The 55,718-nt window shown below is 74.4% G+C and carries 50 protein-coding genes (1 of these 50 running past the window's edge); 21 read left to right on the top strand and 29 right to left on the bottom strand.

The genetic code is table 11. The features are described from left to right. From ACERUJ_RS07735 to ACERUJ_RS07725, 3 genes are all read right to left on the bottom strand, one after another. Positions 1-950, bottom strand: partial view of an acyltransferase family protein gene (locus ACERUJ_RS07735; RefSeq protein WP_370247921.1) — the 5' portion only. It extends 169 nt beyond the left edge of the window; 950 of the gene's 1,119 nt are visible here — the first part of the coding sequence; the start codon lies at positions 948-950; the stop codon falls past the left edge of the window. 94 nt (positions 951-1,044) lie between these two features. Further along, positions 1,045-2,187 carry an acyltransferase family protein gene (locus ACERUJ_RS07730; RefSeq protein WP_370247920.1) on the bottom strand — a complete coding sequence of 381 codons (1,143 nt, stop codon included), beginning with the start codon at positions 2,185-2,187 and terminating at the stop codon, positions 1,045-1,047. Positions 2,188-2,277: 90 nt separating this feature from the next. Further along, on the bottom strand, positions 2,278-3,888 hold the full coding sequence (locus ACERUJ_RS07725) for an acyl-CoA synthetase (protein WP_370247918.1): 1,611 nt from the start codon (positions 3,886-3,888) through the stop codon (positions 2,278-2,280). Positions 3,889-4,327: 439 nt separating this feature from the next. Here ACERUJ_RS07725 and ACERUJ_RS07720 point away from each other — a divergent pair, with 439 nt between their 5' ends. Next, positions 4,328-7,405: a hypothetical protein gene (locus ACERUJ_RS07720; protein WP_370247917.1), complete on the top strand. Its 3,078-nt coding sequence runs from the start codon at positions 4,328-4,330 to the stop codon at positions 7,403-7,405. 131 nt (positions 7,406-7,536) lie between these two features. Further along, entirely contained in the window at positions 7,537-8,589 is a 1,053-nt protein-coding gene (locus ACERUJ_RS07715; protein WP_370247916.1) for a hypothetical protein, read from the top strand. Between the two features lie 20 nt (positions 8,590-8,609). Here ACERUJ_RS07715 and ACERUJ_RS07710 read toward each other — a convergent pair whose 3' ends face one another. The 5 genes from ACERUJ_RS07710 to ACERUJ_RS07690 all read right to left on the bottom strand — a co-directional run bounded on the left by ACERUJ_RS07710 (position 8,610) and on the right by ACERUJ_RS07690 (position 13,742). Then, the gene (locus tag ACERUJ_RS07710) at positions 8,610-9,608 is read right to left on the bottom strand and encodes a TIGR03617 family F420-dependent LLM class oxidoreductase (protein WP_370247915.1); all 999 of its coding nucleotides are present in this window, start codon (positions 9,606-9,608) and stop codon (positions 8,610-8,612) included. Next, positions 9,605-9,952 (bottom strand): hypothetical protein, encoded by a 348-nt coding sequence (locus ACERUJ_RS07705; protein ID WP_370247914.1) that lies wholly within the window; start codon positions 9,950-9,952, stop codon positions 9,605-9,607. The genes ACERUJ_RS07710 and ACERUJ_RS07705 overlap by 4 nt, the downstream gene beginning before the upstream one ends. Before the next feature lie 159 nt (positions 9,953-10,111). After that, positions 10,112-11,554 carry an MFS transporter gene (locus tag ACERUJ_RS07700; protein ID WP_370247913.1) on the bottom strand — a complete coding sequence of 481 codons (1,443 nt, stop codon included), beginning with the start codon at positions 11,552-11,554 and terminating at the stop codon, positions 10,112-10,114. A gap of 115 nt (positions 11,555-11,669) precedes the next feature. Continuing rightward, on the bottom strand, positions 11,670-13,043 hold the full coding sequence (locus ACERUJ_RS07695; RefSeq protein WP_370247912.1) for a helix-turn-helix domain-containing protein: 1,374 nt from the start codon (positions 13,041-13,043) through the stop codon (positions 11,670-11,672). Between the two features lie 108 nt (positions 13,044-13,151). After that, positions 13,152-13,742, bottom strand: coding sequence for a TetR/AcrR family transcriptional regulator (locus tag ACERUJ_RS07690; protein WP_370247911.1), 591 nt, complete (start codon positions 13,740-13,742; stop codon positions 13,152-13,154). Between the two features lie 92 nt (positions 13,743-13,834). On the opposite strand from ACERUJ_RS07690, the gene ACERUJ_RS07685 reads away from it, so the two are divergent. The 6 genes from ACERUJ_RS07685 (at position 13,835) to ACERUJ_RS07660 (ending at position 20,728) form a co-directional block, all read left to right on the top strand. Then, on the top strand, positions 13,835-14,575 hold the full coding sequence (locus tag ACERUJ_RS07685; protein ID WP_370247910.1) for a type 1 glutamine amidotransferase domain-containing protein: 741 nt from the start codon (positions 13,835-13,837) through the stop codon (positions 14,573-14,575). Then, on the top strand, positions 14,572-15,228 hold the full coding sequence (locus ACERUJ_RS07680; RefSeq protein ID WP_370247909.1) for an NADPH-dependent F420 reductase: 657 nt from the start codon (positions 14,572-14,574) through the stop codon (positions 15,226-15,228). The genes ACERUJ_RS07685 and ACERUJ_RS07680 overlap by 4 nt, the downstream gene beginning before the upstream one ends. Further along, positions 15,225-16,388 (top strand): low temperature requirement protein A, encoded by a 1,164-nt coding sequence (locus tag ACERUJ_RS07675; protein WP_370247908.1) that lies wholly within the window; start codon positions 15,225-15,227, stop codon positions 16,386-16,388. The genes ACERUJ_RS07680 and ACERUJ_RS07675 overlap by 4 nt, the downstream gene beginning before the upstream one ends. 113 nt (positions 16,389-16,501) lie before the next feature. Further along, positions 16,502-17,395, top strand: a complete 894-nt coding sequence (locus ACERUJ_RS07670) for a hypothetical protein (protein WP_370247907.1) — start codon at positions 16,502-16,504, stop codon at positions 17,393-17,395. A 125-nt stretch (positions 17,396-17,520) separates the two neighbouring features. Then, positions 17,521-18,903 (top strand): MFS transporter, encoded by a 1,383-nt coding sequence (locus tag ACERUJ_RS07665; RefSeq protein ID WP_370247906.1) that lies wholly within the window; start codon positions 17,521-17,523, stop codon positions 18,901-18,903. Between the two features lie 370 nt (positions 18,904-19,273). Next, positions 19,274-20,728 carry a hypothetical protein gene (locus tag ACERUJ_RS07660; RefSeq protein WP_370247905.1) on the top strand — a complete coding sequence of 485 codons (1,455 nt, stop codon included), beginning with the start codon at positions 19,274-19,276 and terminating at the stop codon, positions 20,726-20,728. Positions 20,729-20,764: 36 nt separating this feature from the next. On the opposite strand, the gene ACERUJ_RS07655 is transcribed toward ACERUJ_RS07660, so the two are convergent. The 3 genes from ACERUJ_RS07655 to ACERUJ_RS07645 form a co-directional block, all read right to left on the bottom strand. Then, entirely contained in the window at positions 20,765-22,741 is a 1,977-nt protein-coding gene (locus tag ACERUJ_RS07655; protein WP_370247904.1) for a fatty acid desaturase, read from the bottom strand. An 87-nt stretch (positions 22,742-22,828) separates the two neighbouring features. Beyond that, a complete protein-coding gene (locus ACERUJ_RS07650) occupies positions 22,829-23,809 on the bottom strand; it encodes a nucleotidyltransferase family protein (protein ID WP_370247903.1) in 981 nt (326 codons plus the stop codon). 86 nt (positions 23,810-23,895) lie between these two features. Beyond that, positions 23,896-24,372, bottom strand: a complete 477-nt coding sequence (locus ACERUJ_RS07645; RefSeq protein ID WP_370247902.1) for an OsmC family protein — start codon at positions 24,370-24,372, stop codon at positions 23,896-23,898. Between the two features lie 113 nt (positions 24,373-24,485). On the opposite strand from ACERUJ_RS07645, the gene ACERUJ_RS07640 reads away from it, so the two are divergent. After that, complete coding sequence (locus tag ACERUJ_RS07640) at positions 24,486-25,364, top strand: hypothetical protein (protein WP_370247901.1); 879 nt, start codon at positions 24,486-24,488, stop codon at positions 25,362-25,364. 84 nt (positions 25,365-25,448) lie between these two features. Here the strand turns inward: ACERUJ_RS07640 and ACERUJ_RS07635 are convergent, their stop codons facing one another. After that, positions 25,449-26,162 carry a TetR/AcrR family transcriptional regulator C-terminal domain-containing protein gene (locus tag ACERUJ_RS07635; RefSeq protein ID WP_370247900.1) on the bottom strand — a complete coding sequence of 238 codons (714 nt, stop codon included), beginning with the start codon at positions 26,160-26,162 and terminating at the stop codon, positions 25,449-25,451. 196 nt (positions 26,163-26,358) lie between these two features. Here ACERUJ_RS07635 and ACERUJ_RS07630 point away from each other — a divergent pair, with 196 nt between their 5' ends. The 3 genes from ACERUJ_RS07630 to ACERUJ_RS07620 are packed head-to-tail and all read left to right on the top strand — an operon-like array spanning position 26,359 to position 27,898. Beyond that, positions 26,359-26,481: a hypothetical protein gene (locus ACERUJ_RS07630; RefSeq protein ID WP_370247899.1), complete on the top strand. Its 123-nt coding sequence runs from the start codon at positions 26,359-26,361 to the stop codon at positions 26,479-26,481. Positions 26,482-26,507: 26 nt separating this feature from the next. Continuing rightward, positions 26,508-27,248 carry an aquaporin Z gene (gene aqpZ, locus ACERUJ_RS07625; protein ID WP_370247898.1) on the top strand — a complete coding sequence of 247 codons (741 nt, stop codon included), beginning with the start codon at positions 26,508-26,510 and terminating at the stop codon, positions 27,246-27,248. A gap of 47 nt (positions 27,249-27,295) precedes the next feature. Then, complete coding sequence (locus ACERUJ_RS07620; RefSeq protein ID WP_370247897.1) at positions 27,296-27,898, top strand: hypothetical protein; 603 nt, start codon at positions 27,296-27,298, stop codon at positions 27,896-27,898. A 138-nt stretch (positions 27,899-28,036) separates the two neighbouring features. On the opposite strand, the gene ACERUJ_RS07615 is transcribed toward ACERUJ_RS07620, so the two are convergent. Beyond that, positions 28,037-28,528, bottom strand: a complete 492-nt coding sequence (locus ACERUJ_RS07615; RefSeq protein WP_370247896.1) for a hypothetical protein — start codon at positions 28,526-28,528, stop codon at positions 28,037-28,039. Positions 28,529-28,709: 181 nt separating this feature from the next. Between ACERUJ_RS07615 and ACERUJ_RS07610 the strand changes: the two genes are divergently transcribed. Together ACERUJ_RS07610 and ACERUJ_RS07605 are read left to right on the top strand one after the other, a co-directional pair. Continuing rightward, positions 28,710-29,288 carry a hypothetical protein gene (locus ACERUJ_RS07610; RefSeq protein WP_370247895.1) on the top strand — a complete coding sequence of 193 codons (579 nt, stop codon included), beginning with the start codon at positions 28,710-28,712 and terminating at the stop codon, positions 29,286-29,288. Between the two features lie 172 nt (positions 29,289-29,460). Next, positions 29,461-30,252, top strand: coding sequence for a septum formation family protein (locus tag ACERUJ_RS07605; protein WP_370247894.1), 792 nt, complete (start codon positions 29,461-29,463; stop codon positions 30,250-30,252). A gap of 59 nt (positions 30,253-30,311) precedes the next feature. Here the strand turns inward: ACERUJ_RS07605 and ACERUJ_RS07600 are convergent, their stop codons facing one another. The 3 genes from ACERUJ_RS07600 to ACERUJ_RS07590 all read right to left on the bottom strand — a co-directional run bounded on the left by ACERUJ_RS07600 (position 30,312) and on the right by ACERUJ_RS07590 (position 35,288). Next, positions 30,312-31,346, bottom strand: a complete 1,035-nt coding sequence (locus ACERUJ_RS07600) for a hypothetical protein (RefSeq protein ID WP_370247893.1) — start codon at positions 31,344-31,346, stop codon at positions 30,312-30,314. 230 nt (positions 31,347-31,576) lie between these two features. Further along, on the bottom strand, positions 31,577-33,469 hold the full coding sequence (gene typA / locus ACERUJ_RS07595) for a translational GTPase TypA (RefSeq protein ID WP_370247892.1): 1,893 nt from the start codon (positions 33,467-33,469) through the stop codon (positions 31,577-31,579). A 151-nt stretch (positions 33,470-33,620) separates the two neighbouring features. Beyond that, positions 33,621-35,288 (bottom strand): hypothetical protein, encoded by a 1,668-nt coding sequence (locus ACERUJ_RS07590; RefSeq protein WP_370247891.1) that lies wholly within the window; start codon positions 35,286-35,288, stop codon positions 33,621-33,623. Positions 35,289-35,385: 97 nt separating this feature from the next. Between ACERUJ_RS07590 and ACERUJ_RS07585 the strand changes: the two genes are divergently transcribed. Beyond that, positions 35,386-36,024: a hypothetical protein gene (locus tag ACERUJ_RS07585; protein WP_370247890.1), complete on the top strand. Its 639-nt coding sequence runs from the start codon at positions 35,386-35,388 to the stop codon at positions 36,022-36,024. A 21-nt stretch (positions 36,025-36,045) separates the two neighbouring features. On the opposite strand, the gene ACERUJ_RS07580 is transcribed toward ACERUJ_RS07585, so the two are convergent. Beyond that, the gene (locus tag ACERUJ_RS07580) at positions 36,046-36,735 is read right to left on the bottom strand and encodes an aspartate/glutamate racemase family protein (RefSeq protein WP_370247889.1); all 690 of its coding nucleotides are present in this window, start codon (positions 36,733-36,735) and stop codon (positions 36,046-36,048) included. Positions 36,736-36,807: 72 nt separating this feature from the next. After that, positions 36,808-37,587 (bottom strand): SDR family NAD(P)-dependent oxidoreductase, encoded by a 780-nt coding sequence (locus tag ACERUJ_RS07575; RefSeq protein ID WP_370247888.1) that lies wholly within the window; start codon positions 37,585-37,587, stop codon positions 36,808-36,810. Positions 37,588-37,832: 245 nt separating this feature from the next. On the opposite strand from ACERUJ_RS07575, the gene mshA reads away from it, so the two are divergent. Continuing rightward, positions 37,833-39,089, top strand: coding sequence for a D-inositol-3-phosphate glycosyltransferase (mshA, locus tag ACERUJ_RS07570; protein ID WP_370247887.1), 1,257 nt, complete (start codon positions 37,833-37,835; stop codon positions 39,087-39,089). A gap of 92 nt (positions 39,090-39,181) precedes the next feature. Further along, a complete protein-coding gene (locus ACERUJ_RS07565) occupies positions 39,182-39,688 on the top strand; it encodes a YbjN domain-containing protein (protein ID WP_370247925.1) in 507 nt (168 codons plus the stop codon). A gap of 126 nt (positions 39,689-39,814) precedes the next feature. On the opposite strand, the gene ACERUJ_RS07560 is transcribed toward ACERUJ_RS07565, so the two are convergent. From ACERUJ_RS07560 to ACERUJ_RS07545, 4 genes are all read right to left on the bottom strand, one after another. Further along, a complete protein-coding gene (locus ACERUJ_RS07560) occupies positions 39,815-40,177 on the bottom strand; it encodes a DUF1304 domain-containing protein (RefSeq protein ID WP_370247886.1) in 363 nt (120 codons plus the stop codon). A 59-nt stretch (positions 40,178-40,236) separates the two neighbouring features. Continuing rightward, positions 40,237-41,097, bottom strand: a complete 861-nt coding sequence (locus ACERUJ_RS07555; protein ID WP_370247885.1) for a DMT family transporter — start codon at positions 41,095-41,097, stop codon at positions 40,237-40,239. A 133-nt stretch (positions 41,098-41,230) separates the two neighbouring features. Beyond that, positions 41,231-41,908, bottom strand: a complete 678-nt coding sequence (locus ACERUJ_RS07550) for a winged helix-turn-helix domain-containing protein (protein ID WP_370247884.1) — start codon at positions 41,906-41,908, stop codon at positions 41,231-41,233. Then, on the bottom strand, positions 41,905-43,158 hold the full coding sequence (locus ACERUJ_RS07545; protein ID WP_370247883.1) for a sensor histidine kinase: 1,254 nt from the start codon (positions 43,156-43,158) through the stop codon (positions 41,905-41,907). Before ACERUJ_RS07545 ends, ACERUJ_RS07550 begins: the two co-directional genes overlap by 4 nt. A 124-nt stretch (positions 43,159-43,282) precedes the next feature. On the opposite strand from ACERUJ_RS07545, the gene phoU reads away from it, so the two are divergent. Then, positions 43,283-43,939 carry a phosphate signaling complex protein PhoU gene (phoU, locus tag ACERUJ_RS07540; RefSeq protein WP_370247882.1) on the top strand — a complete coding sequence of 219 codons (657 nt, stop codon included), beginning with the start codon at positions 43,283-43,285 and terminating at the stop codon, positions 43,937-43,939. A 183-nt stretch (positions 43,940-44,122) separates the two neighbouring features. Here phoU and ACERUJ_RS07535 read toward each other — a convergent pair whose 3' ends face one another. From ACERUJ_RS07535 to ACERUJ_RS07520, 4 genes are all read right to left on the bottom strand, one after another. Beyond that, entirely contained in the window at positions 44,123-46,246 is a 2,124-nt protein-coding gene (locus ACERUJ_RS07535) for a M14 family zinc carboxypeptidase (RefSeq protein WP_370247881.1), read from the bottom strand. Positions 46,247-46,323: 77 nt separating this feature from the next. Further along, positions 46,324-47,040 carry a hypothetical protein gene (locus tag ACERUJ_RS07530; RefSeq protein WP_370247880.1) on the bottom strand — a complete coding sequence of 239 codons (717 nt, stop codon included), beginning with the start codon at positions 47,038-47,040 and terminating at the stop codon, positions 46,324-46,326. Then, positions 47,037-48,143 carry a GSCFA domain-containing protein gene (locus tag ACERUJ_RS07525; protein WP_370247879.1) on the bottom strand — a complete coding sequence of 369 codons (1,107 nt, stop codon included), beginning with the start codon at positions 48,141-48,143 and terminating at the stop codon, positions 47,037-47,039. Before ACERUJ_RS07525 ends, ACERUJ_RS07530 begins: the two co-directional genes overlap by 4 nt. 95 nt (positions 48,144-48,238) lie before the next feature. Next, on the bottom strand, positions 48,239-48,733 hold the full coding sequence (locus ACERUJ_RS07520) for a DUF2867 domain-containing protein (RefSeq protein WP_370247878.1): 495 nt from the start codon (positions 48,731-48,733) through the stop codon (positions 48,239-48,241). A 191-nt stretch (positions 48,734-48,924) separates the two neighbouring features. On the opposite strand from ACERUJ_RS07520, the gene fbaA reads away from it, so the two are divergent. Then, positions 48,925-49,956: a class II fructose-bisphosphate aldolase gene (gene fbaA / locus ACERUJ_RS07515; protein ID WP_370247877.1), complete on the top strand. Its 1,032-nt coding sequence runs from the start codon at positions 48,925-48,927 to the stop codon at positions 49,954-49,956. A gap of 58 nt (positions 49,957-50,014) precedes the next feature. Then, positions 50,015-50,437 (top strand): DUF3151 domain-containing protein, encoded by a 423-nt coding sequence (locus ACERUJ_RS07510; RefSeq protein WP_370247876.1) that lies wholly within the window; start codon positions 50,015-50,017, stop codon positions 50,435-50,437. Positions 50,438-50,601: 164 nt separating this feature from the next. Here the strand turns inward: ACERUJ_RS07510 and ACERUJ_RS07505 are convergent, their stop codons facing one another. From ACERUJ_RS07505 to ACERUJ_RS07495, 3 genes are all read right to left on the bottom strand, one after another. Beyond that, entirely contained in the window at positions 50,602-52,110 is a 1,509-nt protein-coding gene (locus tag ACERUJ_RS07505; RefSeq protein ID WP_370247875.1) for a DHA2 family efflux MFS transporter permease subunit, read from the bottom strand. 78 nt (positions 52,111-52,188) lie between these two features. Then, positions 52,189-53,703 (bottom strand): lysine--tRNA ligase, encoded by a 1,515-nt coding sequence (gene lysS, locus ACERUJ_RS07500; protein WP_370247873.1) that lies wholly within the window; start codon positions 53,701-53,703, stop codon positions 52,189-52,191. After that, entirely contained in the window at positions 53,700-54,635 is a 936-nt protein-coding gene (locus tag ACERUJ_RS07495; protein WP_370247872.1) for an EamA family transporter, read from the bottom strand. Before ACERUJ_RS07495 ends, lysS begins: the two co-directional genes overlap by 4 nt. A gap of 72 nt (positions 54,636-54,707) precedes the next feature. Here ACERUJ_RS07495 and ACERUJ_RS07490 point away from each other — a divergent pair, with 72 nt between their 5' ends. Further along, positions 54,708-55,637: a LysR family transcriptional regulator gene (locus ACERUJ_RS07490; RefSeq protein ID WP_370247871.1), complete on the top strand. Its 930-nt coding sequence runs from the start codon at positions 54,708-54,710 to the stop codon at positions 55,635-55,637. Positions 55,638-55,718 lie beyond the last annotated feature (81 nt).

The following is a 55,718-nucleotide window of genomic DNA, read 5'->3' as shown; positions in this document are numbered from 1 at the left end:
CACAGGTAGAGCGAGTAGCTGACCCGCCCGATCAGCGCCAGGGGCGCGAGGGACAGCACGCTGCGCACCACGCCGGCGTGCTGGGCCGCGGCCAGTGCCAGCACGGTGGTGACCACGGCCAGCGGCACGCCGACGAACCGGGCCGGGTCGTCCTGGTAGCTGAACGGGCTGATGAGCACGTAGACGCCGAACGCCGCCGCGGCGATCAGTGCCAGCGGTGTCGTGGCGCGGCGCCGCGGCAGGGCGCCGCCGGCGTCGATCGTGAGCAGGGCGACGGCGCCGCCCGCCAGGATCTCGGCGAAGCGTCCCGGCGGGGTGAAGTAGAAGACCTCGGCCCCCCACGGCAGCGCGACCAGGTAGAGCACCGCCGCGGCGGCGAGCGAGGCCCGGGCGAGCCGGCCCGCCGTCCACCCGGCCCGCCGGGCGGCCAGCACGGCCAGCGGCCAGAGCAGGGAGAAGTACCACTCCATCGCCAGCGACCAGGTCTGGCGGAAGGGGGCGGTGTTGGTGCCGAGCAGCTCGGCCAGCCAGGTCAGCTGGGCGAAGGACAGCACGGCGTGCCACGCGCTGTCGGCGGTGTCGAGGTCGTCGAAGGGCACCAGGGCCACCGCGATCGGCGAGACCACCACGAGGCCGATCAGCGCCGGGTAGAGCCGCCGCACCCGCCGGCGCAGGAAGGAGGTGTAGGCCGCGGCGAGCGTGCCGACGTCGCGCCCGCGCCACAGCACGGTGGTGATGACGAACCCGCTGAGCACGAAGAAGACGTCGACCCCGAGGTATCCGCCGCCGCCGATCGGGGCGTAGGTGTTGACCCAGTGCACGCCGAGCACGGCGAGGATCGCCACCCCGCGCAGCCCGTCGAGGTGGTCGACGCGGGCCCGGTCGCGGCCGGCGTCGGGGGTGCGGTGGGTGCCTGAGGCCGGACCCGAGTCCGCCGTGCGGTTGTCCATGGCGCGCAGCGTCGCACACCCCGGCGCCGGTGTCCCGACACCATGCCCGGTATGGGATCGCGGGGAGGCGGCACGATCCGCTCGAGGGCGGGGCTCAGTGCTGCTCGGCGGCCGATCGGGCGGGTGCCGGCGTGTCGCGCGGTGGCGCCCCGGCGGCTTGGGGCGCCAGGTTCTTGGCCTGGGAGCCGAGGAACGGCAGCTCGAGGAAGCGGTAGCTGAGCCAGGTCAGGGCGATCGCGGCGGTGACGCCGATGACGCCGAGCACCGGCCCCGGCAGGTCCATCTTGTCCTTGTCCATGAGGAACACCGGCAGCCAGTGCCACAGGTACAGGCTGTAGCTGCACCGACCGACCGCGGTGAGCGGCGGGCGGGTGAGCAGCCACCGGGTCGGGCCCTCGTGCTGTCCGGCGCACAGGATCAGCACCGTCATCGCCACGGCGAACGGCGCGCCGGCGAAGCGCACGATCGGCTCGCTGTAATGCCAGTCGGTGACGAGCATGTACACCGCGGTCAGGCCCATCGTCACCAGCGAGGCGATCTCGACCCAGCGTCGTCGGGGCAGGACGCCGCCGTGCTCGATCGCGATCAGGGCCAAGGCGGCGCCCACCAGGATCTCGGCGAAGCGTCCGGGCGGGGTGAAGTAGAAGATCAGCCCGTCCCAGGGCAGCATCGAGGCGTACAGCACCGCGGCGACGCCGAGGGACCAGGCGGCGAGTCGGCGCGGCGTCCACCCGGCCCGGCGTGCGGCGAACACCGCGATCGGCCAGAGCAGGTAGAAGTACCACTCGATGGCCAGCGACCAGGTCTGGCGCAGCGGGTCGGCCATCACGTCCATGGCCTCGCTCAGCCAGGTGAGCTGCACCAGCGCCAGGCCGCTGTTCTTCAGCGCGGTGCCGACGCCGACGTCGCTGAAGGGCAGCAGGGCGGTGGCGATCGGGGCGACGACGATCAGCGCCAGCAGCGGCGGGTAGAGCCGGCGCACCCGGTTGCGCGTGAAGGCGGTCCACTGCGCCCGGACCGTGCCGGTGCCGCGACTGCGCCACAGGACGGTGGTGATGATGAAGCCGCTGAGCACGAAGAAGACGTCGACGGCGAGGTAGCCGCCGCCCCCGATCGGCGCGTACGGCACCACCCAGTGCACGCCGAGCACCGCCAGGATCGCCGCCCCGCGGATGCCGTCGAGGTACGCCACCCGTGCCCGGGCACCGCCCCGGGTCCCGTCATTCCCATGCCCCATGGGGCATGAGGGTGGCACAATGCCCTACCCCGTGGGGTACTGGTCCAGACCACCCCGCCGCGGGACCGCAGGTCCGGCGACCACCGGCGCTCAGGTCGTGCCGAGGTCGGCGTGCTGGTCGCGCAGATCGCGCTTGAGGATCTTGCCGCTGGGGTTCTTCGGCAGCGCGTCGGCGACGACGACGTACTTCGGCGTCTTGTAGCCGGCCAGCACGGTGCGGCAGTGCTCGATCACCGAGTCCGGCGTGAGTGTCGCCCCCTCCTTTGCGACGACGACGGCGGCGACCGCCTCCACCCAGTGCGGGTGGGGCACCCCGAACACCGCCACCTCGGCCACGCCGGGGTGGGAGTAGACGGCCTCCTCGACCTCCCGGCTCGCGACGTTCTCGCCGCCGGTCTTGATCATGTCCTTCTTGCGGTCCACCACGTAGAGCCGGCCGTCGTCGTCGACGTAGCCGAGGTCACCGGAGTGGAACCAGCCGTCGCGGAACGCCTCGGCCGTCTTCGCCGGGTCCTTGAAGTACCCCAGCGTGGCGTGGGGGGAGCGGTGCACGATCTCGCCGATCTCGCCGGCCGGGAGCGCGGTGTCGTCGGAGCCGTCGGCCGCCACGATCCGGGTCTCGACACACAGTCCGGCGCGCCCGGCCGACCCGGGGTACCCGAGTTGCTCCTCGGGGCCGAGCACGGTGGCCAGCGGCGACATCTCGGTCTGGCCGTAGAGGTTCCAGAGCCGGACGTCGGGCAGCCGGGCCTGGATCTCCTTCAGCACCTCGACCGGCATCGGGGAGGCGCCGTAGTAGCCCTTGCGCAGCGACGAGAGATCGGTGGCGTCGAAGTCGGGGTGGCGCAGCAGCCCGATCCACACCGTCGGCGGGGCGAAGAACTTGGTGACGCGGTGCTCGGCGATCGTGCGCAGCACGGTGGCGGGGTCCGGCGCGGGCAGCAGCAGGTTCGTGCCGCCGAGCAGGATGTTCGGCCCGAGGAACACGTCGAGCTGCGCGCAGTGGTAGAGCGGCAGGGCGTGCAGTTCGACGTCGTCGGCCTCGAAGCCGCCGTCCACGACGCACGAGGCGTACTGCCACAGCAGGGAGCGACTGCTCAGCAGCGCGCCCTTGGGGCGCGACTCGGTGCCGGAGGTGTACATCAGCCGCACGGGGTCGTCGTCGTCGACGTGCACCTGCGGTGGCGTGCCGTCGAAGGTCGTCCACGCGGCGACGTCGGTCCAGCCCGCCGGCCGACCGCCCGCCATCGGGATCACCAGGCGCTGCCGCAGCCGCGCGGCTCCCGCGCCGAGCTCGGCCAGGGCGGCGTCGGCCACCGGTGCCAACGCGTCCTCGACCACCAGTCCCGCGGCCTCGCTGTGCTCGAGAATGAACGCGACCTCGCTCGGCCCCAGCATGAAGTTGATCGGCACCAGCACCACGCCGAGGCGGGCGGCGGCGAAGTTCAGCACGACGTACTGCCAGCAGTTGTGGCTGAGCAGGGCGAGCGCGTCGCCCCGGGTCAGTCCGGCGTCGGCCATCGCCGCGGCGGTGCGGTCGATGACGGCGTCGAACTCGGCGTAGGTGAGCACCGTGTCGCCGTCGCGGAGGGCGACCTTCGTGGGGGACCGCCGCGCCGACCGGCGGGGGAGGTCGCCCAGGGCGTGCGACCGGGCCGTGCGGACGTCGGGACTCTGCGGTGCCGATGTGACCTGCGCCATATCGGCCACGATAGTCCGGGTGCGCGAGCGCGGTGAACGAGCGTCCGATTCGCCAGGGCCCCACCTGTGTCCGGCAGCCCGTGGGCTGCGCGGGGCTGTGATCCGGCTCACCCGATCCACTACGATCCAGACCTCCCCTCCCCCCGCCCTGAGGAGCATCCGTGTCGCTGCCCCCGCGCCGCCGTCTGCCCCGGTCCTCCGACCGCCCCCGTCCCGACCGCCGGTAGGCGACGCCGTCGCGGTGGCGGGGCCGCCGGGAGTCGGCTGTCCGGGCATTCGCCCGGACGGGCTGTGATCGGAGTCATGCATGGCTTAGGGTGTGGCCCTCTCCCACTCCCCTGGAGGACCTGTGTCCCGATCCCGCCGCCGTCCGCTCGTGCTTCCGCGTGGGGGTGCGGGCTCCCGCCTGCGACGCAGCTGGTCCGCGCTCGTCCTCACGGTGCCGCTCCTGGTGGTGCCGACGGTCGCGCTCACCGGCGTTCCGGCAGGGGCCGCCGTCGACATCGACGACGTCCGGGCGGCGCCGCGCACGATCGCGGCCGGTGCCGACCACACGGTGTTCCTGTCCGCCGCGGGGGTGCCCTACGGCGTCGGCAACAACAGCTTCGGGCAGATCACCGGCACCGACGGCGCCGGTACGTCCACCCCGCGGGTCCTGACCGGCCTTCCCTCCGGCGTCACCGGCGTGGAGGTGGCGGCGGGCTACTACGGCACGCTCGTGATCGGCAGCGACGGTCGCGTGTACGCGACGGGCCGCAACGACTTCGGCGAGTTGGCCGTCGGGGTCTCCTCGATCCGGACCCTCACGGAGATGTCGGGGCTGCCTGCCGAGGTCAGGGCGGTCGACGCGGCGGTCACGGTGGGACGGTCCATCGTGGTCGGCGACAACGGCACGCTCTACGGTGCCGGGACGAACACCTTCGGCCCCTTCCCGGGGGTCTCCGGCAGCCCCCAGACCTTGACGGCCATGGCGCCCCTGCCCGGCGGCGACGTCCCGGCCGCGGTGTTCGGCGGCAACCACAACTACGCCGTCGTCGCGCAGGACGGCTCGGTGTACGGCGCCGCGTACAACGGCAGCGGCCAACTGATGAACAGCGGCAGCCCTCTCTCCACGTGGACCGAGTTCGCCGGACTGCCCTCCGGTTACGTCGCCACCAGCGTGGCGATCGGGGGCGAGCACGCCGCGGTGCTGCTCGCCGACGGCAGCGTGTACAGCGCCGGCAACAACTCCTTCGGACAGCGCGGGTCGAGCGGCAGCGGTGGGCCCACGCCCGTGCTCGCCCCCGGTCTCCCGGCGGTCACCGGCATCGCGACCTACGGCCACACCGGCTTCGCCACCCTCGCCATCGGCAGTGACGGCACGGCGTACGGGGCGGGCAACAACGCCGGACAGTTCGGCTCGCTGACCTCCCCGGTCTCGCCGTTCGCCGCACTTCCCGAGGCCACCCCGATCGGCACCATCGTGGAGGGCGCGATGGGCAACAACCATGTCGTCGTCCGTGACTCGCGCGGGGTGATCTCCACGATCGGCAGTGGAAACGCCGCGGGTGGGCTGCGCAACTCCCTGACCCTCCTGGCCGGCCAGCCGCTCGTCGCGACCGCGGTGCCCACCATCACCGGCGACCCGTACGTCGGCAGCACGCTGACCGCCGTGAGCGGCACGTGGGCGCCGAACGTCGGGATGTCGACGTTCCAGTGGCGGCGGGGCGGCATGGTGGTGGCCTCTGGCACCACCTACGAGCTCACCGCGGCCGACCGCGGCTCGGTGATCAGCGTCGTCGAGACCCGGCAGGCCACCGACTTCGTGACCGGGACGGCCACCAGCCTCGACACCTCGACCATCATCGACCCGCCGCTGGTGCAGGGCCCCGGGGAGCTCGTGGTCACCGGCGAGGCGCGCACCGGCGTCACCCTCGGTGTCGCCGACGACGTCCAGACGGTCCCGAGCGCGACCAGCCGCACCTACCGCTGGCTGCGCGACGGTGTGCCGGTGAGCGCCGCGATGTCCGCGCCCGCGCAGTACGCGGTGACCAGCGCCGACCTCGGCGCCCGCCTGTCGGTGCGGATGACCGCCAGTCGTGCGGGCAACACCGACCTCGTGGTGACCAGCGCGCAGACCGCGGCTGTGGTGGAGTCGATGATCACCGCCACCGGAGCTCCGCAGATCTCCGGCACGCCGCAGGTGGGACGCACCCTCACCGGCACCGACCCGACCGTGTTCACCCCCGAGGTGCAGCTGCGCAGCTACCGCTGGCTGCGCGACGGCGTGCCGCTGCCCGGCAGCTTCGAGAGCGGCAGCATCCCGCCGTACCCGCTGACCGCCGCCGACCTGGGGGCCGAGCTGCGGCTGCGGGTCACCGGCGGGCTGCAGACCTACCCCGACATCAGTGTCCTCAGCGCGCCCGTCACGATCGCGGCGGGGGAGTTCACCTCCACCGGCACCACCACGATCATCGGCCCGCCGCGGGTCGGCGAGACGCTCAGCGCCGTGGGGTCGCCCACCTTCACCCCGACGCCGGACACCGTCACCTACCGGTGGCAGCGCGACGGCGTGCCGGTCGGCACGGCGACGTCCTCGCCTGGCAGCTACGTCCTCGGGCCCGAGGACCTCGGCGGCGTCATGCGCGTCGTGGTGACGGCGTCGTCGGCCGGCTACACCCCCGCGACCGTCACCAGCGCTCCGGTGACGGTGGTCGAGGGCCAGTTCGGCTCCGACGGGACGGTCACGATCGCCGGGACGCCGCGGGTCGGGGAGTCGCTCACCCTCACCGGTGCGCCCACCTTCACCCCGGCCCCCGACGCCCTGTCCTACCAGTGGCGGCGCGACGGTGTGGCCGTCGGCGCGGCGACGTCGTCCCCGGCTCCGTACGTGCTGGGAGCCGCCGACGTCGGTGCGGTGATCACCCTCGCCGTCACGGCCACCCGTGCGGGCTTCGCCGCCTCGACGGTGACCTCCGCGCCCACGTCCGCCGTCACCACCGGCACCTTCGCCTCCACGCCGGCGCCGACGATCGCCGGCGTGGCCACGGTCGGCTCGCTGCTCACCGCGACCCCGGGCACCAGCACGCCGGCCGCCGATTCCGTGATCTACAGCTGGCAGCGCAACGGCACCGCCATCCCCGGCGCCACCAGCGCCACCTACCGCCTGGTGGCGGCCGACGCGGGCGCCACCCTCACGGTCGCGGTCCGCTACGTCCGCGCCGGCTACGACACCTCGGCCGCCGTCGCCTCCCCCACCGTCGCAGTGAGCGGGCAGATCCTCGGCAAGCCGGCGATCACCGGCACCGCGAAGGTCGGCAAGACGCTGAAGACGACCCTCGGCCGGTGGAACGCGCCGGGCTACACCTTCGCGATCACGTGGCTGCGCGCCGGCAAGCCGATCCCGCAGGCCACCAAGACGTCGTACAAGCTCACCAAGGCCGACGCCGGCAAGCTCATCGCCGTGCGGGTCGTGGCCACCAAGCCCGGCTTCCCGACCCTGCAGGTGCTCAGCGCCGCGGTGAAGCCGAAGAAGTAGGTCACCGCTTGCCCGTTGTCAGCAGAGGAATGCACCGGTTTCCGGTCTGAAACGGTGCATTCCTCTGGTGACAACGGACCCCTGTGGAGGACCGCCGCAGAGGAGACCAGCATCGGCGCACGCTTCTCCGCATGCCCGAACGCACCGTCGTCCCGCCCTGCCGCGTCGATCCGACCGGCCGTCTCGGCCCGACCCGCGCGCGGGCTCGGGGGAGGGGCTGGCGTCGGGTCGGTCCCGGCCTCTACGTGCCGGCCGACACCGACTCCACCACCTTCGAGCAGCGGGTGGTCGAGGTCGCCGCGGGACTGCCCGAGGCCGCGGCCATCACCGGAATCGCGGCCCTGCGGTGGATCGGGGTCGAGTACCTCAGTGGCCTCGCTGACCGCGGCGACGACGTGATCGACGTGGCGGTGGACGACCGGGCCGCGCTCGCGCCGAGGCCGGGGGTGAGGCTCACCAACGACTGGCTCTTCGAGGCAGACCGGGTGGTCGTGGACGGCGTGGCGCTCACGCGGGTGGCGCGCTCGGTCTCGTTCGCGGTCCGGCGTGCACGTTCCCTGTCGGCCGCGGTGCGCATCCTCGACATGGCGCTGCGGGCCGACGTCGTCGACCTCGCGGAGATGCAGCGCTACGCCGCCGGTCTGCGTTGTCGCCCCGAAGTGCGCCAGCTGCGAACGGCGTTGGAGTTCGCCGACGAGAACGCGTGGTCGCCCATGGAGACGGTGATGCGGCTGGAGTGGGTCGAGGCCATGCGACGCCGGCCGTTGACGAACCGGCCGGTGTTCCACCTCGACGGGCGGCTCCTGGTGCCCGATCTCCTCGACCCCGAGTGGGGTGTGGCCGGGGAGTACGACGGCGATGTGCACAACCAGACCCGGGTGCGGGAGCGCGATCACGACCGCGACGAGTTGTACCGGGACCTCGGACTCCAGGTCGCGCGGATGACCTCCACCGACCTGCGCGCGCCGTTCGCCTTCGTCCGCCGGCTCCGCGCGGCCTACGGTCGGGCCGAGCTGGTCGGCCGGTCCTCCCGGTGCTGGACGCTGGCGCCGCCCTCGGGGTGGACCGTCCGCACCACCGTCGCGGCGCGTCGAGCCGCCGGCGACGCAGCGGGGCCGCGGGCTGCCGTCGTCACAGGCGAAAAGCACCGGTTCTCCGCCGGACGTGGTGCTTCTCGCATGTGACGACGGGGGACGGCGACCACCTAGCGCAGGGCGGAGGCGAGGGCGCCGATGGTGGCGGGGTCGGGGCGGTAGCCGGGGAAGTAGGCGCACACCCGGTCGGCGAGGTCGCCGAAGCGACGCCGGATCTCGGTGGCGCACTCCTCGGGGGTGCCGCGCACGGCGATCCGCTCCAGCAGGGTGTCGTCGACCAGCGCCATCATCGCGGCGACGTCACCGACCTTCGAGAGCCGGTTCAGCTCGGGCTGCAGGTCGCCGTAGCCCTCGACGTCGAGCACCGAGCGGTAGGCGGGGGTGGAGCCGTAGAAGGCCAGCAGTCCCCGGACGCCGGCGTCGGCGGCAGCCTGCTCGGCGCGATCGCGACCCATCGCCACGATCGCCTGCGGGTAGAGCGGCACGTGGTCGCGGCCGGCGGCCGCCAGCCCCTGCGCGACGGCGGGCAGGGTGCGTTCGCGGATGTGGCGGTGGGAGTGGAAGGGCATCACGAGCAGGCCGTCGGCGACCTCCGCGGCGGTGCGGGTCATCAGCGGTCCCAGCGCGCCCAGCAGCACCGGCGGACGCCCGTACGGGTTCGGGCCCGGGACGAAGGTGGGGGGCATGAGGGTGTGGGTGGTGTGCTCGCCGCGGAAGTCCAGGGGCGTGCCGTCCTGCCAGGAGGTGAGGATGGCGGTGACGGCCTGCACGATCTCGCGCATCCGCGCGGCGGGGGGGCTCCACGTGGCCCCGTAGCGCTTCTCGATGTGGGGCTGGATCTGCGAGCCGAGCCCGAGCCGGAACCGGCCGCGGCTCATCAGCTGAAGGTCCCAGGCCGTGTGCGCCAGGTGCATGGGGGAGCGGGGCATGGCGATCGCGACGTTGGTCATCAGGTCGCACTCCACCGCGCTGCTGGCCACGGCCAGCGGCAGGAACACGTCGTGGGGACCTTCGAAGGTGAACAGCCCGTCGGCGCCGGCCGCCACCAGCGCGCGGGCGTGCTCGGCGACCTCGTCGGGACGACCGGTGAGCTGCAGGTCGAGCTTCACCGGGTGGCCCGCACCCGGCGCGAGCCGCGCAGCACCACCCCGAGCGCGGGGCCGGCCACCAGTGCGACGACGCCGGCGAGGGTGAGTCCCTCGAGCACGCCGCCGAGGTCGTGGCGGGCGATGATCCCCTGTCGGCCGTGCTCGAAGGCGAGGGTGTCGACCACGTGCACGGTGAGGACCACCAGCAGCGCGCCCGCGCCGAGTGCGGCGAGCAGCAGGCCGGGGCCACGGCCGGCGGCCAGCACGACCAGCGCGGCGAGCGCGATCCAGCAGGCGGCGACGACGGCGCCGGTGGGCACCGTGCCGAGGGTGTCGGTGAGCGTGCTGGCGAACGAGGGGGCCACCCCCGCAATCTAGAGCGCCACCCCGGCGGACCGGTAGAGGGACGGGCGGTCGGCCCGGTCGGCCCGGTCGGCCCGGTCGGCTCAGGAGCGCGCGCAGCGGCTCGGGTCCGCTCGGGTCCGGTCGGGCCGGACCCGGCGAGCCGGTGTGATCGGGCCGGCCTAGGCCGAGGTCGGGACCGGACCGGACGTGCGCCGTCGCCGGGTGAGCCGGTCGGCGCCGGCGGCGAGCAGGCACAGCGCGGCGAGGGTCCAGTAGGCCCCGCGCAGGGCGAGGTCGTCGCCGCCGTAGGCGGCCAGCAGGGCCACGCTCACCGCCGAGCCCACCGAGAACCCGAGGTAGCGCATCAGCTGGTTGAAGGCCATCGCGCTGCCGGTCTCGGCGCGCGGCACGTGCGGCACGATCAGGGCCGCGAGGGAGGAGAACGTGAAGCCGCTGCCCAGCCCGCCCAGGCCCATCGCGAGGAGCACCTGCCACAGCTCGGCGTGCCAGGTGCCGCCGACCACGAGCGCGAGGGCGAAGGAGGTGCAGCCCACGGGCAGCAGCACCCCGGAGCCGAACCGGGCGGCCACACGGCGCGCCAGCTGGTTGCCCGACACGCTGGCCAGCGAGTACGGCACGAGCACCGCGCCCGCGGCCACCGGGCCCAGTCCGAGGCCGAAGCCGTCGGGACCGGCCGCGGGGTCGCGCTGCACGACCAGCACGGCCAGGGTGAGCAGCCCGTACATGCCCACGCCCAGGCAGGCGGCCACGACGTGGGGGCCGGCGACGCCGGGGCGGGCGGCCAGGCGCAGGTCCACCAGGGGGTGGGCCCGTCCACGGCTCCACAGGGTCCAGGCCGCCACCAGCAGCGTGCCGAGGACCGCGAGCAGCAGCGTGCGGGGTGCGGCCCAGCCCCAGTGCTCGCCCTGGCTGACGGCCAGCAGCAGCGCCACCATCCCCCCGCCGAGGAGGACGGCGCCGACCAGGTCCACCGGCTGCGGCGGCACCGATCCCGCCCGCGGCAGGAAGCGCACGGCGAGCAGCAGGGTCGTGAGCAGCAGCAGCGCGCCGCAGGTGTGGGCGCCGTGCAGTCCGAGGTGGTCGGCGAGGAAGCCGGTGAGCGGGTAGCCGAGGCCGGCGCCGGCCACGGTGGTGACCGAGAGCAGGCCGAGGTTGCGGTCGAGCAGCGGCCCGCGCCACAGGTCGCGGGCGGCGGCGAGGGCCAGTGGCACCAGCCCGAGCCCCACCCCCTGCAGCGCGCGTCCGGTGACGAGCGCGGCGAACGCCAGCGGTCCGTCGCCCAGGGGAGCCGCGGCCAGCACGGCGCCGCCGAGCACGACGCCGATGGTGGCCAGCATGACCGGACGACGCCACCGTCCGCTGCCGAGCCGGCCCAGCACCGGCGTGGCGACGGCGCCGGCCAGCAGGGTGGCGGTGAGCGTCCACTGCGCCGCGCTGAGCGGCACGTCGAAGCGGCGCGCGACGGTGGGTACGAGGGGAGCGCCGAGGCTGCTGATCACCGCGGTCACCGTGGTGACGAGCATGAGCGTGGCGAGCACCGCGCGCTGCGGGAGGTCGGCCGGGGTCGCCGCCAGCGCGGGACGACTGGCGGTCTCGGTCACGGTGCGGGGTGTCGACTCTCTGCGGGGCCCGGGCGGGTCGGGGCCGCGACGGCGCGGCTGTTCCAGTGTGCGCCCGTGACGGTGGCGGGAGCCACCCGATTGCGGGCGAGACGCGTCACACCGCGAAGGTCGCACCCGCCGGGACGGACGACGCGGGGACGGACGACGCGGGGACGGCCGGCGTGGGCGCGATCGGGCCGAGCAGCAGCCGCAGGGCGGTGGTCGCGTGCTGGGACGGCGGCACTCCCGGCGCTCCGGCCACCCGGCTGAGCAGCAGCAGCACGAGGGCGTGGGCCACCTCGAGGGCGGGATCGGTGCCGAGGGCTCCCGGGGCCGCGCCGGTGATGGGGTCGGCGTGCTCGCCGACCACCTCCTCCAGCAGGGCCGCGACGACGTCGACCGCCGGCTCGCGGCCCGCCTCGGGCCGGTGTCCGCCGAGCTCGCCGACGTAGGGGGCGAGGTAGTCCACGCGCCGAGCGGCGTAGTGGGCCGCGGCGGTGAGGCGGTCGTGCAGGCGGCCGACCGCGGCGGTCGGGGCCGGGTCGGGTGCCGGGTCGGGAACCTCGGGACCGGCGGAGCGCTCCGTGTGGTCCGCCAGTGCGCCCCGCAGACCGGTGCGCACCACCTCGGCGGCCAGCCCGGCCTTGGTGGAGAACATCAGGTGGAAGGTGGAGGTGCTGATCCCGGCGGCGCGGGTGACCTGCGCGATCGTGGTCTCCTCGTACCCCCGGTCGGCGAACAGGGTCGCAGCGGCACCCAGCGCCCGTGAGCGGGAGTCGGAGCGCGAGGTGGACTCGGTGGTGGGGTCGGTGCCCCGGTCGAGCAGGAAGTAGTTGAGGTCGGCCAGCCGGTCGTCCATGTCGTAGGGGTCGCCGATGCGCCGCACCGCGGCCACCGTGATGGCGCTGGCGATCCGGGCGAACGTCTCGATGTCGATCGTGCCGGGGTCGACGACGTGGCGCACCGAGACCCCGCTGAGCAGGGCGACGTGGGTGGCGGTGAGGGCCGCGACATCCACCGGCGGGCGGGGCTCGCGGCCCCAGGCCTTCAGCATCGTGTGGATGCCCGTGCTGATGACGGCGTCGGTGTCGCGCAGGAACGCGCCGTAGGTGTCGTCGGTGGTGCCGCCGCCCAGCGCCCACAACCCCAGCCGCAGCCGCAGGCCGGGCTCGGTGGTCAGGCGTCGGAACTCGGCGCGGTGGATGTCGTAGGCGTGGTCGATCGGCAGGCTGGACCGGCCGATGAGGGCGGCCCCCTGCGTGGGCGTCTCGATCCGCAGCGCTGCGGCGTCGTAGACGTGGGCCACGACGGCGTCGGCGAACTCGGCCACCGAGGAGAAGTGGTGGTAGAGAGCGGCGGCGCTGAGCCCGGCGCGGGCGGCGAGCCGGCGGGTGCCGATGGCGCTGATGAGGTCGCTCGGCGTCAGCTCGAGCAGGGCGTCGGCGGCGGCGGCGATCAGGCGGGCACGAGCGTCGTTGGTCTCGGCCATCGGCCCCCTTCCCACTCGTCCCGGTGTCGATCCCGACCTTACGTGAGCGCGGTGATCGGATCCGCGTGGTTCGCATGAATCGTGAGAGGCCGCGGTGGCGGCGGAGGCTCAGCGCGGCGGTGTGCCGCCGCAGGCGCGCCAGACCAGCCGGGCCACGCGCTCGGCCCAGTCGGCGGGCGGCTCGGCCTGCACGAGGGCGAGGGAGTACCAGGAGCCGGTGAGGAGCGAGCCCGCGACCAGGAGGTCGGCGTCGGCGTCGATCGCGCCGCCGGCCTGCGCGGCGGAGAGCAGGCCCCGCAGCCGCGCGCGGCGCGGCACCACGACCAGGTCGTGGTAGCGGGCCCGGATCTCCGGGTCGGCGCCGTCGCCGAGCATCAGACCGGCCAGCGGGAGGGCGGCGGCCTCGCTGATGCAGTGGCGGAAGTGCTCGAGCTCGGCCACGAGGTCGGTGAAGGGGTCGCCCACCGTGGGTGGGGGATCGACGGCGGCGAGGTGCGCGATCGCCTCGACGACCAGGGCCTCCTTGGTGGGCCAGCGGCGGTAGATCGCGGGGCGGGTCGTGCCCGCCGCCTCGGCCACCGCGGCGAGCGAGAAGGCGGCGTACCCACGAGCGGCGAGCTCGGCGAGGGCGGCCTCGAGGACGCCCCGGTCGATCGCGGGGTCGCGTGGACGGCCGCGGGTCGTGGTCGCCTCGGTCATGCGATCACATTACGTGACAGTCATGTATTGCATGCAGTCCCGAGGTCGGCTACTTTCATTCCGTTACTGACTCGTAATGGAAAGGAGTGGCGATGTCCGCCACGATCGACACCCACGGCGCCCGCAAGCGCGTCCTCATGCTCGTGTCCAACCCCGGCGTCTCGCAGCAGACCGGCTGGCCCATCGGGTTCTGGTGGGCCGAGCTCACCCATCCCTATTGGGAGTTCGTCGAGGCCGGCTACGAGGTCGTGGTCGCCAGCCCCGACGGCGGCACCGTCGTCGCCGACGGCTACTCCGACCCCACCGACGCCTCCGGCTACTCCGCCGACGACCTGCTCTCGCTCGGCTTCCTCACCTCGCCGGCGCACCGCGCCCTCACCGAGGACACCCCGGCCCTGGCCGACCTCGACCCCGCCACGTTCGACGCCGTCTTCCTCGTCGGCGGGCAGGCGCCGATGTACACCTTCCGCCACGACCCGCGGGTCGCGGACCTCGTCGGCCGGACCGTCGCGGAGGGCCGGATCGCCGCGGTCGTGTGCCACGCCACCTGCGTGCTGCTCGACGCGCGCACGCCCGACGGCGAGCTCGTCGTGGCGGGCCGCACCTGGACCGGGTTCGCGAACAGCGAGGAGGACGTCGCCGACGCCGCCGTCGGCCAGCGCATCCAGCCCTTCCGCATCGAGGACGAGGCCCGCGCGATCGCCGGCACCAACTTCATCGTGCAGGGCGCCTTCCGCGCCCACGCGGTGCGCGACGGCAACCTGATCACCGGGCAGCAGCAGCACTCCGGTGCGGCGGCCGCACGGCTGGTCGTCGAGGCGCTCGGTCGATGACCGGGCCCCTCCGGGACATCGCGCTGGTCGGCGCCGGTGCGGTGGCGCGCGCGCTCGGCGCCAACGCCGTCGGACGTGGCCTCGGCGTCACCCACTGGGTGCGCGACGCCGCGACGGCGTCGGTGGCCCCCGATGCGCGGGTGCAGGAGCTCGCCGCCCTGCCCGGCCCCGACCCGGCCGTGGCGGCGGTGATCCTCGCCGTCCCCTTCGACGCCGTCGCGAGCGTGGTCCCCGCCCTGCCGCTGGCGCCGGGCACCGTGCTGATCGATGCCACCAACCCCTTCGGGCGGCCCGTGCCCGCGGGCCACGCCTCGGGCGCGGCGGTCGTCGCCGCCCACGCCCCCGCGGGGGTGCCCGTGGTGAAGGCCTTCAACGTGCTCGGGGCCGAGCACATGGCGGCACCGCTGCTGCCCGACGGCCGCCGTCCGCTGCTGCCCGTGGCCGGTGACGACGCCGTCGCCCGGGCCGCGGTGGTCGAGCTCGCCCGCCACCTCGACTTCGACGCCGTCGACGTCGGCGGACTCGCCGGGGCTGCGGTGACCGAGGCCGCCGCCCGCTACTGGGGTCTGCTCGCGCTGGGAGCCGGGCTGGGACGCGACCTGGTGCTGGTGGCCCACCACCGCGACGGCACGCCCGCGCGGGAGCAGGCATGAGCGCCCCGCTGCGGATGCGCGACGCCGGCCAGCACGAGCGCGCCGCCACGCCCCTGGAGCTGCTGTTCGACCTGTGCTTCGTGGTGGCGGTCGCGATCCTCGCCAAGGACCTGCACCACGGGCTCGCGGACGGCAGGACGGGCGAGACGGTCGCGGCCTACGCGCTGCTGTTCGTGCCGGTGTGGTGGGCCTGGATGAGCTTCACGTGGTTCGCCACCGCCTTCGACAACGACGACGCCGTGCACCGCCTGCTCACGATGGCCCAGATGGTCGGCATCGTGGCCCTGGCCGCCACGGTGCACCGCGCGTTCGGCGGCGACCTGGCGGCGTTCGGGATCGCGGTCGCGGCGCTGCGGGTGCCGCTGGTGCTGCAGTGGCTGCGTGCCGCGGCCCACGACGCCGCCCACGCGGCGTTCGCCCGTACCTACGCCGGCGGCCTGTCGGTGGGGGCCGTGCTGTGGGTGCTCGGCACCCGGCTCGACGCCCCGGGCGCGATCCTGGCGCTCGTGCCGGCGGTCGCCGTCGACCTGGCCACCCCGATGTTCGCGGTGCGGCGGGCCCCCGGTCCGGTCTTCCACCCCGGCCACATCGCCGAGCGCTACGGGCTGTTCGCGCTGATCGTGATCGGGGAGAGCGTGCTCGCGCTCGCCGTGGCCCTGGAGAGCGCCGTGGAGGGCGAGGTCCCCACACCCGACCTCGTGGCGGTGGTGGCCGCCGGGGCCGCCGTGGCCTTCGCGGTGTGGTGGATCTACTTCGATGCCCTCGGGCGCGACGGCCTGACCCGCCACCGGCGGGCGGCGTTCACCTGGGGCTACGGGCACTACGTGCTCTACGCCGCCGTGGCCGCGGCGGGCGCCGGGGTGCAGGTGCAGCTCGACACCCTGCTGCACGCCGAGGAGGTCGGCGCCCGCACCGGGATCGCGGGGGTGGTGCTGCCGGCCGCCCTCGCCCTGGTGGCGATCGCGGCGCTGCAGGTGGCGGCCAACCGCGAGCTCGGGTCGGCCCCGCCGCTGCTGGCCGGGGCCGTGGCCGCCGCGCTGATCGTGACGGTCGACGACCTGCGGCCCGCGGGCGCGCTGACGCTGCTCGTGGCCGTCGGCACCACGGTCGCGGTCTCGCGTCGGCGTCCCGACCCGGAGCCGGAGGACGCCGCGGTCTGACGCCGGCCCCCGCGGTTCGGGCGGGCCGGCGGGGCGGGCGGGGGGTGTCCGGGGTTGTTCGGGGTTGTTCGGGGTCCGCCACGGAAGCCGCGGCCGCTCCTAGGTTCGCGGCCATGAACCGATCCCCCTCCCGTCCCCGCCTCGCCTCGACCGGTGCCGTCCCGACCCGACCGGCCGCGATCGTCGTCGCGCTCCTGCTCGCGCTCGCGGTCGTGGTGCTGCCGCAGACCCGCAGCGACGCCGCCACCGCGCGCTCGCTGAGCCTGACCGCGCCCGCGCGGGTCGCGAAGGGCGGCACCCTCGCCCTCACCGGGCGGCTGACCCGCTCGCCGAAGGGCACCCGGGTGGCCATCCAGCGGCGCCTGCCCAGCGGCTGGCGCACCGTCACGACCGTCGCCACGCGGACGGCGTCGGGGGAGTACCGGGCCCGGATCCGCGCGGCGAGCGCCGGCACCCTGACCCTGCGCGCCGTCGCCGCCCGCGAGCGGGTCGACGGCGCGACCCTGGCCGCCGCCACCTCCCCGACGCGCCGCGTGACGGTCTACGTCGTCTACGCGGTGCGCGAGATCGACCCCACCGAGGACGGCGGTCTGAACCCCACGGACGGCAGCAGCGAGCCGACCTTCTCGGCGCAGGACCCGATCTACTCCTGGGACACCCCGGAGCACGAGGACGTCACCGGCAACTGCTGCAGCGGCTTCAGGGCCCAGTTCACCTCCGTCGGTACGGAGGCCTGGTTCTCCTACACCCTGCGCGGTGCCTGCCGCTCGGGTCGGCTCTGGGTGCGCAACGTCAACCGCGGCACGGTCACCTTCGACGTGCAGGGCGACGGCGAGGTGCTGACGTCCCGGGCGGTCGGGGCCGACAACACCCTGGTGCTCGACCTCGCCGACCTGGCCGGTGTCGGGTCGCTGCGCATCGGCGGGGTGTGGACCTCCGCCGGCGGCGGCTCCTCGACCTTCGCCTACGTGCGCGGCTACCTCGACTGCGACGCCACCCTGCGCTGACCCCCGGGGCCCCCGGCTCCGTCGACCCGATCTCGGGCCTGATCTCGGGGGTGGGGCGCGGGCCGCTCCGGGGGGACGGTCCGCGCCCGGGAATCGGCGGTGGTCCTCGCGGGTTGCACCTCGCGATGACCACCGCCGATCGCCGTCCCGTGCCCGCCTCGCCGCTCGACCCCGTCGCCGATGCCGGAGCCCCCGACGACGTGCGCCGGGTCTCGGTGCTCCTGGGGCTGCTGTTCGGGCTCGCCGGCATGGGCAGTGCGGCGGCGTCGCTGGCCCTCGCGCCGCTGGCCGAGGCCTACGACGTGCCGCTCGGCGCGGCGGCCTGGTCGATCAGCCTCTACGCCCTCATGCTCGGGGTCGGCACCGCCGTCTACGGCCGGTTCGCCGACCTGAGCGGCCCTCGCACCCCGCTGCTGATCGGGCTGACCCTGATGAGCGTCGGCGCCGTCACGGCGGCGCTCGCCCCGACCTTCGCCGTGCACCTGGTGGGGCGGCTGTTCCAGGGGGCCGGCGCCGCCGCGGTCCCGACGCTGGGGGCGGCCATCATCAGCCACCGCTACACCGGCGCCGCCAAGACCGGGGCGCTGCTGCGGGTCGCAGCCATCGCCTCCGCCGTCACCTGCCTGGGCCCGTTGAGCGCCGGCGTGCTGGTCGACACCCTCGGCTGGCGCGTCGCGATCGCCCTGCCCGTGCTCGGCACCCTGCTGGTGCCCGCGCTGTGGAGCGCGCTGCACGTCGGTGGATCCGGCGCCCGGCTCGACGTCCTGGGGGCGGTGCTCACCGTCCTCACCGCCGGCGGGGTGGTGCTGGTGCTGCAGTCGCCGTCCACCGGGGCCGCGGTGGCCCTCGCCGGCGTGCTGCTCGTGCTGCTCGGGGCGCCGATCTCGGCCGCGCGGGTGCGGCGGGTGCCCCACGGCTTCCTGCCGCGGGCGGTGGTCACCGACCCCGTCGTGGTGCGCTCGGCGATCGCGGCCGCCGCGGTGCCGGCGTCGTGGTTCGCCCTGCTGGTGGCCATCCCCGCCCTGCTGCTGCGCCTGGGCTGGGAGCCCTGGCAGGTGGGCCTCGGTCTCGTGCCCGCCGGGGTGCTGGGGCTGTTCATGCCCCGGTTCGTCGGTCCGCTGATGGCGCGGGTCAGCTCGCGCACCGCCCTGCGGGGCAGTGCCGCCACCAGCGTGGTCGCCCTCAGCGTCGCGGCCCTCGGCGCGGCGGCGGAGTGGCCCGTCGTGCTGCTCGGCTCGGTCGCGCTCGTCACGATCGCCTTCGGCGTCGGTCAGCCGGCGCTCTCGGCGGCGGTCGGCGGGGCGGTCGACGACGACGTCCGCGGGGTCGCCCTCGGCGTCGCCACCCTGGTGTTCATGGTGGGCGGGTCGGTGGGCTCGGCGACGGTCGGCGGGCTCGGCGAGGTCGTCGGGCTGGGTGAGAGCCTCGCGCTGCTGCTGCCCCTCCCGCTGCTCGGCCTGCTCCTGCTGGCGCGCCCCGATCCCCGGGAGGCCCGGCCCGTCGGCTGACCGTGCGGCAGGGGTTCTGCCAGACTCGCGGATCTCGGACCCCCTCGCCGGAAGGCCTCTCGTGAGCCAGTTCTGTCCCCAGTGCGGTACCGCCGTCGCCGGCGTGCGCTTCTGCCCCTCCTGTGGCACGCCCAACCCGGCAAGCGCCGCGGCCCCCACGGCCCCGCCGGCGGCGCCCGCGGCGCCGGCCGCTCCTCCCGCGCCCCCGCCGGCCGCCGCGCCGGCCGCCCCGTCCCTGGCGAAGATGCCGCCGCCTCCGGCTGCGCCGCCGGCGCCTCCGGCGCCCGGTCCGGTGCCGACGCAGGCCTTCGGCGTCGCCCCCGGCGGTGCCGCCGAGTTGGTCGCGCACGGGCCCGGCGGAGCACGTCTCGTGGCCGGGCAGCCGCTCTCGCACGTCGTGCTCGACGTCCTCGGCGTCACCCTCCTGCTGGTCTCCCTGGCCCTGCCGTGGAACCAGCTCGAGGACACCACCGGCGTGTGGTGGGCCCTGCTCGCCGTGCTCGTCAGCACCCTGACGGTGGCGGTGCCCTACGTCGTCGCGCTCGGTCTGGTGCCGGGGCTCACGGCCGTCCAGGGCCGGCTGCTGTCGCTGTTCGGGGCCGTGCCCGTCGTGCTGGCCACGGTGCTCACCCTCGTGCTGTCCGTCCCGCGGGCCGACGACCCCGACTACGGCGTCGGGTCGGCCGTCGCCGTGGCGCTGTTCGGTGTCCTGCTGCTCGCGCTGCCGCGCGGCGCCGCGCCGGGGGACGCCGCCCTGCTGAGCCGCGCCCTCCCGCTCGTCGCCGGCCTCGCCCTCGCGGCGGCGGTGCTCACCTCCCTGGCCACCTTCGTCGCCGCCGTCGTGGTCGGGGGCGACGGACTGGAGGCCACCGTGCTGACCCGCAACAGCGACCTGGGGTCCTCGATCGCCGCCTCGGCGCTGTTCGACGACGGCGAGGTCGCCGCGGTGCTGCTGCTCCTCGCCGTCACGTTCCAGGCGCTGGTGGTGCTCGGCCTTCCGCTGCGGCTGGTCCTCGGCGGCCGGGGGCCCGGTCGGCGACTGCTGGCCGTCGTCGGCCTGAGCGCGCTCGCGGCGCTGCTGTTCAACTCGCGCAACGTCGACGACCTCGGCGCCGGCGGCAGCATCTTCCTCAACTACGGCGTCGCCACCTACCTCACCCCCGTGGCCGGGCTGACGCTGCTGCTCGCCGCGACGGCGCTGGCGCTCAACCCCGCGGTCCGGGCCGGCTCCGCGGCCGCCGACCAGGCCGTGGAATGGGTGGAGACGGCGCGGGGCGCGATGCTGCTCGCCGTCGGCGGTGCCCTCGGGCTGGCGGTCTTCCTGATCGCGATCGTGGTGCAGATCGCGATGTTCGACGGCGACCTCGACATCCCGGCCGGCCTCTTCGTCGGCCTCTTCTTCGCCCTGCTGGCCGCGGTCGCAGCCGGCCTCAGCCTGCCGGCGCTCGCGTCCCACGCCCCGCGCGGCCCGGTGGCGCTCAGCCTCGCCGCCGCCACGCTCGCCCTCGGCCTCGTGGCCGTGCTCGCGGCGTCGCAGGCGGGGGAGGGCGACGGCGTGAACTCGGTGGTCACCTACCCGGTGCTCGCCGGACTGTTCGTCATGCCGGGGCTGGCGATCTTCGCCCTCACCGCGCCGCCGTCGGTGCGGGCCCGGTTCGGGTCGATGATGCCGAACCTGACCCCGGCCGCCGGCGCTGCGGGCACCGCGGTCCCGCCGATGCCGTCCGGACCCGCCGGCCCGCCGGCACCGCCCGCCCCGCCGGGGTCGCCCGGATCGGTGATGCCGCCCGGTCCGCCGGCCCCGCCGGCCCCGCCCGTCGGCTGACCGGGACGGGGGAGCGGACGGCGCGGACGAGCGGCGTCAGGCGTCGTAGTCGACGGCGACGTCCTCGGTGACGGGGTGGGCCTGGCAGGTCAGGACGTAGCCGGCCGCCACCTCGTCGTCGCCCAGGGCGTGGTTCTGGTCCATCACCGCCCGCCCCCGCGTGACCCGCGCGACGCAGGTGCCGCAGGCCCCGCCCGCGCAGGAGTAGGGCGGCTCCAGGCCGGCGCGCAGCGCGGCGTCGAGCACGGAGTCGCCCGTCGAGCGCAGGTCGAAGGACGCCTCCCGGCCCCCGACCCGCACGCTCACGCGGCTCTCGACGTCGAGGGCCGGGCCGCCGGAGGTCGCCGTGGCGTGGAAGACCTCGGTGAGCACCCGCTCGGTCGTGCCGAGCTCGGTGGCGAGGTCGTCCACCATCGCCTCGGGGCCGCACAGGAACCAGGCGTCCACCGGGGTGGCGTCGGCCTCGGTGAGACGCCGCACGAGCGCTGCGTCGACGCGCCCCTCGAGGCAGCCCGCCGCGGCCTCCCGGGACAGCACGTGGTGCACGGTGAGCCGGGGGTGCTCGGCGGCGAGCTGCGCGAGGTCGGCGGCGAACATCGTGGTCTCGCGCGTGCGGTTGCCGTACACCAGGGTCAGGCTGCTGTCGGGCTCGACCTCCGCGGTGGCGCGCAGCAGCGACATCATCGGCGTGATGCCCGACCCGGCCGCGACCGCGACGTAGCGGCGTCGCGCCCCGGGGGTGAGGTCGGTGTGGAACCGGCCGGCGGGCGGCATCACGTCGAGCACGTCGCCGGCCCCGAGACGGTCGAGCACGTAGCGGCTGAACGTCCCGTCGGGGACCGCCCGCACCGCGATGACCAGCCGCCCCTCGGAGGGCGCCGTGACGAGTGAGTAGGTGCGGGTCACCGCGACGTCGTCGATGATCGCGCGCACGGTGACGTGCTGTCCGGGCCGGTGCGCGAAGGTGGCGGCGAGGTCGGCCGGCACCTCGAACTCCACCTGCCGTGCGTCGGCGGTGAGCGGGGTGACGGCGGCGACCTTGAGCTGGTGGAACTCGGGCCGGGGACCTGCGGTGCCCGCGGCGTCGTCGGGCCGGTCGGCCATCGCGGCGGTGAGCCGGCGCCAGGTGCGGTACTCCTCGGGGCTCAGCGACCGGCCGAACCACGTGGACACCGCGGCGTCGCGGTCGAGGTAGGCCTGCTCGTTGCGGCGCCAGGCCCGCACGTAGCGGTAGAACGGCACGCTCGGGTGCAGGTGATGCACCAGGTGGTAGTTCTGGTAGACGAACAGCGGGGTCATCCACGACTCCCGACCGACCCGCACCCGGGTGGCGCCGTACTTGTGCTCGCGCTGGGTGACGGTGAGCCCGTGGTGGGGCAGGTAGTCGAACCACCACGCCAGCACCAGCACCCCCACGCGCTGGCCGGCGAACCACAGCAGGACCTCGGAGCCCGCCCCGGCCAGGCACAGCCCGGTCACGACGGCGGCCACCGCCAGCACCACCGCGCCGGCCGCGGCCAGCTCGCGACGCGGCCGCTCCCGCAGCCGGCGCGCGTAGTAGACGACGTACCAGACGTCGAGCGTGGCCCAGCGCAGCGGGAGCTGCCAGGCCGGGCCGTCGCTGGTCCACTGGTCGGGGTCGATGTGGCGGGGCTCGTTGGTGTGGCGGTGGTGCTCGATGTGAATGAACTTGATCATCGCGAAGCTGGCGTAGGGCGCCACGAACGGCACCGAGATCCGGCCGAGCAGGTCGTTGAACCGGGTGCGGGTGCTGATGGCGTGGTGGATCGACTCGTGCAGCACGGTGAACATGAGGTAGGTGACGACGCCGCCGAGCGGCACCAGCAGCCACGGCGTCCAGCCCGCGACCAGTCCGGTGACCTGCACCCCGAACAGCGCGAGCGTGCCGAGGTAGAGCGCCGCCGTGGGGACGGCGAGGTCGGGCACGCGCTCGCCGGGATCGGGGAGGCCGAGCACGGGCCGGAGGTCGGCCGGGCGGGTCGTCGTCGACATCACCACTCCTGAAGTCCTGACATTTCCAGATAAATGTCAGGTGATGGTCGCACGACGGCGGCGACGCCGACAAGGACCCTGGGGGTGTCAGCCGCGCGCCCGCCACCAGCGGCGCAGCACGGTGGGGGTCCGGGCGGCGATCCCGCCCAGGCGGCGCAGGTAGGCCACGAGCAGGGCGGGTGTCCCGACGTCGCGGCCCAGGTGCACCTCCCGCATCCAGGCGGGCGTGGGGAGCAGCAGCCGGACCAGGCGCCCGGCGCGTTCGCGGCGGCGTCCGGCCTGCAGCGCCCAGGCCAGGGCGTGGGCGCGGTGGTCGTCGCGGTCGGCCGCCGTGGCGCTCAACCGGGAGGCGGCGTCGGGTGCGGGCAGGGCGAGCCCGGTGGCGAGGGCGCGACCCTCGGGGGTGAGGTCGAGCACGGCGGCCAGCAGGGGCGCGGTGCCCAGGCGGGTCGCCAGCGCGGCCGCCCCCTGCCACTGCGCCGGGGTGGCGATCGCCAGCGCCCGCCGCAGGTCCTCCTGGACGTGCCCCGCGTTCTCGTTCGGCGCCGCATCGTGGGGGCGGGGGCTGCCGCCCGTGCGGCCGTGCTGCGCGGCGTGGTGGGCGGCGTGGTAGGTCAGGCCCACCTCGTCGAGCACCGGCAGGTCCAGGTCGAGCAGGGGCATCGTGGTGCGGTGGGGCGCGATCGCCCGCCAGGCCTGCGCGGCCGGGATCGGCACCCGTGGCAGCGAGTGGTGCAGGTCGATGACGACGTCGCCGCGGCGGTACGTCGTCTCGTAGTCGTCGGGCAGGGGTGGGGTGGGGACGAAGCCGAGCTCCCGGAGCACGACGTCGGACTCTGTGCGCCGGTCCGGGTCGGCCCACAGGTCGACGTCGGTCCAGAACCGGCCGCCCTCGGGGTAGAGCCAGCGCGCCAGCGAGACGCCCTTGAGCAGCACGACGTCGATCCCGGCCTCCTGCAGGGCGCGCACCACCTCCACCGACACCGCGTCCAGGCGCATGCTGCGCGCGGCTCGCGCCCGACGCCGGGCGCGCTCGGCGTCGGCAGAGGGATCGGTGGCCGCGGACACCCTCCGACGGTAGCGCCCGCCGGTCGGTCCGCGCCGGGCTCCTGCTGAGGCGCGGACCGACCGCTGAGATCCGCTGCGTCGGCGCCTCAGGCGCGGGCCGGCTGCACCTGGGTCCAGGTGCTGACGAACTGCAGGCCGCTGCGGCGGAACAACTGGGAGACCGGGCAGCGACGGTCGGTCTCGGACTCCAGGCGGGCGAACTGCTCGGGGGTGGCGTCGGTGACGACGCGGGCGGTCACCTCGACGCGGTCGAAGTTGGCGTTGCCCTCGGCGCCGCCCACCAGGACGGCGGTGTCGAGGTCGCCCTGCACCCGGAACTCGAAGGAGTCCAGGGTGAGGCCGAGGTCCTTGGCCACGAGCTGGGCCGTCACCTGGTTGCACGAGCTGAGGGCGCCGAGGGCGTAGAAGAGCGGGCTCGGGGCGGCGTCCTGGCCGCCGAAGGCGGGGTAGGCGTCGGTGGCGAAGCGGTGGGGCGAGTCGGGCACGCGCAGCTGCTGGGCGACGCCGGTGCCCTCGGCCTCGACGACGAACGGGACGACGGTCTCGCGGGGCTTGATGGTCACGGTGGATCCCTTCCGGAAATAACGACAAAGACAATCACGACAGTACAGAATTGGGTCAAGGTCGGACGACGGCGGGCTGGTGCGGCGGGCAGGGCGGTGTCAGGCTTCCCTCCATGGACTCCTCGCCGAGCCGTGCCCTCTGGCGACTGCTCGAACCGCTCCATGCCGTCACCTACTTCAGCCCCGAGCCGCTGGACGCCCTGCGGGCCGCGGGGTACCGCGGGTTCTGGATGGGCTACTTCGCCGGGCGCGCCGCGCCCCTCGGCGCGGTCGGGCCCGACGTCGTGGAGGCGGTGTTCGCCAACTTCGCGCCCGCGCGGGTGGCCCGTGCGCTCCCGGCGGCGTGGGACTTCGCTCCGCCCGCGGCCGCCCTCGCCGCGCGCGAGCAGGGCTCGGCCGCCGCACTGCGCCGCGTCCTCGGTGAGGCCCACCTCGCCGACCGTGCGCCCGTGCTCGAGGTGGCGGTCGGGCTGCTCGAGCAGGTGGTGGCCGCGGCCCCGGTGGCGGGCCGGCCGCTGTTCGCCGCCAACCGCGCGGTGCAGGCGGCCCCGGATCCGCTGGTCCGCCTGTGGCAGCTGGCCACCCTGCTGCGCGAGCACCGCGGCGACGGCCACGTGGCGGCCCTCGTCGCCGCCGGCGTCGGCGGTCGGGAGTCGCACGTGCTGCACGCCCTCGCCACGGACACCCCGGCGGAGGTCTATCGCACGGCGCGCGATTTCGACGACGCGGAGTGGCAGGACCATCTGCGCTCACTGGGCGAGCGGGGATGGGTGCGCGAGGGACGACTCACCGCCGAGGGTCGAGCGGCGAAGGCCGCGATCGAGCAGGCCACCGACCTCGCCGCCGACCCGCCCTTCGCGGTGCTGACGCCGGCCGAGCTGGCCGAGCTGCGGACCCTGCTCCACCCGCTCGCGGGTCGGGTGGCGGCCAGTGGCGACCTCCCGCTCGACTCCCCCATGGGGCTGGACCTGCGCACCCTCGGTGGCCGGTAGATCGCCGTCGTCACCAGAGGAATGCACCGGTTTCGGTCGGAAACCGGTGCATTCCTCTGGTGACGACGAGAGGGCCCCGACCCGCTAGGAGGCGGTGCGGATCTCCTCGATCCGCGCCAGCAGCTGCTCCAGGGCGAGGTTGAACTCCTCGCCCGAGCGGTCCTCGCGCAGCAGGCCGCGCAGCGAGGCGACGGTGGGGTGCTCGTGGCGCAGCTCGGCCAGGCCGGGGTCGTCGGCCGGATCGGGGTCCTCGCCGTCCATCAGGTCGAGCGGGCCGATGTCGGCGCCGCGTGCCGACACCTCCAGGAGCAGGTTGCCGAGCAGGAAGCCGGTGAAGGCGCGGTAGGAGTCCACGGCGGCGCGGTCGCTGAACCCCTCGGCCCGCAGGCCGGCGAGGAAGGTCTCCACCCAGGCCAGGCTGCGCAGCGGCGGCCGCAGCCACGGCGCCTCGGGCGGGCGTGAGGCCACCAGCGGGAACGCCTTGGGGTGGGCCAGTGCCACGCGGCGCACGCCGTGGGCCAGGCGGCGCAGGAAGTCCTCCCAGCCCTCGGTGGGCTCGGTGGGCACCTCGGGGTCGTCGTGCATCTCGTCGATCAGATGGTCGACGATCGCGTCGAGCAGGTCGTCCTTGCCGGGGATGTGGCGGTACAGCGACATCGCCTCGACGCGCAGCCGCTTGCCGAGCTCGCGCATGGTCAGCGTCCCGAGGCCGCTGTCCTCGAGGTGCTCCAGGGCGGCGGCGATGACGGTCGCCCGGTCGAGCCGGCCCCGTGTCGATCGACGGGTGCTGGGCGCCATGTCGTCTCCTCTCTGTCCGGTCCCTGCCGCCCGGTGTCGGCCGGGGGCGTCTTTCCACGCGTGCCCGGCCCGGCGGTGAGCCGAACGCCGGTGTGACGCGGGACTCATCCTCGTCCGGTTTGGGATCGAGCACCTCGGGCCATTCTTGCTTACGTCGTAAGTTTACAACGTAAGCCTGACTCGAGGAGGAGTTCCCATGGCTCACCAGAAGCGCAACCTGTTCGCCGTGCTGGGCTGGATCGTCTGGAAGCTGCTGGCGATCGTCGGCGTCCCGGCGGCCAAGAAGAAGGTCCGCCAGCGCGGCGACGAGCGGGCCTGAGGGCCCGCCGTCAGGAGGGGGACGCGATGACCACCGCCACCCGCACCACCGACAAGACCGCCACCTGGACCACCCACCGGACCGCCTGGGCCGCCGAGGCCGTCGGCACCGGCTGGCTCGTGCTCGCCGGCTGCGGCGCGGCCGTGGTGGCCGGTGACGAGATCGGCCCGTTCGGGATCGCGCTGGCCTTCGGGCTCAGCGTGCTCACCGCGGCCGCCGCGCTCGGCCACCTGTCCGGCGGGCACTTCAACCCCGCCGTCACCCTCGGCCTGGCCGTGGCCCGCCGCGTCCCGTGGCGCGAGGTGCCGGGCTACGTCGTGGCCCAGCTGGTGGGCGCGACCGTCGGTGCCCTGACGTTGCTCGCGATCGCCTCCGGCCGCCCCGGGTTCTCGGCGGCCGACGGCTTCGCCACCAACGGCTGGGGTGCCGGTTCTCCCGACGGCTACGTCCTCGCCGCAGTGGCCCTCGCCGAGATCGTGCTCACCGCCGTGTTCGTGCTCGTGATCCTCGGCGTGACCGACGACCGGGCGCCGCGCGGGCTCGCCCCCGTCGCGATCGGGCTGGCGCTCACGTTGATCCACCTCGTCTCGATCCCGGTCGACAACACCTCGGTCAACCCCGCGCGGTCCCTCGCCCCGGCCCTCGTCACCGGTGGCGACGCGCTCGGCCAGGTCTGGCTGTTCCTGCTCGCCCCGCTCGCCGGCGCCGCCCTCGCAGGCCTGCTCGCCGGGCTGCTGCTCCACCGCGACGACGTCGTCGCGCGCTGACCGTCGGCACCGTCCGTCCCCACTCCATCCACCACCAGGAGGTCCCCATGTCCATGCACACCGACCACACCACCCCCGACCACACCGACCACGCCGGCCACCCCACCGCCGCCACCGACCGGCGCGCCGTCGTCGAGCGCCAGAAGCAGCGCTTCGGCGGGCTCAAGCCCGGTGCCGCGTTCTTCGGCTGGCTCAGCGCCGTCGGCCTCACCGTGCTGCTCTCCACCTTCGTGGTGGCCACCGGCGTGACGATCAACCTCGTCGCCGACGGCTCCGACAGCGGTGAGATCGGCTGGGACGGCGTCGTGCTCGTCGTCGCGGTCGTGGCGGTCTCCTTCCTCGCCGGCGGCTACGTCGCGGGCCGGATGGCCCGCTTCGACGGCGCCCTGCAGGGCCTGGGCGTGTTCGGCTGGACCGTCGCGATGACCGTCGTCCTCGCGGTGCTCGGCGCCCTGGCCGGTGCGAAGTTCAACGTGCTGGACCAGATCGACGGCTACCCGCAGCTGCCGAGCGACCTCGGTGAGCTCACCCTGCAGGCCGGCGTCGCGGTCGTGGGCGTCGTGATCGCCTCGCTGGCGGGCTCGGTGCTCGGCGGACTCGCCGGGATGCACTACCACCGCCGCATCGACATCGCCGGTCTGGGCCGCTGACGCGGCCGGGCCCAGCGCGCCGCCCCTCCCCGTCTCGGTCGGGGAGGGGAGGTTGCGCTGGGGCCGACGTCGCTTCCGGAGGTGCTCGTCGCAGCCTTCGCGTTCAGTGCCCCAGTCCCGTCGGTCCCCGCCGATGCGTCAGCCGGCGTCGGCGCCGGTCACGCGGGTCAGCTCGACGCGGGTCTTGCCGCCCCGGCAGTCGGCGCCGGCGATGCGGCCCGTCACGCGGATCCATCCGCGGGCCAGCGCCGGCCGCACCCAGCGCACCCGCAGGCTGATCACGGCGACCTCGCCCTCCTGGGCCACCTCGACCCGCTTGCGCAGCAGGTTGCCGCGCACCCGGGTCTCGCGCTCCGGCCCGCCCAGGATCGTGAACACCGGCACGCGGTCGTCGCACAGGGCTCCGAGCGAGTCGACGTCGGCGGTGCGCCGTCCGCGCACCTGGAGGTTCACGAACTCGCGGCCGTCGTCCTCGCCCTCGCTCACCCAGCCGTAGTAGCCCTTCGCCGGGCGCACCCCGCGGCGGTCCTCGGCGTCGCCCCGCGCGGGGGCGAGGGCGAGCAGTCCCAGGACGAGGGCCGGCAGCAGCAGGAGGCCGAGCAGGCGGCGGGTCGGGAGCGGCAGGCGCATGGGTGGTTCCTCTGATCGCGGTGGGCGGGGGGACCGAGAGTCGGATCGAGTTCAGCTGGATCCAATCATGCGGACGCCGACCCCGCCACGCGGAGCGGCTCCGGCCCCGCGGGACCGCGCGATCGCGAGGACGGGGGTCTAGGCTGCCGCCACTCCCCGCTCCCCGACCCCGGAGGCCACCGTGCTGCGACGTGCCCGCCTGCTCGCCCCGCTCCTGCTGCTGCTCGTGCCCGTCGCCGCGCACGCCGCGGGCGGTCTCGACGTCGACGACCGCCGCGGCGACGGCGAGTTCGCCGCCCCCGACACGGCGAAGTACCGCGCCCTCGCGCGCAGCGCCGACATCCGCGGGGCCACGGCGGTGATCTCCGGCGAGCGCGCCGTGTTCACCCTGGTGATGGACGCCCCGATCTCCGCGCTCGAGCCCGAGCGGGGCAGCAACGCCGCCGGCGGCACGTGGTTCGTGTGCACGCCCGGCAGCAGCGGGTCCGGCGAGCCCTGCGACGGCACGATCGTCACCGCGACCATCGACGACGACGTGGCGGTCGACGTCGGCTGGCAGGGCACCGCCGCCCCGGTGCCGCCGTGCCGGCCCACCGGCAGCGTGCGCGGACGGCTGCTCGTGGTCAAGATCGCCGCCGACTGCGTGCGCCTCACCGCCGACGTGCGGCTGCGCGCCAGCTTCGGGGCGGTGCTGAAGGCCCGCCGGGGCAGTGCCCTGCTCAGCGACGAGACCCGCGCCTCCCGCACCGGCGCGCTCTGAGCCCGACCCGCCCTCACCGATCCAGGCCGGGCCGGCGCCCGTCCGGTCCTGTTCGGGCTTGTTCGGGGTCCGTGACGTGCAGCCCACCGGACCCCAGACTCGGCGAGCGCCCACCGATCCCGGTCGCGGACGCGCGCCTCCCGACCATCTGAACGACCAGAAGGACACGCCCATGCACACCTCCCCCTCCCGCCGCCGTCTCCCTCGGGCCGTCGCCGGTGCCGCGACGCTGATCTCCCTGCTCGGCGCCGGACTGAGCGGACCGGTCGCGCCCGCGTCCGCGGCCGCCGCCCCGCTGCTCGGCGCGCCCGAGGTGGGTCGCTGCTACCAGATCACCCAGGCCGAGGCCGACGCCCGCTCCACGACCGCGCCGACCGTCGACTGCGCCGAGGAGCACCGGCTCCAGATCTTCGCCGTCGTCGAGGTGCCCGCCCGCATCGGGCTGAAGGGCAAGGCCTTCTACGACTACGCCGCCCGCACCTGCAACCCCCTCGCCTCCGACCTGCTCGGCGACGGTGGCGTCGCGTTCCGCCGGTCGGCGTACGAGCCGGGGTGGCTCTTCGTCCCCACGCGCGAGCAGCAGGCCGAGGGCGCCCGCTGGGTCGCGTGCATGATCGGTGTCGCGGGCGGCCTGCAGTCGCGCGGGGACGGCGGGGCGCCCTCCCAGGGCCTGGAGGAGACCCGGGGCACCGTGGGCACGGTGTCCGGGCGGCTCCCGCGGGACCGCCGGCTCTGCATCGACCGCCTCGGCGGTGCCATCGCCCGCACCCACTGCGCCCGTCGGCACTCCCACGTGATGCTCGGCTCCCCGGTGAGCCTGCAGGGCCCCGCCCGCGTGCGCGACGAGCGTGCGGTCGAGCACTGCCGCGCGAAGGTGCGTCGTGCGCAGGACTGGATCTGGATCTGGAGCACCGACCTCGACGACCCGCGCCGCTTCACCGTGGCCTGCTTCGTGCCGCGCTGATCGCTCCGGTCCCCGGGGGTCGCCGCTGCGGCGGCCCCCGGAGGGCCGCGCCGGCGCGCTCAGCCGTCGGCGAGCAGCGCCGCGACCTCGGGGGAGGCGTAGAACGGCGCCAGCCGGGCCCGCAGGATCCGGTCCAGGTCGCCCGAGTCGTGCAGCGCCGCCAGCACCGGCGGCGCCAGCCGCACGGCGTCGGCCACGAGGTCCTCCCGACGCAGGTCCAGCTGCTCGAGCAGCTCGGCCGCCGTGTAGCCGCCGAAGCGGTCGAGGAAGGCGTCGACGACGGCGTGCCCCAGGGCCGTCGCCTGCTCGCTCGCCGTCGCGGTGAGCACCACCGCGTGCGCGGCGTCCACGACGCCGGAGATCCGCGTGCGGGCCTCGGGGTCCTGGATGCCGTCGACGCGCCCGGCGGCCGCGAGGTCCCAGACCTGCAGCAGGGCCTCCCGGGTGGCGGGGTCGCGCAACGTCTCCAGCAGGATCCGGTTGAGTCGGCGCACCGCCAGGCCGCCGCCCTTGCCGAGGGTGTCGCCCAGCAGGCCGTCGAGCTGTTTGTCCGCGGCCCCGACCAGCCGGGTCGCGGCGCCGGTGCCGAGATTGACCAGCGAGCCGAGCCCGGGCACCTTGCCGGCCACGGCCTTGTTGGCCTCCACCACCTCGCCCACGATCCGTCCCATGAACCGCGAGGCCACCACGCCCACCGACGGTGCGGCCGCGAGCCGGTCCAGCCGCTGCTCCAGCAGCGGGTGCAGCTCCAGAAGCGCATCGATCAGGCGCTCCACCTGATCCCGGTCGGCCAGGTCGCCGAGCAGGTGCGGCGTCGCCGGACCGTCGAGCAGCAGCTCGGTGGCCATCTCCACGAGCCCGCTCACCGCCGCGCTCGGCGGCACCTCGCGCAGCACCCGCCCCACGACGTCGTGCAGCGCCTCGGCGTCCACGACCTCCGCGATCGGATGCCGCTCGGCCGCGCTCAGCAGCTCCTCGACCACCGCCGCCACCTCGGCCGCGGCGTCCTCACCGGTCAGGCGGGCGAGATGGTGGGCCACCTGGGCGTCCAGCAGCTGCTGGGCGAGGGTCTCGGCGGAGCGTGTCGAAGCCATGGGGGCAACCTAGACGACGGCGCGGGTCCCGCCCGCCGGGGGCGTCGTACCAACCGATCCTGCTGAAAATCAGCCGGAAAACCGCGATTCCGGTTGGTACGACGGCGACCCGGGACCTACGTGCTCGCCTGACGCGCTCGACTTGCCGCCGGCCCTCGCTCCGCTCGGGCGGCAACTCGCCTCGCAGAAGACGAGCAAGCAGGTCGCTCCGCTCGTTCCTCGCTCCGGAACTACTTGCTCGCCTTACGCGCTCGACTTGCCGCCTTCGCCCGGACGTTGGCGTCGAGCTCGACCTTGCGGATGCGGACGGTCTCGGGGGTGATCTCCACGCACTCGTCCTCGCGGCAGAACTCCAGGCACTGCTCGAGGGACAGCTTCTTCGGCGGGATGAGCTTCTCGAAGTTGTCGGAGGTGGCGGACCGGATGTTGGTCTGCTGCTTCTCCTTGGTGATGTTGACGTCCATGTCGTCGGCGCGGGAGTTCTCGCCCACGATCATGCCCTCGTAGACCTCGGTGGCCGGGTCGACGAACAGCACGCCGCGCTCCTGCAGCGACGTCATCGCGTACGCCGTCGCCGCGCCGGCGCGGTCGGCCACCAGCGAGCCGGAGGCGCGCGAGCGGATCTCGCCGGCCCACGGGAAGTAGCCCTCGGAGATGTGGTGGGCGATGCCGGTGCCGCGGGTCTCGGTGAGGAAGTCGGTGCGGAAGCCGATCAGGCCGCGCGCCGGGACGATGAACTCCATGCGCACCCAGCCGGTGCCGTGGTTGGTCATGCCCTCCATGCGGCCCTTGCGGTTGGCCAGCAGCTCGGTGATCGTGCCGAGGAACTCCTCGGGGGCGTCGATCGTGAGGCGCTCGAACGGCTCGTGCAGCTTGCCGTCGATCTCCTTGGTGACCACCTGGGGCTTGCCGACGGTCAGCTCGTAGCCCTCGCGGCGCATCTGCTCGACCAGGATCGCCAGCGCCAGCTCGCCACGGCCCTGCACCTCCCAGGCGTCGGGGCGCTCGGTGGGCAGCACGCGCAGCGACACGTTGCCGATCAGCTCGGAGTCGAGCCGGTCCTTGACCAGGCGGGCGGTGACCTTGTGGCCCTTGCCGCCCTTGCCCACCAGGGGCGAGGTGTTGGTGCCGATGGTCATCGAGATCGCCGGCTCGTCGACGTGGATCAGCGGCAGCGCGATCGGGTTCTCGGGGTCGGCGAGGGTCTCACCGATGGTGATGTCGGGGATGCCGGCCACCGCCACGATGTCGCCGGGGCCGGCCGACTCGCCCGGCTTGCGCTCCAGGCCCTCGGTGATGAGCAGCTCGGTGATCTTGACGTTCTTGACGCCGCCGTCGCGCTGCATCCAGGCCACCTGCTGGCCCTTCTTCAGCGTGCCCTGCTTGATGCGCAGCAGCGCCAGCCGGCCGAGGAACGGCGAGGCGTCGAGGTTGGTGACGTGGGCCTGCAGCGGGGCGCCGTCGTCGTAGGTGGGGGCGGGGATGGTGTCGAGGATCGTCTTGAACAGCGGCTCGAGGTTGTCGCCCTCGGGCAGCGTGCCGTTCTCCGGCTTGGTGAGCGAGGCGATGCCGGCCTTGCCGGAGGCGAAGACCACCGGGAAGTCGAGGGCGTCCTGGCTGTGGCTGTCGTCGAGCAGGTCCATGAACAGCTCGTAGGTCTCGTCCACGACCTCGTCGATCCGCGCGTCGCCACGGTCGGTCTTGTTGACCACCAGGATCACCGGCATGTCGGCGTTGAGCGCCTTGCGCAGCACGAAGCGGGTCTGCGGCAGCGGGCCCTCCGAGGCGTCCACCAGCAGCACGATGCCGTCCACCATCGACAGGCCGCGCTCGACCTCGCCACCGAAGTCGGCGTGGCCGGGGGTGTCGATGATGTTGATGGTCATGCCGCCCTCGGGGGCGTGGGCGCCGGTGTAGCGGATCGCGGTGTTCTTCGCGAGGATCGTGATGCCCTTCTCGCGCTCGAGGTCACCGGAGTCCATGACCCGCTCGGCCACGCCCTCGGCCTGGTGGGCGCTGAACGCCCCGGCCTGGTGGAGCATCGCGTCGACGAGGGTGGTCTTGCCGTGGTCGACGTGGGCCACGATGGCCACGTTGCGCAGGTCGGTGCGGATGCTGGACATGGCGGCGGTGTTCAACTTTCACGAAGCGAGTGCGCGGCTACCGGACGACATGCGGTCCACCCGCGCGGGACGCCGTCGAGTTTAGGGGCGACGCCGGGTCGGAGCCGCATCCGCGCGTCCCGCACCCGACGTCGCCTCCCTCACGTCCTGCTCACGGCAGGGGGCCCCGGAGGAACACCTGGCTCTCGCCGGCCGGACCCTGCGCCCCGAGGTTCGTGGCCTGCGTGGTGAACACGATCCAGTGACCGTCGTCGCTGAGTCGGACGCCGGTGCTGCCGGAGGGCGTGCCCGCGGCGCCCGCCGTGCTCACCGACTCCCGCGTCATCACCGCGCCGGCACTGCGCCACAGGATCACGTCGCGGGCGGAGGTGATCGTGTTGCGGCGCAGCGCGTCGAAGTCGCCGACGAAGCCGATCCGGGTGCCGCTGCCGTCGATCGCGGGCGTCGTGACGAAGCCGCCGGCGTACAGCGGGTCCAGCGGCTCCGATACCAACTCGATGACGCTCAGGTCGTCACGATTCCAGCGGAAGATGTCGGTGGAGGCCGCCGTGTCGTCGGGGTTGATGGTGGTGGCGTCGGACTCGAACGCGACGAACGTGCCGTCGCCGGAGATCTGCGCCCGGCGCGAGCCGCCGGCCGCCTGCAGTCCGCCCGGGGTGGTGGACACCCGGAACAGGCCGGTGCCGGGCCCGAGGTCCTGGTCCCACAGCACGATGTCGCTGCTGCCGTTCGCATCGGCCGGGTACTGGGTCTGGGCCAGGTTGGACGCCTCGGTCTGGAAGGCCACGTGCCGGCCGTCGGCGGAGATGCTGGGCTCGGTCGAGGCGCCGTTCCCGGCGACGTCGGCGGGGCCGCGGCTCAGCAGCGTCGGCGTCCCGGCGCCCTGCTCCCACAGGAACACGTCGGCGCTCGACGTGCCGCCGGCGATGTTCGTGGCGGTGGACTCGAACACGACCCGCTGACCGTCGGCGGAGATGTCGGGATTGATCGCGCTGCCGTTGCTCTGCGCCCCGCCGCTGCCCACCGAGACGAGCTCGTGGGTGTCGGTGGCGCGGCTCCAGCGGTACACGTCGTAGGCCCCGTCGCCGTCGACCCCGTCCAGGCCGGCGGTGCTCGCGAACACCACGAACCGGCCGTCGTCGGAGATCCGGGGCGTGCGGCTGTTGCTGTCGCTCGCGGTCGGCGAGCCGTTGGGGTGCGAGACCACCGTGAACGAGCCGTCGGCGCGGTCCCAGAGGTAGACGTCCAGCCCCGGGCCGGGGTCCTGGGGGGACAGGTCCGACGCCGAGGTGGAGAACACCACGAACCGGCCGTCGCCCGACACGTCCCCCAGCGTGGCGACGCCGTCGGTGAGTCCGCTCGGGAGCGTCGAGACCGGCCACGTGCGGGGACGCACGGTGACGTCGACCGCCGAGGTCGTGGTGCTCCCTGCGGCACGGGTACGGGTGAGCACGGCGCGGTAGGTGCGCGTGCCCGCCCAGGTGGCGCTCAGCCGGAACGTGACGCGCTTGACCGCGCCGGCGCGGGGCAGTCGGGCGCGCTGCACGACCTTCCACGACGATCCGCTGCGCACCTGCAGCGCAACGGGCTGACGGGGCGCACCCTTGCGCACCGCCACCGCCAGCGTCGTCGTCGCGCCGTAGAGGGGGGCCGTGGTGGAGGCGCGCAGCGTGGCGCTGGGCCGAGTCGGAGCCGCCTGCGACGGGCCGGCGCCGCAGGGCCCGAGCAGGGCGGTGAGCGTGGCCAGCACCGTGAGCGAGGCCAGGAGGGGCAGGATCCGGGGGAGACGACGGGTGCGAGCCGCCGCGGGGGCTGTCATGGCGAGCGACCCTAGTGATCCCGGGGCCCGTGGCGCCATGGTCTCGATGATTCCGGCGTCGATAGCCTGCGGTCCTCCCCGATCGTCAGGAACCGCCGTGCTCCCTCGCCTGTTGCTCCTCGTCCTGCTCTCCCTGGTCGTCGGCGCGGCGCCACCGGCAGCAGGGACCGCGTCGACGGCCGGCCTCGGCCTGCCGGGCGTCGACGCCGTCGCCCGGCTCTACCCGGTCTACGAGGGCGGACAGGAGCGGGTGAGCGGCTACCGGCGCGTGTTCGCGACCGGCGCCGACTGCGTCACGACCGAGGCGCTGCTCGTGGCGCCCGCCGGACGCACCGCCGACTACCTGACCGCTCGGCTGGCCGACGAACCGTACGGCCACGGCCTCGACGTCCCCCACGTGGCGGCGCTGCGCTTCGACAGCGCCGACGCCGCCCGAACGGCGGTGGCGGAGGTGCGTTCCTACGCCGAGCGCTGCCGGGGCCGGCACCGCGTCCGCGGCGAGGTGAACCGGGTCGGCCCGCTGCCGCTTCCGCCGGTGGGGACGGCGCGCGCCGGCTTCGTGGGCTTCCACCGCTCGAGCTACGGCGCCGAGCACCTGATGGTCACCGCCGCCTCCCGGGGGAGGTCGGTGGCGGTGGGCCTGCTCTTCAACGCCCGGCGCCCGGTCGACCGCGACGACGCCGTGGCCCTGCTCCGCCTCCAGCTCGCGGCGCTGGGCGACCCCGGGGCGCGCTGAGACGCCGGGGCCGCGGGGGCGTCAGGCCAGGGCGCGGTCCAGCGCCGCCGCGACGTGCAGGGTGGTGCTGGGGAAGACCGGCAGCTCGGAGTCGGCCTGCTTGATGAGCAGCTCCAGCTCGGTGCAGCCGAGCACCACGCCGCCGGCGCCGTCGTCCCAGAGCCGCTCGATGAGGGAGACCACGAAGCGCCGCGAGGCGTCCTTGACCTGCCCGCGCACGAGCTCCTCGTAGATGATCCGGTTCAGCTCGGCGTGCGCCTCGCGGGCCGGCAGGTGCACAGCGAGGCCGCGGCTGGCGAGGTGGTCGGTGAAGAAGGGCCGCGACATCGCGAACGTCGTGCCGAGGAAGCCCACCCGGCTCACCTTCTGCGCAGCACAGGCGTCGGCGATGACGTCGCCCAGGTGCAGCAGCGGGATGTCGACGGCGTCCTGCACCTGGGTGGCGACCCGGTGGAACGTCGTGGTGCACAGCATCAGGAAGTCGGCACCGCCGCGCTCGACCGCCCGGGCGGCGTCGGACAGGATCGTGGCGACGTCGTCCCAGCGCTCCTGCTCCTGCAGCGCCGTGACCTCGGCGAAGTCGACCGAGGCCAGCAGCGTGCGGGCGGAGGACAGCCCGCCCTGCCGCTGCTGCACGCCCCGGTTGAGGGCTGCGTAGTACACGGAGCTGGACTCCCAGCTCATCCCGCCGATCAGGCCGATGGTCTGCACGGGGGTGAGTCTGCCATCCCGCGCCCCCTCCCTCCCGGGGTGCTCGGCGGCGCGCGGCTCCCGCGGTGGCCCTCAGGAGATCCGGTGCACCTTGTGCTGGGCGGCCTGCGCCCGGGGCTTGATCACCAGGGAGTCGATGTTCACGTGCGGCGGGCGGGTCACGACCCAGGTGATGGCGTCGGCGACGTCGTCGGCCACGAGCGGGTCGGGCACCCCGGCGTACACGGCGTCGGCCTTGGCCTGGTCGCCGCCGAAGCGCACCAGCGAGAACTCCTCGGTGTGCACCATCCCGGGCGCCACCTCGCACACTCGCACCGGCTGGTCGAACAGCTCCAGGCGCAGGGTCTCGGTCACGACCTTGGTGCCGTGCTTGGCGGCGGTGTACCCGGCCCCGCCCTCGTAGGCGACCCGGCCGGCGGTCGAGCCGACGTTGCAGATCACGCCGGCGCCGGAGGCGATCAGCGCCGGCAGCAGGGCGCGGGTGACGCGCATCAGGCCGATCACGTTGACGTCGTACATCGCGCGCCACTGCTCGGGGTCGGCGTCGGCCACCGGCGTCAGACCGAACGCGCCGCCGGCGTTGTTGACCAGCACCGCGAGCTCGCCGCCGCGCTCCTGCACCAGCGCGGCGAGCGCCGCGACCGCGTCGTCGTCGGTGACGTCGCACGCCACGGCGGTGCCGCCGATCTCGGCCGCCAGCGCCTCGATGCGCTCGGTGCGCCGGGCCGCGCACAGCACGTGGAACCCCGCCGCGGCCAGGTGGCGGGCGGTGGCCTCCCCGATGCCGCTGCTGGCGCCGGTCACGACGGCGAGGGGGCGGCTGCCGGTGGAGGTGGTGCGCTCGTCGCTCATGCCCCCCATCCTGCCCCCGCCCGTCCCACCCGGGCGGGCCACCCCGTCCCGCCCGGCCCGGACGGCCCATCCGACCGGTCGGTCCCGCCCCGAAAGGTGGCGGCAGAGCACTGCCGCACCCGTCAGGATCGGGAATCAGGACGGTGCGGCGGCTGTTGAGTGCCCGCGGAGGGGTCCGTGCGACGACGCGCGGTGCCCCAGCACCATCGACACCAGCCATCGACCGAGAGCGGAAGGAGCGGGGGATGACGCCGGAGCGGGTCGCCATGATCAGCCTGCACACCTCCCCGCTCGACCAGCCCGGCACCGGCGACGCCGGTGGCATGAACGTCTACGTCGTCGAGCTGGCCCGGCGGCTCGCCGCGGCCGGCGTCGAGGTGGACGTCTTCACCCGTGCCACCCGCTCGAGCCTCCCGCCGGTGGTCGAGGTCGTCGACGGGGTGACCGTGCGCCACGTCGTCGCCGGACCCTTCGAGGGCCTCACCAAGGCCGAGCTGCCCGCGCAGCTGTGCGCCTTCGCCCGCGAGGTGCTGCGCACCGAGGCCGCCGAGCCGCGCGGCTACTACAGCGCCGTGCACAGCCACTACTGGCTCTCCGGACAGGTCGGCGCGCTGGCCCGCGACCGTTGGGGCGTGCCCCTGGTGCACTCGATGCACACCATGGCCCGGGTCAAGAACGAGTCGCTGGCCGCGGGTGACACCCCCGAGCCGGAGGTGCGGGTGATCGGGGAGCAGCAGGTGGTCGACGCCGCCGACGCGCTCATCGCCAACACCGACCTCGAGGCCAAGCAGCTCATCAACCTCTACGACGCCGACCCCACCCGGGTCGAGGTGATCCACCCCGGCGTCGACCTCGACGTCTTCGCGCCCCGCGGCCGGGCCGCGAGCCGCGCGGCGCTCGGGCTGCCGGCCGACGCCGACATCCTGCTGTTCGCCGGGCGCATCCAGCCGCTCAAGGCGCCCGACGTGCTGGTCAAGGCGGTCGCGGTGCTCCTGGCGCGCCGTCCCGAGCTGCGGGCGCGGCTGCAGCTGGTGGTCGTCGGCGGGCCCTCCGGCTCCGGTCTGGACCGTCCCGAGTCGCTGGCCGCGCTCGTGCGCGAGCTCGGCCTCGCCGATGTCGTGCGGTTCGTGCCCCCGGTCTCCCAGCGCGAGCTGGCGCGGTGGTACTCCGCGGCGTCGGTCGTCGCGGTGCCCTCCTACAACGAGTCCTTCGGGCTGGTGGCCGCCGAGGCGCAGGCCTGCGGCACCCCGGTGGTCGCGGCGGCGGTGGGCGGCCTCACCACGGTGGTGCAGCACGACCGCACCGGCCTGCTGGTGGAGGGACACGATCCCGCGGTGTGGGCCGAGCAGCTGGCCGCCGTGCTGGGCGACCGCCCCCGGTGGGAGCGGCTGGCCGCCGGCGCGGCCGCCGCGGCCCGCGAGCTGTCGTGGGAGGCCACCGCCGAGGCGACGCTCGGGGTGTACCGGCGGGCCCGGGGCGCCATGCGAGAGTCGGAGCTGTGAGCCTGTTCGACGCCGACGCCCTGAGCCGCCCCGGAGGCCCCGCCCTCGCGACCCCCGGAGCCCCGCCGGCCCAGGTGTCCTTCGGCGGCGGCGTGCCCGACCCGACCGCGCTCGCCGTCGTCCGGGCCTACCTCGCGGCCAACGACCTGGAGGCCGAGGAGACCGCCCCGGGCAGCTTCTCCTTCGCCCTGCCCGGGGAGAAGAAGCTGCAGACGCCGGTGCGGCTCGACGTCGGCCCGCAGGTGCTGGGTCTGCACGCCTTCGTGTGCCGTGCCCCGGATGAGAACTTCGAGGGTGTCTACCGCTGGCTGCTGCAGCGCAACCTGCGGCTCTACGGCGTCGCCTTCGCCCTGGACCGCCTGGGCGACATCTACCTCGACGGCCGCCTTCCGGTGGCCGTCGTCACCGAGCCCGAGCTGGACCGGCTGCTGGGGGCGGTGCTCAGCATCGCCGACGGCTCCTTCAACACCCTGCTCGAGCTCGGCTTCGCCTCCTCCATCCGCAAGGAGTGGGAGTGGCGCAAGCTGCGCGGGGAGTCCACCGCCAACCTCCAGGCCTTCGCCGGCTGGCTCGAGCAGGACGACGACCCCACCTCCTGACGCTCGGGGTCACCGGGGGAGCGTTGCAACAAGCGACATGTGCAGGCGCCGACCGTGGGATCCGCGGACGCTGCTGCACATTTCGCTTGTTGCCACGGAGGACGGCGGCCCTGCGGCGGTGAGTCGTCAGGAGGCGAGGGCCACGGCGCCGAGGGCGACGGCGCCGGGGAGGGCCTGGACCAGCAGGATCCGGGGGTTGGCGGTGAGAGCGCCGTAGACGCCGGCCACCACCACGCAGCCGAGGAAGAAGACCTGCACCTCGGGGTGGTCGGCCACCAGGCCCCAGACCAGGCCGGTGGCCAGGAAGCCGTTGTAGAGGCCCTGGTTGGCGGCGAGCACCTTGGTGGCCTCGGCGAACTCCAGGTCCAGGCCGAACGCGGCGCGGCCGCGCGGCGTCGTCCACAGGAACATCTCCAGCACCAGGATGTAGGCGTGGAGCAGGGCGACGGCCCCCACGAGGACCGCTGCGATCACCTCCGCCGTCGACATGGCCCCAGCATGGCAGCGCGAGGGTGACAGAGGATCGTCGGATCAGGAACGATTCGGTGTCAGGAGCGCCGCGCCACCGCGACCCCGACCAGCGCCAGCGCCCCACCGAGGTAGGCCACCGTCGGCGGCGCCTCGCCGAGCAGCACGGCGCTGAGCACGATCGTGACCACCGGCACCGCGTAGGTCGTGACGCCGAGGCGCGACGCCGTGAGGTGCTGCAGCGCGACGGCGTAGGTCGTGAACGCCACCGCGGTGGGGAACAGGCCGAGGTACACCAGCCACCAGATCGAGGACGCCGGGGCCGCGCGCAGGTCGTGCACGAGCACGGGGGCGAACGGCAGCAGCGCGAGCGCCCCGATCGTGCACGCCACCCAGGTCACCTGCACCGCCGGGAGACGGGCCGCGAGGGTCTTCTGCACCACCAGGCTCACCGCGTAGGCGGCCGCCGACACCAGGCACAGCAGCACGCCGACGACGTCGAGCGCCGCCGCGGGGCCGCCGGCCTCGCCCGCCCGGCCGCCGAGGGCGATGACCGCGACGCCGGCGAACGCCAGCGCCAGGCCCACCGCCAGGCGCCGGGTGAAGGGCTCGTCGAGCACGAGGGCGGCGAGCACGGCGATCAGCACGGGCGAGATCTGGATCAGCAGCGCGGCCGTCCCGGCGTCGACCCGCCGCTCGCCCTCGTTGAGGGCCACCATGTAGAGGGCGTACCAGAGCAGTCCGATGAGGATCAGCGCGCGCCACTGGGGGCCGGTCGGTCGTGCCAGCGGCGTGCGGTGGTGGGCCCGCCACGCCACGGCTCCGAGGGCGAGCGCGCCCACGGCGAGCCGCCCCAGCGCCATCGAGCCGGGCGCGAAGTCCTCCCCGAGGTGGCGGATCGCGACGAACGCCGAAGCCCACAGCACCACCGTGACGACCACGGCGGTGGCCGGGACCCAGGCGGCCGCCGAAGTGGCCGCCGAGGTGGCCGTCGGGGTGGCGGCCGGATCAGCGGGCGGGTCGACCGGGGGTCCCGGCGCCGGGGTGGTCAGCGCGGGCTCGCGGACGTCGGGATCACAGGTCCAGTTTGTACCCGAGGCCGCGCACGGTGACCAGGTAGCGAGGCTCGCTGGGCTCGGGCTCGAGCTTGGCGCGCAGCCGCTTGACGTGCACGTCGAGGGTCTTGGTGTCGCCGACGTAGTCCGAGCCCCACACGCGGTCGATCAGCTGGCCGCGGGTGAGCACCCGGCCGGGGTTGCGCAGGAACATCTCCAGCAGCTCGAACTCCTTCAGCGGCAGCCGCTGCTCCTGACCGTCGACGGTCACGACGTGGCGCTCGACGTCCATGCGCACCGGCCCGGCCTCCAGGGTGTCGGGCAGCAGGTCGGGGTCCTGGCCGCGGCGCAGCACGGCGCGGATGCGGGCGGTGAGCTCGCGGGGGGAGTAGGGCTTGGTGACGTAGTCGTCGGCGCCGAGCTCGAGGCCCACGACCTTGTCGACCTCGTCGTCCTTGGCGCTGACCATGATCACCGGCACGTTGGAGGTCTGCCGGATCGTGCGGCACACCTCGGTGCCGGGGATGCCGGGGAGCATGAGGTCGAGCAGCACGATGTCGGCGCCGTTGCGGTCGAACTCCAGCAGCGCGGCGTGGCCGTCGGCCGCGATCGCGACCGCGAAGCCCTCCGTGCGCAGCATGTAGGCGAGGGCGTCGCTGTAGCTCTCTTCATCCTCGACGACGAGTACCCGGGTCACGGGCGGTCCTCCTGTGCTGGGGCGGGCGCCTCGTGCGCCGCGCCGGTCGGGCGGGAAGCGGTGCTCGGGGCCGGGTCGGCCTCGGGCACGGCGTGGGGGCGGTCGGTGCGGTGCGGCCCGGCGTCGTCCTCGTCCACCCCGGCGAGGGGGAGGATGAGCGTGAACGTCGAGCCCTGGCCCTCCACCGACCACACCCGCACGTCGCCGCCGTGGGTGGCGGCGACGTGCTTGACGATCGAGAGGCCCAGGCCGGTGCCGCCGGTGGAGCGGTGGCGGGCGGGGTCGACGCGGTAGAAGCGCTCGAAGATCCGGTCCAGCTCGGCCTGCGGGATGCCGATGCCCTGGTCGATGACGCTGATCTCGACGTCGGTGCGGGTGCTGCGCGTGCTGACCACCACCGAGGAGTCGGGGTCGGAGTAGTGCACGGCGTTGGCCACGAGGTTGGCCACCGCGGTGGTGATCTGCTCCTCGCTGCCCAGGATCTTCAGCCCCTGCTCGCCGCCGGCCACCACGGTGATGCCCTTGGCGGCGGCGTCGATCGCGCTGGTGTCGATCGCGAGGCTGACGATCTGGTCGACCGAGAGCGGCGTCGGCGACTCCAGCGGCTCGTCGCCCTGCAGGCGCGACAGTTCGATCACCTGCTGCACCAGCCGGGTCAGTCGGTCGCCCTCGGTGACCATGCGGGTGCTGAACCGGCGCACGGCCTCGGGGTCGTCGGCGGCGTCGTGCACGGCGTCGGCCAGCAGCCGGATCGCGCCGACGGGCGTCTTGAGCTCGTGGCTGACGTTGGCCACGAAGTCGCGTCGCACCGCCTCGACGCGGCGCTCGCGGGTGCGGTCCTCCAGCAGCGCCAGCACCAGGCGCGACCCGAGCGGGGCCACGCGGACCGTGACGTGACGGGCCGGGGCCACGCGACGCGGCATCACCAGCTCGGTCTCGCGGATCTGGCCGTCGCGGCGCACCTCGCTCACCAGGCTCGAGAGCGTCTCGTGGGTGAGCGAGGTGCCGCGCACCAGCCCCATCGCGTACGCCGGCGCCGAAGCCTTGAGCACCATGTCGGCGTCGTCGACGATCACCGCGCTGCTGCGCAGGACCGAGAGGACGGCGGCGACGGCGTCGGGCACGACGTCCTCGCGCTCGATCGGGGCGGGGCGCTGCTGACGGTCGCTGAGCGCCCACGCCAGCACGGCGCCTCCGGCGACACCGGCCCCGGCGAGCGCGGCCAGGGCCGCCTGCAGGGTCGGGTCCACAGACCGGATGGTACGCACGGCCGGCCCGCCGCCTCGCCCTGTGGACGGTGTGACCTCCGTCTGTTCATGCCCCGTTCACCTGCCTGGGGGCGGGAGCCGGGGGGCAGTGCCTAGGCTGAGACCCATGCGCAGTCATTTCGACGAGGAGCTCACCGGCCTGTTCCGCGATCTCGCGGCCATGTGCGGCCAGGTCGAGCGGGCGGTGGTGCGCGCCACGGCCGCCCTGCTCGAGGGCGACGCCGTCATCGCCGAGGAGGTCATCAGCGGCGACACCGCGATCGACCGTACCCGCGAGGAGATCGAGGAGGCGGCGTTCCTGCTGCTCTCGCTCCAGCAGCCCGTGGCCGGCGACCTCCGCACCGTCGTGGCGGCGCTGCGCATGGTGAGCGAGCTCGAGCGGATGGGCGACCTGTCGGTGCACGTCGCCAAGATCGCGCGGCTGCGCGTGCCCGAGCGGGCCGTGCCCGACGACGTCCGCCCGGTGGTCGAGCGGATGGCCCAGGTCGCGATCGACATGGTCGCCGGCGCCGGCGGCATCATCCTGTCCCGCGACGTCGCCGCCGCCGCCGCGCTGGCCAAGGCCGACGAGGAGATGGACGGTCTGCGCCGCACCAGCTTCGCCGACATGCTCGCCGCCGACTGGCCCCACGGTGTCGAGGCGGCGGTCGACCTCGCCCTGCTCGGCCGCTACTACGAGCGCATCGCCGACCACGCCGTCTCGGTGGCCAACCGCGTGGTCTTCGTCGTCACCGGCGCCAGCCCCTACTCGCTCTCGGAGTGACGCCGCCGCGCCGGCGCCGTCCTGCCGGACGGCCCCTGGCGCTGCCTGCTCCACGGGCCGGCGATGGCTCGCCCGGGCCCGACAATTCGTCAGGTACCTGACGATTTCTCGGGCCGCCGCAGGCGCCCGGGACGACGGACCGCCCCACCCCCGGGGACGCCGGGGGTGGGGCGGTGAGCGGGGTCAGCGCCGGCAGGCGCTGAGGTCGAGGGCGAGGCGCTGGCCGCGCTCCACGAGCAGGCGCTGGGTGTCGAGCACCTTCCCGCCCCGCTCGCAGGTGAGCGTGTAGCGCTCGACCGTGCCCTGGGTGGTGCGCGTGCGGGCGTCGTAGCCGGCGACGGCCACCTCGTACGACGGCGTCACCGAGGCGTAGTTCACGACCCGCACCACGTAGGTGCCGCGGGCGGCGTCGGTCACCGTGACGCTCTCCTTCTCCGCCGGCGCGTTGCCGGAGGAGCCGACCTCCACCAGGCGGCCGCGGACCTTGCGGAACACCGCCAGGTCGAGGTCGTCGGGGGTGGCCCAGTCCAGATCGATCTGCAGCGCGTCGGCCGCCCGCTTCAGCACGAACGTGCGATCGGCGGAGGCGCCCACCGCGGGGGCGTCGCCGCTCAGGCGCCGGGTGACGAAGGGCTTGGCGGCGCGCTGCTGGTAGGGCCGGGGCTGCACCACGGGGCGGGTGGAGGGGTTCACCAGCCACGACACCTCGCCGTCGGCCGGCACGCGCATGGCGGTGTCGACGAAGTCGGCGAACCCGCCCTGCCAGGTCGGGGTGGTGAACGTCTTGCGCAACCGCAGCACGGTGCCGGGGGCGGCGCGACCGGTGAGCAGGCCGCTCGCGGAGGTCGAGACGGTGTGCTCCAGGGCCTCGAGGTAGGCGCCGCGGTTGCCCTTGCCGGCGTAGCGACCGGTGCCGAGGTACTCCCCGACGACGTCCTCGAACGGCGGGTGGAACTCGTCGGGCCCGATCTCGAAGGTGTACCCGAAGCCGCCGGTGGCGTTGTAGCTGTAGTCCTCGGTGGTGCCGGTGGTGTCGTAGAGCTGCCAGCCGTGGATGTTGGCGTAGCCGTTGTTGTCGGCGAACGCCGCCCCGAGCCGCTTGAGCGCCTTCTCGTCGGGGGCGTCGCCCACCGGCTTGCCGTCGGCGCCGATCGTGGCCGGGTTGACGCCGTTGGGTCGCAGGATGAGGTTGGAGAAGGTGTGGTTGGAGATCAGCATCGTGACCTGGCGGGTGCGGATCAGGTCGCGGATGTTGCGGGTCTCCGGCTCGCTGAACGGCGCCGCACCCCGGTAGGTCGGGTCGGCGAGGCCGGTGCCCGCGCCCGGTCCACCCCAGAAGCCGCCGTAGTTGCGGTTCAGGTCCACGCCCAGGCCGAACCCGCCGGGGCTGAGCAGCGCGAGTCGGCACGCCCCGTCGGGGGTGTCGGTGCCGTCGACGAGGCGGCAGTTCTTGCGCTGGTAGGCACGGCCCGGGGTGAGCAGCGTCGTGCCGGTGCCGTCGAGGGGGTCCAGCTCGTTGAGGTCGCGCAGATCCACGAACTCCCCGTCGGTGCGGGAGAAGTCGAAGCCGTCGACGTTGACCACCGGCACGACGACGACGCGCGCCCGGTCCAGCAGCGACGTGATGCGCTTGTTCGAGCCGTAGGACTGGGCCAGGTCGATCGCGAACTCCATCGCGAGCTCGCCGGAGGGCCACTCGCGGGCGTGGTGCAGACCCATGAGCAGGAACGTCGGCTGGCCGGTGTTCGGGCCGCGCACGCCGCGCCCGATCTCCACGGCGTGCACCGGGCGGCCGTCGAGGCTGGGACGCGCGAGGGGGAACTTCCGGACCAGGGACGGGAAGCGGCGGGCGAGGTCGCTCATGTCGGCCTCGTAGTCGGCCAGGGTGCGGTAGCCGGTGCGACCCGAGGGCAGCGGGGAGGTGCCGACCCGCGCGGCGTAGGCGGCGTCGAGCCGCTGGATCTCCACACCCCGCGCCACCAGGTCGGGGATCTTCACGCGGTACTCCAGGCCCGATCCGGCCAGCGTGGTGAGGTCGCGCAGGCGGTGCAGCACCACCTCGGCGTGGCCTTGGCCGGCGTGCTCGGTGACGTCGAGCCCCAGCCGCTGCAGCCGGGCCCGTTCGACGCCGGTGGGCACGTCGACCATCACCAGCTGCGGCGGGAACGGCACGTCGGCGGCCTGCGCGGCCCCGCCGGCACCGCCGGAGAGGCCCGCGCCGAGCGGCGCCAGGGAGAGGGCGAGGACGGCGGCGGCCAGCGCACGCGTCCCGCGGGGAGCGCCGGAGCGGCGGAAGAGGCGGGTCATGCTCAGGGCAACGAGCCCCGCGAGGCCGGGTCACGCCTGCGGGGAGTGGGATCGTTCACTCGCATCGGCCGGCGGGGTCAGCCCAGGCTGCGCACCGCTTCAGCGATCCCGGGCAGCAGGAGCCGGCCGTACTCGTCGTTGGCGTGGCTGCGGTCGGGCTCGCCGCCGGGGGTGCTCGTGGCGCCGAGGTGCGCGTGGAGGAACCCCTCGGCGTCGGTGCTGGCGTCGTAGGCCTCGACCAGCGGGACGCCCCGCTCGGCGAGCCAGGAGCGCCAGATGCGTCGCGCGGCGCGGTCGATCTCGGCCACGACCTCGGGGCGGATGCCGCGGGTGACCAGCGCGGGGTGGTCGCGCCGCGGGGCGGGAGCGGCGATCGCGAAGAAGCGCACCCCGCAGGCCAGCAGGTCCTCGTAGAAGGCGCGCAGCCCGGCCTGGTCGCGCTCGATGATCGCGGTCAGCACCTGCGCCGAGACCGGCTGCAGGTCGGCGCCGGCGACCGCGGCCGGGGCGTGGGTGAGCCAGGTGGCGTCGCGCCACACCCGGGCCCCGTGACCGATCTGGAGGAAGCCCCACACGGCGTCGGCCCCGATGGTGGGCGCGCCGGTGCGGCGCTCGACGTTGGTGCGGTACTGCTCGGGGTCGAGCACCACGCGGCCGGACTCGACGCGGCTGAACCGCTCGGACTCGAACTTGCCGTTGCCCAGCGGGAAGGCCGCGGCCCCGACCTCGGCGAGGGCGTCGCCCGCGTGGCGCAGGCACACGACGTGGGAGTTGCCGGTGATGTGCACGCTCATCGGCCGAACGCCTCCAGGATCGCCTCGTCGCAGACGACGTCGTCGTCGGCCGCGCTCCCCGAGCCCGCCGGGACCGCAGGGCCCGCCGGCGCTGCGCCGGAGGCCGCGACCGGGGCCGCGACCGGGGCCGCCGGGGCCGCCGCGGAGGGCTCGCCGTGGGCGGTGAAGAAGTAGTCCATGACGTGCGCGACGCCGCGGCGCGCCACCGTGCGCAGGTTGGGTTCGAAGAACATCGCCCGCATCGGGTGGGAGGCCACCAGTTCGTAGGAGGGGAAGTAGTCCACCTGGGAGTGGCTGGCCACCAGCTCGGCACACACCGAGCGCAGCGTGGACTTGCTGGCCATCGTGGCGCTCAGCACGTGGCCGCCCGAGGCGGTGGCGGTGAGCGGCACCGGCGAGACGGTGATGAGGAACCGCACGGCCGGGTTGGCCGCCAGCATCATCGCCATGAAGGACTCGAAGTCCTCCAGCAGCTCGCGGTGCCGGAAGTTCACGAACTCGTGGTGGGCGGGGTCGAACTCGCCGTGCACCGTGCCCGGGCAGGTCGGGTACACCGAGCCGTCGCGGGTGTCGCGCCAGGACTCGGTGAGGCCGAAGGTGAAGACGAACAGGTCGGTCTCGGTCGGGATGCGGCGCACCGCCGCGAGGTGCGCCCCGCGGGCGGCGGCGTAGTCGGCGGCGTCGGCGAACCCGCCGGGCTCGATGGTCGGCCGGAAGGGGTCGACGTGGCGGCCGTCGGCCTCGATCCACACGTCCTCCACCGGCGCGCGCCCGCCCTCGGCCCGCTCGAAGAGCTGCACCAGCTGGCGCGGGGTGTAGAGGTTGCCGAACCGGGCGCTGTACATGCCGTACCCGTAGGTGAGGTGCTCGGCCTTCGGCAGCAGCGCCGGGGCCGGCTCGAGGTCGAGGAAGCCGTAGCCGCGCTCACGGAAGTTGCGGCCGATGTGCTGGGCGAAGCAGCTGCCCGCCGTCGCGATCCGGTCCTGGCGGTCGACGGCGAAGCGCGGCTCGTAGAGCCCCTCCAGCTCCAGGGCGCTGCGCTCGCTGATCGCGGAGCGCCAGAACGCCCGGCGGGGGAGATCGGCGTACGGGTGGGTGGCCATGGGGGCCATGATGCCGCGCCGCGGCGACACCTCCGATTCCAGGCGGCCCCCGGGCCGGGTCCTGGACCGGGACAGGGCCGGGAGCCGGGCCGGCGTCAGACCCGGGCGTGGACGGCGCGCTGCAGGACGGTGAGCAGGTGCAGGGCCACCCACTCCACCACCAGCTCGCGGGCGGGGAGGTCGGCCAGCAGGTAGGCGCGCCCGGCCGGGCCGTGGGGGGCGAAGCCGATGCGCAGCACGACGGTGCTGTCGCCGCCGGCCAGCGGGTCGACCCGGGCGAGCAGCCGCACGGTGCCGGGGGCGCGGACGTGCGCGCGCAGCTCGAGCCGGCGGGCGCGGTGGTCGGCCCGCTCGACCTCCCAGAACCCGACCCGGTCGCCAACGGCCAGCCGGGCCCGACCGGGCGGGCGGCCGCCGTGGCCTGCGCCCCCGACCCAGCGGTCCAGGGCCCCGCGGGCCCGGAACGGCACGGCGTCGAGGTACCACTGCGAGCCCGTCATCCCCGAGGCGACGACGTCCCAGGCGGCGTCGGGCGGCAGGGCGACGGTCACGGCCCGCTCGCTGGCCCCCGGTGCCCACCGTCGTCGCATGACGCCAACCTACGCACCCGCACCACCCCCGCGCGGGCCCCGCGCGGGCCCACGTCGACCCTGCGCGCGTCCGGGGTCGGATCGCCGCGCCGGGTCGCCGGGGGTTCTCCCCTAAGGTGGGCCGCGATCAGGGGCCGGTCCTCGCACCGGCGCCGCCACCCGTCCCGTCCGACCATCGCAGGAGTCGTGCCGTGCCCATCGCCACCCCCGAGAAGTACGCCGAGATGCTCGATGCCGCCAAGGGCGGTGCCTACGCGTTCCCGGCCATCAACGTGTCGTCGTCCCAGACCCTCAACGCGGCGCTGCAGGGCTTCGCCGACGCCGGCTCCGACGGCATCATCCAGATCTCGACCGGCGGCGCGGAGTACCTCTCCGGCCCGACCCGCAAGGACATGGTCACCGGCTCGGTCGCCTTCGCCGCCTACGCCGCCGAGGTTGCCAAGCTCTACCCGGTCAACATCGCCCTGCACACCGACCACTGCCCGAAGGACAAGCTCGACGGCTTCGTGCGCCCGCTGCTGGCGCTGTCCGCCGAGCGGGTGCAGCGCGGCGAGGCGCCGCTGTTCCAGTCGCACATGTGGGACGGCTCGGCCGTGCCGCTGGCCGAGAACCTCGTCATCGCCGAGGAGCTGCTCGAGAAGTGCATCGCCGCCAAGATCATCCTCGAGATCGAGGTCGGTGTGGTGGGTGGTGAGGAGGACGGCGTCGAGAACGCCATCAACGACAAGCTCTACACCACCCCCGAGGACGCCGTCGCCACCGCCAAGGCGCTCGGTCACGGCGACCGCGGCTACTACATGACCGCGCTGACCTTCGGCAACGTGCACGGCGTCTACACGCCGGGCAACGTCAAGCTGCGTCCGGAGGTGCTGAAGTCGGCGCAGGAGGCCGTCGTCTCCGAGTTCGGCCTCGACGCCGGCGCCAAGCCCTTCCACTTCGTCTTCCACGGCGGCTCGGGCTCGACCCCGCAGGAGATCTCCGACGCCGTCGACTACGGCGTGGTGAAGATGAACATCGACACCGACACCCAGTACGCCTTCACCCGCCCCGTGGCCGCGCACATGCTCAGCAACTACGACGGCGTGCTGAAGGTCGACGGCGAGGTCGGCAACAAGAAGCTCTACGACCCCCGCGCGTGGGGCAAGGCCGCCGAGGCCGGCATGGCCGCCCGGATCGTGGAGGCTTGCGAGAACCTGCGCTCGGCCGGCAAGACCCTGGGCTGATTCTCTGGCTGAGTCCCACCCCGGCGGGGTGGGTGGGCGGGATGGCACGATGCTGGCCATGAGCATCGGACAAGACCTCATGGCCGGCCCCCCGCCCACCCACCTGCCCGAGGACCCCGCTGCCGCCTCGCTCGCCGACGGCGTCAGCCCGGCCGACACCGTGCGCCGGTTCCCGGCCTCGCCGGTGGCCTGGGCCGCGCTGGCCTCGCAGGCGGTGGCCGACGACGCCGACCCGGTGACCGTCTACGCCTACGCCCGGGTCGGCTACCACCGCTCCCTGGACCTGCTGCGCCGCAACGGCTGGAAGGGCCACGGCCCCGTGCCGTGGGAGCACGAGTCCAACCGCGGCTTCCTGGTGTGCCTCTCCCTGCTCGCCAAGGCCGCCCGCGCCATCGGCGAGACCGACGAGTGGGAGCGCTGCTCGGCGTTCCTCAAGGACTCCTCGCCCACCGGCCACCGCGAGCTCCTCGGCTCCGACTGACCCCCTCCTCCGGCCCGCCGCGGGTCGCCGCCCTCGTCGGCGACGGGTCGTCGGTGGTCGCCGGGGGAACAATGCAACGAGCGAAATGTGCAGGTCAAGCCGTGGATCCCACGGTCCGACCTGCACATGTCGCTCGTTGCTACGGACAGCAGCGGCCACCGGGCTCAGTGCGCCTCGGCAGCCCTGGCCGGGGCAGCCCCGGCGAAGCCGGCGTGCCGCGGCCGCTCGAAGAAGAACGCGGCCACCAGGCCGATCACGAAGATCGCGGCCGGCAGGTAGATCGCCTGGCCCATGGCGTCGGAGAAGGCCTGCTGCACCTGCGGGGGAAGGGCCCCGCCGCCCTCGCCGCCGGAGGCCGCGGGGTCCAGGCCGTTGGCCAGCAGTCGTGCGTCGATGAGCACCGCGATCCCGGCCGAGCCCAGTACGGCGCCGAGCTGGCGGGTGGCGTTGTAGACCCCGGCACCGGCACCGGCGAGGTGGCCGGGCAGGTTGCGGGTGGCGGTGGCGCTGTTGGGGGCCCACACGAACGCGTTGCCGATGCCGAACAGCGTCATCGGCAGCAGGATCTCCCACACCTGCGAGTCGGGGCGGATCTCCTGGACCAGCCACACCATCGAGACCACCAGCGAGCCGAAGCCGATGAGCAGCAGCACGCGCGGGTGCACGCGGTCGGTGAGGCCGCCCACGGTGCGCGCCAGCAGGATCGACATCAGCGCCATCGGCACCAGCAGCAGCGCGGCACGGGTGGGGGACAGGCCCCGCACCAGCTGGGCGTAGAGCATCAGCGGGATGGCCACGGCGGTGATCGAGAACCCCATCGTGGTGATGGTGACGTTGGCGAGGGAGAAGTTGCGGTCGCGGAAGAGCCGCAGCGGCACCAGTGGCTCCGCGCGGTTGCGGGCCTGCCAGACGACGAAGAGGGCGAAGACCACGAGCCCGGCCACGATCAGCGACCACACGACGCCGTTCCAGTCCAGCTGCTCGCCCTCCTGGATGCCGAAGACCAGCAGGAACATGCCGACGCCGCTGAGGGCGACGCCCAGCCAGTCGAAGCGGTGCTGGTTCGTGGCCAGGGTCGGCACGAGCCGCATCGCCATCACGAAGGCCACCAGACCCACCGGCACGTTGATGAAGAAGATCCACTCCCAGCCGGCGACGTCGACCAGGACGCCGCCGAGGATCGGGCCCACGAGCGTGGCCACGCCGGCGGTGGCGCCCCACAGCGCCATCGCCTTGCCGCGACGCTGGGCCGGGAAGATCCGGGTGATGATCGCCATCGTCTGCGGCGTGATCATCGAGGCCCCCAGGCCCTGCACGATCCGCGCGACGATCAGCCCCTCCACGGTGGAGGTCAGGCCGCACGCGAGGCTGGCGAGGGTGAAGACCACGAGTCCCGCGAGGTAGAGCCGCTTGGGGCCGAACCGGTCGCCGAGGCGGCCGGTGATCAGCACCGGCACGGCGTAGGCCAGCAGGTAGGCGCTGGTCACCCACACGACGGCGTTGACGTCGGCCTGCAGGTCCTCGATCAGCGCCGGGGTAGCCACCGAGACGATCGTGGTGTCGACCAGGATCATGAAGAAGCCCAGGCACAGCGCGAACAGCGCCGGCCACGGGTCACGCTCGTCCGCGGTCACCGACGCCGGTGCCGCTGATTCGTTGCGCACGTCAACCATGAACAGCACAACGTCGCGACGACGTCGTCCCATTCCCGCCCGGGCGGGTCTCCTGCGGTGGGTGCAGGGCCGGGTGGGTCAGCGCGCCTCGGGCCGCAGGTGGGGGAACAGGATCGTCTCGCGGATGCCGGCACCGGTGAACAGCATGATCATCCGGTCCAGGCCCAGGCCCAGGCCGCCCATCGGCGGGGCGCCGTACTCCAGGGCCCGCAGGAAGTCCTCGTCGAGCTGCATCGCCTCGGGGTCGCCGCCGGCGGCCAGCAGCGACTGCGCCTCCAGCACCTCGCGCTGCACGACGGGGTCGACCAGCTCGGAGAACGCCGTGCCGCGCTCGACGCCGGCGATGATGAGGTCCCAGGCCTCGATGAGGTGAGGGTCGGTGCGGTGGCGCCGGGCCAGCGGCTGCGCCGAGGGCGGGTAGTCGCACAGGAACGTCGGCTGCAGCAGCGTGGGCTCCACCAGCTCCGAGAGCGCCTCGAGCACCAGCTTCTCCGCGCCCCAGGCGGGGTCGAACTCCACCTCGCGCTCGGTGAGCAGCGTGCGCAGCCGCTCGGCCGGGGTGTCGGGGGTGATCTCCTCGCGGAGGGCCTCCGAGACGCCGGTGTAGACCGGCAGCCAGCGCCACTCGCCGTCGAGGTCCACGACGCCGGCCGGGGTCTCGATCTGCCGCGAGCCGACGGCGTCGGCGGCGGCGAGCCACAGCGAGCGCATGAGCTCGGCCATCGTGTGCTGGTCGCCGTAGGCCTCGTAGGCCTCGAGCATCGTGAACTCGGGGGAGTGGGTGGAGTCCACGCCCTCGTTGCGGAAGATCCGGCCGAGCTCGAAGACCTTCTCGACCCCGCCCACGACGGCCTTCTTCAGGTTCAGCTCCAGCGCGATGCGCAGCGTCATGTCCTGGGTGAAGGCGTTCATGTGGGTGCGGAACGGACGCGCGGCGGCGCCGCCGTGGATCAGCTGCAGGACCGGCGTCTCGATCTCGAGGTAGTCCTGCTCCTCCAGGGTGCGGCGCACGGCGCGGGTGATGGCGGCGCGGGTGCGCACCATGTCGCGCGCCTCCTGGCGCACGATGAGGTCGGCGTAGCGCTGGCGCACGCGCGACTCCTCCGACAGCTCCTTGTGCAGCACCGGCAGCGGCCGCAGCGCCTTGCTGGCCATCTCCCAGCGGCTCGCCATCACCGACAGCTCGCCGCGCTTGGAGGAGATCACGCGACCCTCCACGAACACGTGGTCGCCGAGGTCGACCAGGCGCTTCCACTCCTCCAGCGCCTCCTCGCCGACCTCGGCCAGGGAGAGCATCACCTGCAGCCGGACGCCGGCGCCCTCCTGCAGGGTGGCGAAGCACAGCTTGCCGGTGTTGCGCACGAACATGACCCGGCCGGCGACGCCGACGACGTCGTCGGTCTCCTGGCCGGCCTCGAGGTGGTCCCAGCCCTCGCGCACCGCGGCGAGGCTGTGGGTGCGGGCGACCGCCACGGGGTAGGCCTGCTTGCCCTCGGCCAGCAGCCGTGCCCGCTTCTCCCGGCGCACGGCCTCCTGGGAGAGGTCGTCGGCGTCGGGCGCCTCGGCGGCGGGGGTCGCGGGCTCGGTGCTCATGTCCGGCAGGGTAGCGACGCCGGGGTCACCTGCCGGGCCGCGGGTGCGGGCGCGGGACGTGCCCGGCGTCCGGTGCGGGACCCCACGAGCACCCCGCCGATCACGAGGATCGCCCCCGCGGCCTCGACGACGTCGATCCGCTCGCCGAGCACCAGCCAGGCGGTGCTCATGCCCACGACCGGCACCAGCATCGAGAACGGCGCCACCGCGCCGGCCGGGTGACGGGCCATCAGCCAGGTCCAGATGCCCGAGCCGACGACGGTCGCGATCACGGCGGTGTAGGCCAGGCCGGCCAGGGCCAGCAGTCCGGTGCGCGCGCCGAGTTCGTGGAGGGAGTCGCCGATCCGTGCCGGTCCCTCCACGGCGAGCGCCAGGGCCAGCATCGGCACCGGCGGCACCACCGACATCCACAGCGTCAGGTGCAGCGGCTTCGGTGCGCGCGCCAGCCGGCTCCCGAGGTTGCCCAGCGACCATCCCAGGCCCCCGGCGAGCACGAGCAGGAAGGGCAGCAGTCCCGCGCCGGCGTCGGCGCGCGACCAGCCGACGACGCCGAGTCCGAGCACGGCGAGCGCGAGGCCGACGACGGCGCGCGGCGTCATCCGCTCGCGCAGGAGCGCCGCCCCGAGGACGACAGTGAAGGGGGCCGAGGACTGCAGCACCAGGGAGGCCAGGCCGGTGGGCATGCCGGCCGCCAGGCCGGCGTAGAGGAAGGCGAACTGGAGCACGCCGAACCCCAGCCCGTAGGCGAGCAGCCAGCGCACGGGCACCTCCGGCCGCGGCACCCACAGCAGGGTCGGCACCGCGAGCACGACGAAGCGCAGGACGACCGCGAACATCGGCGGGAACTGGGCCAGGGCGGCGTCGATGGCGAGGAAGTTGACGCCCCAGATCACGGCGACGACGACGGCGAGCAGACGGTGGCGGGTGGGCACCGCCCCAGCCTGGGGCCGATCGACCGTTCAGGACCAGCGAGTTCTGATGCACTTACTGTGTAGGTTTCCTTCATGGACGTCGAGCATCTCCTCCTGCTGCGCGAGCTCGCGGAGCGCGGATCGGTCACCGCCGTCGCGCAGGCCACCCACCGCACGCCGTCCGCGGTCTCCCAGCAGCTGCGCACCGCCCAGCGGCACGCCGGCATGGCGCTGGTCGAGCCCGACGGCCGGGGGTTGCGGCTGACCGAGGCCGGTCTGCTGCTCGCGCGCGGCGGCGTCGAGGTCGCCAGTGCGCTGGCCCGGGTGGAGTCGGACTGGCGGGCCTTCCGCGACGGCCCGGGCGGGGAGGTGCGGATCGCGGCGCTGCCCAGCGCCGCGACCTTTCTGCTCCCCGCGGTGCAGCGCGCGGCCGCCGAGGTCGGCCTGGTCCTGCGGGTGCAGGACGACGACGTCGCCGAGGCCGACTTCGCCGCCCTCGCCGCCGACCACGACCTCGTGATCGGGCACAGCGTGGCCGGCCCCCGCCCGGCCGGTTCCGAGGGCCTGGTCGCGACCCCGCTGGCGCGCGAGCCGCTCGACGTCGCCCTCGCCGCCGGGCATCCCCTCGCCGCGAAGGCCCGCCTGCGGGTGCGCGACGTCGTCGACCAGGAGTGGATCGGCGTCCCGGCCGGCTACCCCTTCGACACCGTGCTGGCGGCGATCGAGCACGAGGCCGGCGTGCCGCTGCGGGTCACCCAGCGGGTGCGCGACAACCGGTTGGTCGAGGCGCTGGTGAGCAGCAGCCGCCTGCTCGCCGTCCTGCCCCGCTTCACCACCCCCGTGGCGCCCCCCGGCGCCGACGGCGTCGTCCTGCGCCCACTGGTCGGTGTGCGCGCCGACCGCTTCGTCACCGCCCTCGCCCGCCCCGACCGCGCCCAGCGCGCCGCCGTCCGCCACACCCTCGACCTCCTGCGCACCGCCGCCGCCGAGGTCTCCCGCCGCCACCACGCCCCTCCCTGCTGAGCGGTGGGTCGCCGTCTCCCGTCGTCACAAGCATTCGGCAGGCGAAATCGGCGAATCCGCCTGCCGAATGCTTGTGGCGAC

It is taken from the genome of Nocardioides sp. (assembly GCF_964228225.1).
Taxonomy (GTDB): domain Bacteria; phylum Actinomycetota; class Actinomycetes; order Propionibacteriales; family Nocardioidaceae; genus Nocardioides.
The sequence above is the reverse complement of the archived record's forward strand: the minus strand, read 5'-3'. Positions and strand labels throughout refer to the sequence as shown.

Bases quoted from the DNA above. Each gene is read 5' to 3' on its own strand.
- ACERUJ_RS07560 (WP_370247886.1), bottom strand. From the start codon at position 40,177: ATGTCGACGGCGGAGGTGATCGCAGCGGTCCTCGTGGGGGCCGTCGCC.
- mshA (WP_370247887.1), top strand. From the start codon at position 37,833: ATGACGCCGGAGCGGGTCGCCATGATCAGCCTGCACACCTCCCCGCTC.
- ACERUJ_RS07655 (WP_370247904.1), bottom strand. From the start codon at position 22,741: ATGTCGACGACGACCCGCCCGGCCGACCTCCGGCCCGTGCTCGGCCTC.
- typA (WP_370247892.1), bottom strand. From the start codon at position 33,469: ATGTCCAGCATCCGCACCGACCTGCGCAACGTGGCCATCGTGGCCCAC.
- ACERUJ_RS07725 (WP_370247918.1), bottom strand. From the start codon at position 3,888: ATGGCGCAGGTCACATCGGCACCGCAGAGTCCCGACGTCCGCACGGCC.
- ACERUJ_RS07605 (WP_370247894.1), top strand. From the start codon at position 29,461: ATGCACACCTCCCCCTCCCGCCGCCGTCTCCCTCGGGCCGTCGCCGGT.
- ACERUJ_RS07685 (WP_370247910.1), top strand. From the start codon at position 13,835: ATGTCCGCCACGATCGACACCCACGGCGCCCGCAAGCGCGTCCTCATG.
- ACERUJ_RS07490 (WP_370247871.1), top strand. From the start codon at position 54,708: ATGGACGTCGAGCATCTCCTCCTGCTGCGCGAGCTCGCGGAGCGCGGA.
- ACERUJ_RS07530 (WP_370247880.1), bottom strand. From the start codon at position 47,040: ATGAGCGTGCACATCACCGGCAACTCCCACGTCGTGTGCCTGCGCCAC.
- ACERUJ_RS07635 (WP_370247900.1), bottom strand. From the start codon at position 26,162: ATGGCGCCCAGCACCCGTCGATCGACACGGGGCCGGCTCGACCGGGCG.
- ACERUJ_RS07715 (WP_370247916.1), top strand. From the start codon at position 7,537: ATGCCCGAACGCACCGTCGTCCCGCCCTGCCGCGTCGATCCGACCGGC.
- ACERUJ_RS07590 (WP_370247891.1), bottom strand. From the start codon at position 35,288: ATGACAGCCCCCGCGGCGGCTCGCACCCGTCGTCTCCCCCGGATCCTG.
- ACERUJ_RS07575 (WP_370247888.1), bottom strand. From the start codon at position 37,587: ATGAGCGACGAGCGCACCACCTCCACCGGCAGCCGCCCCCTCGCCGTC.
- ACERUJ_RS07615 (WP_370247896.1), bottom strand. From the start codon at position 28,528: ATGCGCCTGCCGCTCCCGACCCGCCGCCTGCTCGGCCTCCTGCTGCTG.
- ACERUJ_RS07670 (WP_370247907.1), top strand. From the start codon at position 16,502: ATGAACCGATCCCCCTCCCGTCCCCGCCTCGCCTCGACCGGTGCCGTC.
- ACERUJ_RS07505 (WP_370247875.1), bottom strand. From the start codon at position 52,110: ATGGTTGACGTGCGCAACGAATCAGCGGCACCGGCGTCGGTGACCGCG.
- phoU (WP_370247882.1), top strand. From the start codon at position 43,283: ATGCGCAGTCATTTCGACGAGGAGCTCACCGGCCTGTTCCGCGATCTC.
- aqpZ (WP_370247898.1), top strand. From the start codon at position 26,508: ATGACCACCGCCACCCGCACCACCGACAAGACCGCCACCTGGACCACC.
- ACERUJ_RS07665 (WP_370247906.1), top strand. From the start codon at position 17,521: ATGACCACCGCCGATCGCCGTCCCGTGCCCGCCTCGCCGCTCGACCCC.
- ACERUJ_RS07520 (WP_370247878.1), bottom strand. From the start codon at position 48,733: ATGCGACGACGGTGGGCACCGGGGGCCAGCGAGCGGGCCGTGACCGTC.
- lysS (WP_370247873.1), bottom strand. From the start codon at position 53,703: ATGAGCACCGAGCCCGCGACCCCCGCCGCCGAGGCGCCCGACGCCGAC.
- ACERUJ_RS07600 (WP_370247893.1), bottom strand. From the start codon at position 31,346: ATGGCTTCGACACGCTCCGCCGAGACCCTCGCCCAGCAGCTGCTGGAC.
- ACERUJ_RS07620 (WP_370247897.1), top strand. From the start codon at position 27,296: ATGTCCATGCACACCGACCACACCACCCCCGACCACACCGACCACGCC.
- ACERUJ_RS07680 (WP_370247909.1), top strand. From the start codon at position 14,572: ATGACCGGGCCCCTCCGGGACATCGCGCTGGTCGGCGCCGGTGCGGTG.
- ACERUJ_RS07640 (WP_370247901.1), top strand. From the start codon at position 24,486: ATGGACTCCTCGCCGAGCCGTGCCCTCTGGCGACTGCTCGAACCGCTC.
- ACERUJ_RS07695 (WP_370247912.1), bottom strand. From the start codon at position 13,043: ATGGCCGAGACCAACGACGCTCGTGCCCGCCTGATCGCCGCCGCCGCC.
- ACERUJ_RS07525 (WP_370247879.1), bottom strand. From the start codon at position 48,143: ATGGCCACCCACCCGTACGCCGATCTCCCCCGCCGGGCGTTCTGGCGC.
- ACERUJ_RS07510 (WP_370247876.1), top strand. From the start codon at position 50,015: ATGAGCATCGGACAAGACCTCATGGCCGGCCCCCCGCCCACCCACCTG.
- ACERUJ_RS07690 (WP_370247911.1), bottom strand. From the start codon at position 13,742: ATGACCGAGGCGACCACGACCCGCGGCCGTCCACGCGACCCCGCGATC.
- ACERUJ_RS07730 (WP_370247920.1), bottom strand. From the start codon at position 2,187: ATGGGGCATGGGAATGACGGGACCCGGGGCGGTGCCCGGGCACGGGTG.
- ACERUJ_RS07535 (WP_370247881.1), bottom strand. From the start codon at position 46,246: ATGACCCGCCTCTTCCGCCGCTCCGGCGCTCCCCGCGGGACGCGTGCG.
- ACERUJ_RS07630 (WP_370247899.1), top strand. From the start codon at position 26,359: ATGGCTCACCAGAAGCGCAACCTGTTCGCCGTGCTGGGCTGGATCGTC.
- ACERUJ_RS07675 (WP_370247908.1), top strand. From the start codon at position 15,225: ATGAGCGCCCCGCTGCGGATGCGCGACGCCGGCCAGCACGAGCGCGCC.